The organism is Sphingobacterium athyrii (genome assembly GCF_003071065.1).
GTDB classification, from domain to species: Bacteria; Bacteroidota; Bacteroidia; order Sphingobacteriales; family Sphingobacteriaceae; genus Sphingobacterium; species Sphingobacterium athyrii.
The window spans coordinates 288,358-346,028 of the sequence record NZ_QCXX01000008.1; the positions used below are offsets into that span (position 1 = coordinate 288,358).

General features: G+C 39.9%; 33 protein-coding genes (1 of these 33 running past the window's edge). 10 read left to right on the forward strand and 23 right to left on the reverse strand.

All coding sequences use genetic code 11. The features are described from left to right. From DCO56_RS24610 to DCO56_RS24675, 14 genes are all read right to left on the reverse strand, one after another. Window positions 1-2,274, reverse strand: the 5' portion of a protein-coding gene (locus DCO56_RS24610) for a SusC/RagA family TonB-linked outer membrane protein (protein WP_108636334.1). The gene continues 699 nt to the left of window position 1, outside the view; only the first 2,274 of its 2,973 coding nucleotides appear in the window; the start codon lies at window positions 2,272-2,274; the stop codon falls past the left edge of the window. A 254-nt stretch (window positions 2,275-2,528) separates the two neighbouring features. Continuing rightward, complete coding sequence (locus DCO56_RS24615) at window positions 2,529-4,049, reverse strand: DUF6377 domain-containing protein (RefSeq protein ID WP_146191132.1); 1,521 nt, start codon at window positions 4,047-4,049, stop codon at window positions 2,529-2,531. A gap of 276 nt (window positions 4,050-4,325) precedes the next feature. After that, window positions 4,326-8,876, reverse strand: coding sequence for an efflux RND transporter permease subunit (locus tag DCO56_RS24620; RefSeq protein ID WP_108636336.1), 4,551 nt, complete (start codon window positions 8,874-8,876; stop codon window positions 4,326-4,328). 13 nt (window positions 8,877-8,889) lie between these two features. Next, on the reverse strand, window positions 8,890-9,996 hold the full coding sequence (locus tag DCO56_RS24625) for an efflux RND transporter periplasmic adaptor subunit (protein WP_108636337.1): 1,107 nt from the start codon (window positions 9,994-9,996) through the stop codon (window positions 8,890-8,892). 151 nt (window positions 9,997-10,147) lie between these two features. Next, entirely contained in the window at window positions 10,148-10,528 is a 381-nt protein-coding gene (locus DCO56_RS24630; protein WP_165305418.1) for a hypothetical protein, read from the reverse strand. Between the two features lie 159 nt (window positions 10,529-10,687). Continuing rightward, window positions 10,688-12,976: a GH92 family glycosyl hydrolase gene (locus tag DCO56_RS24635; protein ID WP_108636339.1), complete on the reverse strand. Its 2,289-nt coding sequence runs from the start codon at window positions 12,974-12,976 to the stop codon at window positions 10,688-10,690. A gap of 174 nt (window positions 12,977-13,150) precedes the next feature. Continuing rightward, entirely contained in the window at window positions 13,151-15,073 is a 1,923-nt protein-coding gene (locus DCO56_RS24640) for a RagB/SusD family nutrient uptake outer membrane protein (RefSeq protein ID WP_108636395.1), read from the reverse strand. A gap of 20 nt (window positions 15,074-15,093) precedes the next feature. Then, window positions 15,094-18,348 (reverse strand): SusC/RagA family TonB-linked outer membrane protein, encoded by a 3,255-nt coding sequence (locus DCO56_RS24645; protein ID WP_108636340.1) that lies wholly within the window; start codon window positions 18,346-18,348, stop codon window positions 15,094-15,096. Window positions 18,349-18,501: 153 nt separating this feature from the next. After that, complete coding sequence (locus DCO56_RS24650) at window positions 18,502-19,200, reverse strand: response regulator transcription factor (protein WP_108636341.1); 699 nt, start codon at window positions 19,198-19,200, stop codon at window positions 18,502-18,504. 10 nt (window positions 19,201-19,210) lie between these two features. Continuing rightward, window positions 19,211-20,602, reverse strand: a complete 1,392-nt coding sequence (locus tag DCO56_RS24655; protein WP_108636342.1) for a sensor histidine kinase — start codon at window positions 20,600-20,602, stop codon at window positions 19,211-19,213. 24 nt (window positions 20,603-20,626) lie between these two features. Next, complete coding sequence (locus tag DCO56_RS24660) at window positions 20,627-22,921, reverse strand: GH92 family glycosyl hydrolase (RefSeq protein ID WP_108636343.1); 2,295 nt, start codon at window positions 22,919-22,921, stop codon at window positions 20,627-20,629. A 10-nt stretch (window positions 22,922-22,931) separates the two neighbouring features. Beyond that, window positions 22,932-23,651 carry a basic secretory protein-like protein gene (locus DCO56_RS24665; protein WP_108636344.1) on the reverse strand — a complete coding sequence of 240 codons (720 nt, stop codon included), beginning with the start codon at window positions 23,649-23,651 and terminating at the stop codon, window positions 22,932-22,934. Between the two features lie 19 nt (window positions 23,652-23,670). Next, window positions 23,671-26,022 carry a GH92 family glycosyl hydrolase gene (locus DCO56_RS24670; RefSeq protein ID WP_108636345.1) on the reverse strand — a complete coding sequence of 784 codons (2,352 nt, stop codon included), beginning with the start codon at window positions 26,020-26,022 and terminating at the stop codon, window positions 23,671-23,673. A gap of 172 nt (window positions 26,023-26,194) precedes the next feature. Next, window positions 26,195-27,181, reverse strand: a complete 987-nt coding sequence (locus DCO56_RS24675) for a LacI family DNA-binding transcriptional regulator (RefSeq protein ID WP_108636346.1) — start codon at window positions 27,179-27,181, stop codon at window positions 26,195-26,197. A 402-nt stretch (window positions 27,182-27,583) separates the two neighbouring features. On the opposite strand from DCO56_RS24675, the gene DCO56_RS24680 reads away from it, so the two are divergent. The 10 genes from DCO56_RS24680 (at window position 27,584) to DCO56_RS24725 (ending at window position 42,299) form a co-directional block, all read left to right on the forward strand. Further along, on the forward strand, window positions 27,584-28,156 hold the full coding sequence (locus tag DCO56_RS24680; RefSeq protein ID WP_108636347.1) for an RNA polymerase sigma factor: 573 nt from the start codon (window positions 27,584-27,586) through the stop codon (window positions 28,154-28,156). A 110-nt stretch (window positions 28,157-28,266) separates the two neighbouring features. After that, window positions 28,267-29,403 carry a FecR family protein gene (locus tag DCO56_RS24685; RefSeq protein ID WP_108636348.1) on the forward strand — a complete coding sequence of 379 codons (1,137 nt, stop codon included), beginning with the start codon at window positions 28,267-28,269 and terminating at the stop codon, window positions 29,401-29,403. 163 nt (window positions 29,404-29,566) lie between these two features. Next, window positions 29,567-33,040: a SusC/RagA family TonB-linked outer membrane protein gene (locus DCO56_RS24690; protein ID WP_108636349.1), complete on the forward strand. Its 3,474-nt coding sequence runs from the start codon at window positions 29,567-29,569 to the stop codon at window positions 33,038-33,040. 10 nt (window positions 33,041-33,050) lie between these two features. Continuing rightward, complete coding sequence (locus tag DCO56_RS24695; protein ID WP_108636350.1) at window positions 33,051-34,481, forward strand: RagB/SusD family nutrient uptake outer membrane protein; 1,431 nt, start codon at window positions 33,051-33,053, stop codon at window positions 34,479-34,481. Window positions 34,482-34,491: 10 nt separating this feature from the next. Continuing rightward, window positions 34,492-35,259, forward strand: a complete 768-nt coding sequence (locus tag DCO56_RS24700; protein ID WP_181390669.1) for a DUF4843 domain-containing protein — start codon at window positions 34,492-34,494, stop codon at window positions 35,257-35,259. A gap of 23 nt (window positions 35,260-35,282) precedes the next feature. After that, on the forward strand, window positions 35,283-36,806 hold the full coding sequence (locus DCO56_RS24705) for a PKD-like family lipoprotein (RefSeq protein ID WP_108636352.1): 1,524 nt from the start codon (window positions 35,283-35,285) through the stop codon (window positions 36,804-36,806). 37 nt (window positions 36,807-36,843) lie between these two features. Further along, window positions 36,844-38,004: a TlpA disulfide reductase family protein gene (locus DCO56_RS24710; RefSeq protein WP_108636353.1), complete on the forward strand. Its 1,161-nt coding sequence runs from the start codon at window positions 36,844-36,846 to the stop codon at window positions 38,002-38,004. Between the two features lie 194 nt (window positions 38,005-38,198). After that, on the forward strand, window positions 38,199-39,692 hold the full coding sequence (locus tag DCO56_RS24715) for a retropepsin-like aspartic protease (protein ID WP_181390670.1): 1,494 nt from the start codon (window positions 38,199-38,201) through the stop codon (window positions 39,690-39,692). A 33-nt stretch (window positions 39,693-39,725) separates the two neighbouring features. Next, entirely contained in the window at window positions 39,726-40,943 is a 1,218-nt protein-coding gene (locus tag DCO56_RS24720) for a thioredoxin family protein (protein WP_108636355.1), read from the forward strand. Between the two features lie 12 nt (window positions 40,944-40,955). Beyond that, window positions 40,956-42,299, forward strand: coding sequence for a TlpA family protein disulfide reductase (locus DCO56_RS24725; RefSeq protein WP_108636356.1), 1,344 nt, complete (start codon window positions 40,956-40,958; stop codon window positions 42,297-42,299). Between the two features lie 113 nt (window positions 42,300-42,412). Here DCO56_RS24725 and DCO56_RS24730 read toward each other — a convergent pair whose 3' ends face one another. The 9 genes from DCO56_RS24730 to DCO56_RS24770 form a co-directional block, all read right to left on the reverse strand. Beyond that, entirely contained in the window at window positions 42,413-44,884 is a 2,472-nt protein-coding gene (locus DCO56_RS24730) for a phosphocholine-specific phospholipase C (RefSeq protein ID WP_108636357.1), read from the reverse strand. A gap of 163 nt (window positions 44,885-45,047) precedes the next feature. Further along, window positions 45,048-46,583: a SusD/RagB family nutrient-binding outer membrane lipoprotein gene (locus DCO56_RS24735; RefSeq protein ID WP_108636358.1), complete on the reverse strand. Its 1,536-nt coding sequence runs from the start codon at window positions 46,581-46,583 to the stop codon at window positions 45,048-45,050. Between the two features lie 13 nt (window positions 46,584-46,596). Continuing rightward, window positions 46,597-49,962, reverse strand: coding sequence for a SusC/RagA family TonB-linked outer membrane protein (locus DCO56_RS24740; RefSeq protein ID WP_108636359.1), 3,366 nt, complete (start codon window positions 49,960-49,962; stop codon window positions 46,597-46,599). Window positions 49,963-49,965: 3 nt separating this feature from the next. Continuing rightward, window positions 49,966-50,922: a FecR family protein gene (locus DCO56_RS24745; protein ID WP_108636360.1), complete on the reverse strand. Its 957-nt coding sequence runs from the start codon at window positions 50,920-50,922 to the stop codon at window positions 49,966-49,968. Window positions 50,923-50,978: 56 nt separating this feature from the next. Beyond that, window positions 50,979-51,533, reverse strand: coding sequence for an RNA polymerase sigma-70 factor (locus DCO56_RS24750; RefSeq protein WP_108636361.1), 555 nt, complete (start codon window positions 51,531-51,533; stop codon window positions 50,979-50,981). A gap of 288 nt (window positions 51,534-51,821) precedes the next feature. Then, window positions 51,822-53,414: a DUF3843 family protein gene (locus tag DCO56_RS24755; protein ID WP_181390671.1), complete on the reverse strand. Its 1,593-nt coding sequence runs from the start codon at window positions 53,412-53,414 to the stop codon at window positions 51,822-51,824. A 209-nt stretch (window positions 53,415-53,623) separates the two neighbouring features. After that, complete coding sequence (locus tag DCO56_RS24760; protein WP_219929444.1) at window positions 53,624-54,424, reverse strand: tyrosine-protein phosphatase; 801 nt, start codon at window positions 54,422-54,424, stop codon at window positions 53,624-53,626. Between the two features lie 177 nt (window positions 54,425-54,601). Further along, the gene (locus DCO56_RS24765) at window positions 54,602-56,575 is read right to left on the reverse strand and encodes a DUF4836 family protein (RefSeq protein ID WP_108636363.1); all 1,974 of its coding nucleotides are present in this window, start codon (window positions 56,573-56,575) and stop codon (window positions 54,602-54,604) included. Between the two features lie 5 nt (window positions 56,576-56,580). Beyond that, window positions 56,581-57,285: a hypothetical protein gene (locus DCO56_RS24770; protein ID WP_108636364.1), complete on the reverse strand. Its 705-nt coding sequence runs from the start codon at window positions 57,283-57,285 to the stop codon at window positions 56,581-56,583. Window positions 57,286-57,671 lie beyond the last annotated feature (386 nt).

The window sequence follows — 57,671 nt, forward strand, 5'->3', positions numbered from 1 at the left end:
GTCCAGACGGTTCTTATTAAAGGAAATATTAAAATCTGTATTCCATGTAAAATCTCCTGTTAGATTCTTGGAGTTGATTCCGATCTCAAATCCTTTATTGGTCATCTCGCCCTCGTTCCGTTTAATTGTACTCGCCGAAGAGGACCCTGTAGGTAAGCTCACTTCCATCAACATATCTGTTGTTTTTTTATGGTAGTAATCTAAGGTCAGGTTCAATCTGTTATTTAATGTAGAAAAATCAATCCCCACATTTGCCTGGGTAGTCGTTTCCCATTTTAAATCTGTCGCTCTCAATGTAGTCGAATTTCCAATATTCGGCGGAGAATATTGGTATTTGTCCTCAAACCAAGGTAAACGCTGAATCACATTGAACGAAAGATAGGAATAGTCGCCAAGTCCGGATTGGTTACCAGTCTGCCCCCATCCTCCACGTATTTTCAGCTCATTGATCCAGTCTACATCTTTCATAAAATCCTCCGCTGATAAGCGCCATGCTGCCGATACCGAAGGGAAATATCCCCATCGACCAGAAGGGCTTAATTTAGACGATCCATCCGCACGCATATTTGCAGTTACAAGGTATTTTCCGTCATAATTGTACATCGCACGGGCAAAATAGGATAGGATGGCCCAATTGGATGCCCCGGAGCCAGTTCTATCCCATGAAATCTTGTTTGCCGCATTGAGTGTCTGTATGATACCATTAGCATAATTCGAACCATAAATATAACTATTAGAATATTTGGAATCTGTCCAGGATGACCCTGCCATCGTTTCCAAGCTATGTTTTCCAAAGCTTCTGCTGTAAGTCAGCACATTGTCCCAGGTCAATACCGTGTTTGTGTTGCGTGCGTCAGAGGCTTCTCCAAACTGATTTCTACCCTGTTGTGTAATCCAGGGATCTAAAAATGTTGTCAGTACGCCCGACCGTCTGTCCATTGAAAATGAAGACTTCCAGGTTAAATTGGGCATAAAGGATATCAATACGCTTCCTGTCGCCAATAACCTATTCTCACGATTATTGTTATTCTTGGTTCGTTCGAGATTTTCTAAAGGGCTGTTGATATTTAGCCCATTGAAATTGGTATTGTACCGATCAGGAAACAAAGGATCCCATATAGGAGCATAAGTTGGTGTATTGATGATCGAAGTAACTACTCCACCTCGATTAGATCCATTGCCTGATATAATTCCATTGGTATTGTAATCCGCATAAGATATATTAGCGTTAACCTTCATCCATTTTTTCACCTGATTATCTATATTCGCTTTGAAGTTATAACGTCTAAAAAAGGAGCCCTGCAGCGTGCCTTTCTCTGTCAGATACCCCCCACCCAAATAATAGCGTAATTTCTCGTTACCATCGGAGATTGATAACTGATAATTCTGTTGAACTCCGGTTTGATAGGTTTCCTTAAACCAGTCTGTTTGATCAGTAAGCCCTTCAGGCAGCTTAACATAACCTGTCTCATCCATCAACTCTTTGTATTGTGCGGTATTCAGGACTTTTACGGTATTATTAACCACATTTGCTGTAGCTTGTGCTCCTAAGGTAATTTTAGCTTCCCCAGCTTTTCCGGATTTTGTGGTCACAAGAATAACACCATTTGCTCCGCGCGATCCATATATAGCTGCAGAAGAGGCATCTTTTAAAATCTGAATGTCCGTAATATCACTTGGTGATAAAAATTTGATGTCCTCAACAGGTAATCCATCGACAACATAAAGCGGGTCGTTTGATCCATTAAAAGACGTCGTCCCACGGACTTTAATTGACATTTCACCACCCGGTGCTCCATTGGGTTGAATCACAGATACACCTGCCGCCTTGCCTTGTATGGCCTGACCCAAACTTACGACCGGTCTCTTTTCCAAATCTTTGGTCGATACGGAAGAAATTGCAGTGGTTACGTCCTTCCGTTTTACGGAACCGTAGCCGATGACAATAACATCTTCAAGGACATTGGTAGCTGAATTTAATTGAACAGTCATGGTACTATTGGCCGGCAATTCTTTGTTGTCATAGCCAATAAAACTAAATTGAAGAATGCTGCCTTGTGGAGCCGAAATCTGGAAACGACCTTCTCCATTACTGGAAACCGCATTGCTGGTACCTTTCTGTGTTATCGTTACACCTGTGAGTGGTTTCTGATCCTGCGCATCCAGCACCCGCCCACTGACCTGAATGCGGTCCTGTGCAAATACCGAATTCAACCAGGTACACAAGAAAATCAGCCCCATGGAAAAGGTTACTTTTCGAATAAAGTAAATCATATGAAATAAAAAAATTGGTTATTGTTTTGTCTTTGGTTATTCCAAATTGCGAGGAGTTTCCCCTGCTCCATCGCTCAAAACAAAACTAGCAGGACCTAAACAGGAAAAAAAGTGAAGGTACTCAAAAAGTACCTGACTAAAATCGTAAAACACTTAAAAACAGTATATTGAAAAAATAAATACAATGTAAAAAGTACTTAAAAGAGATACTATCCACTCCTACATTATTATTTTTTTGGTATTTTCAGTGCTTATTAAGGTCGATCGATAGTTGCAATTTGACAAACAGAAGCCTCAAAGTCATCGCGATGACCGGCTGCTTTGTTACGTACCTTGGTCCTATAGTTATAAACTGTACGAAGGGAGTACCTCAGAAAGCTGGCAATCTTAACCGAGTCATCTATTCCTAAACGAATCAGAGCAAAGATACGCAGTTCCGTATTGAGCAGTTCGTTCTTCTTCGGATATATCTTCTCGTCCTCCTGAAGAAGGGCATTAAATTCATCAACAAAGGTTGGATAAAGGTTCAAAAAGATCCGATCAAAATTGATATAAAGTTGTTGTATCTCCCTTTCTTCCATCTGTGTCGATTTCAATTGCTCCCGAATTGCTTCCCACTGATGGTTGGATGCTTTTTTCAGCAATGCTTTTCGTATATCCTCCATTTTGTCGATATAGCTTGAACACATATCAAAAAATTGCGCAATATACTCTTCTTTAATGTGATTGGATTCGGAGAGTTTTAAATTCGTTTGATTGATTTCAGTGTTCAATGACCGCAACTGCTGATTGGTTCCCGACAGTTCGGATCTGATCCTGCGCAAGTGCTGTACTTGACGATATATCACAATCAAGCCAATAATTACACCGACCAATAAAATACTGACCACAACAACCAAGGCGATCAATTGCTTATTCTGGCTATTGATTTTCTGTTGGTATGCTGCGTTAATGATCGGGTAGGAAGAAGTACCTTCGATAATCCGATAACGTACTTTACACAGCATCGCGTCATCAATCGCCTTTTCAATATATCGAAAGGCACGATCAAAATCCTGTTTGTCATAATAAGTTAGTGCTAAATCATGAAATGACGCATTGTCTCGATTTGCCATCTCAATATCCGCACTTGCCGACACAGCCAGATAATAAAGTTGATCGGCCGTATTTTTTTCATATTTATAGATCAGGCTAATAAAATAGGACAATAGGGCGCGCTGCTCCAAGTCTTTCTGACTTTCCGTCCAGAGCTTGAAAAATTGCTTTTTTGCATCTTCCCGACTGCCATTAAATAAGGTCTTTATTGCAATGGTCGTCCGATATTCCAATGAAGATTTCGGTAAAACCTGTAATAGTGAATCGCGATAACGTTCACTCGCCTGATAATATTCCTGTCGGTTGTTACTTTGTCCGTAATGACTATAAAATGAGCTATAGGTATCGTAATATTTGGCTAAAAGTTTGTTACCAAGGCCCGCGGGACTAATCTCATGCAACAATTTTGACGCTTCAATATAACGTCCAATCGTCGAATAAACCCAGGCTAAATCTAGCTGAATAACGGTATGCAGTGAATCATTGTTGGCCGGAGCTAATTTTTGGCAAAGCGTGATATAGGTAAGTGCGGCATCGGAATCGAATTTTTTGTAGTTCTCAAAAATTTCATAATTCTTCTGAAAAAAAAGGTTCTGATCAGCTTCAAGTGATTTTGCTTCCTGCTTTAGTTTATCCAATTTATCTTCCCTATTCTTAACGTACATCTTCTGATTTTCCATTAGATATTCTAACCTTTGAAAAATCTTTGTACTATCCGAATAGTTCTGAGCAGATAGTATAAAACTTAAATGAAATAGAAAAATGAAAACAAAAATGCGCTGCAACATAATAAAGCCAGGTTCAACATAGTCAAAGCTAAACTACATAAAAATAACAATAAAAAAGAGGACATCTCACGACGGCCTCTTTCCCTGACCCGATTAAGGATCTAAGAATTAACAAGTTAATTCTTTATCGCATGAAAAATAGTTTTCCTAATTAGCTGTACATTTGGTTTATTTCCATCCTCCGCCCAAAGCTTTGTAAAGTAAAATCTGGTTCAGGGTATTTTCTTTCTCCAGTTCGACTTTTCCGATCTGGGCCTCCAAGGATTCTTTTTGTGCCGTAACGACGTCCAACGATGTCACCCGCCCAGCAATAAATAATTCTTGTGCGGCTTCAATGGATAGATCCAATGCCTTTACATGCTCATCCACAAACTTTCGCCGTTTGCTGATCGCTTCTTGGGTCATGATAACATTAGATACTTCATTATAGGCGTTTACAACAGATTTCTCATAGTCTAAAAAAGCAATTCCATAATCAGCCTTTGCAATTTCATACTGCGTCTTCAATTGTCTTTGATTCAATATAGGCAATGTAATGCCACCAAATAAATTATAGGCAATGGACTTGTCCAGATTAAACAACTTGTTGAAACTGAAACTCTGCAAACCGACAAAAGGGCTAATAGCTACCGAAGGCAAAAAAGCAAGCCGAGATGCTTCCTGGCTGTTTGACGAGGCCATCATCTTCAGATAGGCTGTTTTGATATCCGGACGCTGGTTGACCAGATCATCTGGTGTACCAAAGGCCATTGCATGATAGAGATTGGTGTTCTCAACGTATGCACTGCGCTCGATAGGCTGATAATATCGTCCTAGCAATCCGTTGATATGATGTTCCCAAAGTGCAATCTCCTGACTCAATTTTTCTTGAGCAGATTTTGAATTTGCCAATAGCGCCTTGAATTGTTGAACAGACAGCTCGGTAGCATAACCGGCATCTTTCTTTACTTCCACCACTTCAAGGGCATTGGTATGTAGTTCAATATTACGGTTATATACCTTAATCTTTTGATCTAAGGCCATCAACTCATAATAGGCTGTTGCGATATTAGATACCAATTCGGTTTCCAATAAGCGTCTCCCTTCCTGCTCGGCCAAAAAACCAAAATAAGCAGCTTGCTTCTGGCTTTTTAATTTACCCCATAGATCAATTTCCCACGAAGAACGAAGTCCAATAAAATAATCAGGAATAAATGGTTCAGGCAGTTTTTCATCGCTTTTCAGGTTATCGGAGAAATTCGAATCATAATTACCGATACCAGATTCTGTGTAATGCCCATATTTACGTATTCCCCCTTCAACTGCTGCTTCAACCGTGGGGCCTAATGCGGCCTTCCGCTGTTTAAAATAAGCTTGCGCCGACTCTAGCCGTAAGATCGATTGACGAATATCAATATTATGCTGTAAAGCGGAATCAATCAATGCGACTAAAAGCGGATCCTTAAAGATCTCCCGCCAGGACCGATTACCCACATTTACGCTATCAAGAGCTGCTCGTTCTGAAAAGGCTGTCGGTATGACAATTTTTTCAGGTTGCGCCGCCTTCTTGGGAACGGAACAGCTACCAAAAAGAATAAGTGCAGCAATCACCAATGAGGTCTGTTTTATGACCTGTTTCTTATTCTCTTTTTTCGAGAATAAGATGACCAGTCCCGGAATAACAATCACACCCAATATCGTCCCGATAAGCATCCCTCCGACCGCAGCTGTACCAATACTTCGATTTCCCAAAGCTCCGGCACCACTAGCCATCATCAATGGGATCAATCCGGCGATAAAGGCAAAAGAAGTCATTAAAATAGGGCGTAAACGAGCAACAGCCCCTTCAATTGAAGCCGTTACGATATCCATTCCTTGCTTATATTTTAAATTGGCATATTCGACAATTAGAATGGCATTTTTGCCCAAAAGACCGATCAGCATGACTAAGGCTACCTGCGCATAAATATTGTTTTCCAAACCAAAGACTTTCAGAAAGATAAAGGCCCCAAAAATTCCGGCTGGTAAACAGAGTAGAACCGGTAATGGCAATAAAAAGCTTTCATACTGGGCACACAATAACAGGTAAACAAATAGTAGACAGAGCGCAAAAATATACAGGGCCTGATTTCCTGAAATCTTTTGTTCACGGGTCATCCCCGACCATTCAATGCTATAACCTTGTGGCAAAGATGAAGCGATCTTTTCCACTTCTTCGATGGCCTGTCCCGAACTGAATCCTGGAGATGACTGACCAGTAATCATCGCCGAACTAAACATATTGTATCGTGTAATCTGTTCAGGACCATAAATACGTTCCATGGAAATAAAGGCATTGTAGGGTACCATTTCACCTGTTTCATTCTTGACATATAGGCGGAGTACATCTTCAGGTCGCTGGCGGTACTCTGGTCCCGCCTGTACCATCACCTTATACATTTGGCCGTAACGGATAAAATTTGTGGCATAGAGACTACCCATCAACGTCTGCAAGGTATTCATCGCATTTTCAACAGAAATACCCTTCTTTGCGGCCATATCGTAATCCACCTTCAGCATGTATTGCGGGAAGTTAACGTCAAAGCTGGAGTTGATGTCCTGAATAACTTCACTTTTTTCCATATCCCCCATAAACTTTTCCAGTACCTCAGCAGTTTTGCTGAGATCTTCGTTACCACTACGGTCCAACAGGCGCAGTTCAAATCCGGAAGAGTTACCAAAACCAGGTACCGTCGGCGGTGGAAAAAAATCAATCTGTCCATCAACAAAGTCCTTTGTTTTCTCACGCAGTTCTTTGATCACATCATCCACCGTCTGGTTACGTTCTTTCCAAGGCTTAAGATTGATCATCCCCATACCATAAGAAGCCCCGGAGACTTCGGTAACGATACTATATCCCGATAAAGTTGAAACGGTTTCAACAATATCCAGTTTGCGCGCCACAGAGTCAACCTTATCCAATACGCGCTCAGTACGATCTACTGTCGCACCGGGAGGAGTCGTTACGGAGACATAGATCATCCCTTGATCTTCCGTTGGAATAAAGCCCGAAGGTAATATTGCACTACTTCCCCAAGTTGCTACAAAGAACCCAGCTAAGAGCAGCAGCGTAAGCCCACGTCTGGCACTTGTTTTTACTAAGATTCCTTTGTATCCAAAAGCTGTACGGTCGTAGAGCGCATTGAAATGTTTAAAGAATCGGTCTAACCAATTATTGGACGGCTTGCGGTCATGTGGCGACCGGAGAAAAAGCGCACATAGCGCTGGTGTCAATGTCAAGGCATTAATACCTGAAATCACGATAGCCGCCGCCAGAGTTAGTGAAAACTGTCTATAAAATATCCCCACTGGCCCCGACAGAAAAGCAACAGGAACAAACACTGCTGACATCACCAAGGTGATTGCCACGACCGCACCCCCAACTTCTTTCATAGCTTCCAAAGTCGCTTCCATAGGCTGCAAATGTTCTTCTTCCATTTTAGCGTAAACTGCCTCCACGACCACAATCCCATTGTCGACCACAATTCCGATCGCCAATACTAGTGCAAATAATGTAAGTAAGTTGATGGAGAAGCCCAACATCTGCATGAAAAATAGAGCTCCGATCAGACAGACCGGTACGGCTAAAATCGGGATAACTGTCGCTCGAAAATCCTGTAAAAAGATAAACACGACAATGAATACCAATAGAAATGCTTCCAATAGCGTCTTTATCACCGACGAAATAGACGCATCCAGAAAACGGGACACGTCATAGCCCATGGTATAGGTCATACCGGCTGGGAACGAGGTCTGCTTCAATTCCGCCATGCGATCTTTTACCCGTTGAATCACTTCCTGTGCGTTTGATCCGGGAAGCTGTTTTAGCATAATAGAGGCCGATGGCCGACCATCGGTCTTGGAGACCATTTCATAATCCAGGGAACCAAACTCGACATCAGCCACATCCTTGATACGAATAATGGAACCGTTGGAATTCGCACGAATAGGCACATTCGCATATTCGTCAATTTCTGTAAATTTTCCAGGGTAACGCAAAACGTACTGCTGCATATTTCGCATCTTGTCGGAACTTATCCCAGTTTGTCCGGGCGCTGCTTCAATATTTTGTTTGCGCAAAGCCGCCACCACATCCTCCGCAGAGATATTATAGGCGGCCATACGATCCGGTTTTACCCATACACGCATCGCATAGTCACGCATACCCATAATCTGGGCTAAACCGACCCCCTCGATACGTTTTAATTCCTTCAGGATATTAATATCGGCGAAGTTATAAATAAAACGTTCGTCAGCAGTTTCATCGTCAGTGAACACATTCAGATACATCAACATCGAGTTGACTTCTTTCTCTGTCGTTACCCCAGCTTTAATGACCTCTTCGGGCAACTCATCGAGTACTGTCGTTACCCTATTTTGTACGTTTACCGCAGCAATATCTGGGTCCGTTCCCACTTCAAAGAAAATCTGGATCACCGTGCTTCCGTTATTGGTCGACACGGAGTTCATATAAGTCATCCCTGCAACACCATTGATTGCTTTTTCTAGTGGGATAGCCACCGCATTGGTACTTACCTCCGCATTTGCCCCCGTATAATTGGCATTCACCACCACCGAAGGCGGAACAATATCCGGGAACTGCGTAATCGGTAATGTAAATAAGGCCAGTAATCCCAAGAGGGTAATAAAAACCGATATGACCAGTGATAATATAGGTCTTTTTATAAATGTTTCAAACATAATTTATCCTCCGCTACAGCTTCCTCAATTTTGGATTAATCTTCATTCCATTACGCAAATTTTGCACACCCTCATAGACCACTTTAACATTTGGATCAAGACCACCTTCTACTATATAATAATGTCCCACACGAGGCCCAGCAATAAAGGGTGTCATCTTGACCGTACTATCCGCTTGCATGGTATAGACATATGTTTTATCCTGTATTTCAAATACTGATTTTTGATGTACAAATGCATGCTCTCCAGTTTCCATTGGCACAGCAATCTTGCCGGTTGCCCCATGTTTTAAGATATGCTCTGCATTGGGAAATTGTACACGGAGTGAAATTGATCCTGTATTTGCTTCAAATTCACTTTCTACAATATGAGCAACGCCTTCATGTGGATATAAGACCCCATTAGCCAAGATCAATTTTACAGTTTTACGCGTTTCTTTACCATTCATTTTATCCTGCATCATCGTCAGGTATTCTCGTTCAGAAATATCAAAATACACATTGACCTGGCTTAAATCCGAAATCGTTGTGATAAGGCTTCCTTCTGTCAGTAGTGATCCCTCCTTTAATAAAATCCGATCTATCCGACCATCAAATGGAGCCTGGATCACCGTGTAATCCAATCTTGTCTGAGCTTGATTAACTAAAGCACGCGCTTCCTCAATTTTGGAATTGGCGGCCTTTAATTGAATTTTCAATAGATTATATTCCGAAGGACTCACAATATTTTTATCCACCAATTTCTGGGTTCTTTCCATCTCAAGCTTAATTTTTTGCGCTTCAGCAATGGAGTTATCATATTGCGCTTTCGCCTTGGCGAGTTCCGAACGATATTCTTCGTTATTGTATCTGAACAACACTTGACCTTTCTTTACCCGAGCCCCTTCGTCCACAAAGATTTTATCCAAAAAACCGTTCAGTTTGGACCGGATCTCTACATTTTTCAAAGCCTGAATATCTGCAATATATTCCTGGTAGACTGTTGTATCCATTACAATCAAGGGTGTAACGGGGATATTTTTAATTTCTTCTTTTTGCTCGGCATTCGCATTGGAGGAGCGACAGGAAGCCAGCATCCCTACCGTACCCAATAATAGGCACAGCGCAAGTAATTTCTTCATAAAAACGATAAAAAATAAAATGTTAAACTAGATGGGAGCTACAATAATATTGCATAACAACGCAAGGAAGCTACTGCCTTGTGACATCATTAACAAAAGTTAAAAAGCAGTAGATTTTATAGACTCCGATAGAAAAGTAAAAGGGAAATACCTAGAAAGGCCGGAATCTATACAAGAACTCATAATATCCCGGTCGACAGAGTGTCTTTGACCGATAAAAAGGATGCACCTTATCCTTCGAAAAGCACAACGCAGTAAATACAATCCCAAAAACAAATATAAAGATGGATAGTACCTGACTATTGACAGAAAATATACGATAGTCGTCCTGCAATAATACCTTCTCTTCTTGTGAGGTTTGAATAGGGTCTAAATTCAATACATCGTCCAAGAAATACTCCACGATCGTTTCTCCGGCATGCAAAACCTGTCCTGTCGCTGATGAGAAGGACTCATACGTCAAGAGATTGAGATACGCAAAGAGTGTTAGAAGATGGAATAATTTACCTAACATATCGAATTTTCGAATCACAAAGGTATGGTTTTAAACTGCTAAGATTATTTTATTAATGTAAAAAAACCATGACAGCGATGGGATTTGTCATCATGGTTTTTAAATATTTACATTTTATCGGATCAATATATACATTATCAATTGATCTTTAAAGCCTGTTATTCACTGAAGCTTCATTTAACGTTTTTCATTACTGAACGAATAGGGTGCATCTTCTCTCTTGATACCTCTATTTTTATTCGGTTCTGCGCTCATCTTGAAATTCAGATTTGCACCACCCAATAAGTCTGAATAACGGATATAGTTTTTATCATAAGTTTTTCCATTCCAGGAAAGTTGATCCACATAGACCTGATCTACTCCCTGTTGCGCTGCATGGATACGTATTTCTTTACCATTTTCGAGTTTCAAGGTTACTTTATCAAACTGAGGCGAACCGATCACATATTCTCCCGAACCCGGGGATACAGGATAAAATCCCAGTGATGAAAAAACATACCAAGCCGAGGTCTGTCCATTATCCTCATCTCCACAGTAACCATCTGGCGTCGGGAGATATAGTTTATCCATGATCTTACGAACCCAGTATTGTGCCTTCCATGGTTCTGCCGCATAATTATAGAGATAAGGCATATGCTGTATAGGCTGATTACCATGTGCATACTGCCCCATATTCATCACTTGCATTTCGCGCATCTCATGGATCATGCTACGGCTTTTCATTCCTTCATAACTCGGGATAATAAACACGGTATCCAACATAGCAACAAAAGATTTATTTCCGCCCATCAAATCAATTAGCCCTTGGGGATCATGAAATACACAAAAGCTCCAATGCCAGGCATTACCTTCCGTATACTCCCGAGACCAAGCACTAGGATCAAAATTGTCCACAAAAGAGCCATCCGATTTTTTGCCCCGCATCAACTTTGTCGTGGGATCAAAAAGATTTTTATAATTCATCGCACGTTGCGCATAAATGGCTGTTTCGGATTTTGGTTTCCCCAGCGTCTTTCCAAATTCATAAATACACCAATCGTTATAAGCGTATTCCAGTGACCTTGCCACATTCTGATCTACCTTTACATCTGCTGGAATGTATCCCAATTTGTTATAATATTCATGGCCAAAGCGTCCGGTAGAGGAATGTTTGGGATAAGCGTTATGGGCTCCATGTTTTAGGGCCTCCCAAAGCACCTCTTTATCATAACCTTTTCGATCGGTTATCAGGGCATCTGTTACTATTGAAGCAGAATTATTACCGATCATAGATGCACGGTGTCCGGGTGACGCCCATTCTGGTAAATAGCCACTTTCCTTGTAAGCATTTACCAAACCAGCCTGCATACGGTCGTTCATCGACGGGTACAATAAATTTAAAAGTGGGAACAAGCTTCTGAATGTGTCCCAAAAACCTGTATCCGTAAACATCTCACCAGGCAAAACCTGTCCATTGTAGGGACTATAATGGATTCTTTTTCCAGAAGCATCAATTTCCGAGAAATCCCGTGGAAATAATGTCGAACGGTAAAGGCAGGAATAAAAAGTACGCAGGCGATCAATATTATTGTCTTCAATTTGGACACGGCCTAACACTTCATTCCATTGCTCCTTGCCTTCCATGGCAACCTGTTCAAATGTTTTGGACTTTACTTCGTTCAGATTAAGCGCTGCCTGTTCAAAACTGATGAAGGAAGATGCAACTTTGGCCACTACTTTCTCTCCCCTTTTTAACGAAGGGAAACCTACGATCGCCCCAGCGTGATCATCCCGAACTTCCAGCTGATTGTCTTTAATATTACCATTCGTTACACCGGCTTTGTAGGAAAAAGGCCGATCGAAAGTAATGACAAAGTAATTCTTAAAATTGTCCGGAACACCACCGCTATTTTTTGTCGAATAGCCAATAATTTTATTTTCTTGAGGTATCACCTTGATGTAAGATCCTTTATCAAATGCATCGATAATAACGTAGGCGTTGTCTGTTTTTGGAAAAGTAAATTGAAAAACAGCCGCGCGCTGTGAAGGTGTAAGTTCTGTAGTCACATCATGGTCTGCCAGATAAACACTATAATAATAAGGTTTCACAATTTCGGCCTTATGCGAGAACCAGCTCGCGCGTTTTTCCTGATCAAACTGTGGTTTACCCGTCATGGGCATCAAAGAAAATTGGCCATAATCATTATTCCAGGGACTAGGCTGATGTGTTTGCTTAAATCCTTTGATTTTATCAGCAGTATATGTATATACCCACCCATCGCCCATATTGCCTGTTTGCGGGGTCCAAAAATTCATTCCCCAGGGACGTGCAATGGCAGGATAGGTATTTCCGTTAGACAACTCATATTTAGATTCTGTACCTATGAGCGGGTTTACAAAGTCTACTGGCGAGGATTGCTGTGCCATACTCACCTGAGCTGCGAAAAGAAAAAGGATAGCGCCTGTTAATTTTTTAATATTGAACATGATATTGATCTGGTTGGTGCTGTCTGAAAAACAGCCTACAAGCTAAAACGTATTAGTAAATATAATTAAGAATTTTAAATATAAGCAAATAAAGCCCTGTTTTTCACAAGATGGTTACAAAGAAACTCCCACTTCCAAACCTTGCTTGAATGTGAGAGTTTCCTTATGGACATATTACCATCCGGGATTTTGCCCCAAGGTAGGTGATTTTTGAAGTTCAGAATTCAAAATAGGAAATAAATAATGGGTAGGGGTATTAAAAACCCTACTCTCTACAAAAAAACGTTCCATTCGATACTTTTTGTCACCAATTTGAATTTTACCATTTACATCTTCAATCGGACGCATCCCATTGATCATATTTTGAAGCTTAGGATATGAGCTATTGTTATTCTTCCAATAATTAATACTCCGCTCACTATTGGTGGTTCCCGCTGCAGTAAAAGTTTGATATTTTGCCTTTTCTACTGTACTGCTGGGTTCTAGGTATAACCTGCTATCAAAAGCCCTTTTATTCTCATAAAAAAACTCCACTCTTCGTTCACGATAGATATATTCACGCATTAAATTTTTGTTCGAAAGCGTACTCAATGGCATTGGTGCCATGAATGATCGCGACCGAACTTGATTTATCAAATTATAAATTTCTTGCGTTGGTCCGTCTATTTCATTGACCGCCTCGGCATAAATATAAATAAAGTCCGGTAACCTCCATACAGGCGGAGCACTGATAGTCACACTACCGTTTTTATTCCAAGCCTCTTGCAGAAATTTTCTCAAATAATATCCTGTCCGAGTTGCATTATTGGCTCCGATTTGATCCGCTCCGCTTGCTACATTGGTTTGAGAAGGGTTATTATTTCCCCCTCTAAAAGTAGCGCCATGAAATATAATATCCCGATAGAATCGTGGATCTCTCTTTACTGATGTGTAAGGGCTTCCGTCATCGTAGCCATCTTGTTTCGCTTGTTCGCTATACACTGGATAGCCAAAACCATTAGGGGAAATGTACTCATATTCATCAACTTGTTCCTGAACCGGCATTTGACGGGCTCCTCCGCCCCTGCTGGGTGGATAGACATCTCCAAACCACCCCTCTCCTTTATACCTGGTAAAAAACAAGACATACTCGTTCTTAAATGCTTCCATATCATAAAACATCTGCCAGAGTCGAGTATAAACGGTCGAATTACTTGTATTTTGTCCACCGCTATCCCCAAAGTCCGTATTTGAGTATTTTTGGTACAGACTATAACGTTTCCCTCCGGCTACTGTAAAATCTAAGACCGCCTTTGCAGCTTCTTTGGCTTTTACCCAACGCTGTGTGTTACTGCTTGCATATTCTGACTCAAATTTACGACTCCCAGTATATCCTTTTTCACCTGCTCCATTCCAAAGTGGGGTAGCAGCTAACCACCGTGCTTCTGCTATCAAGCCTAGACATGCACCTTTATCAATCCGACCAAAATTTTGTCCCTCCCACTTTTCCGGAACAGCATTATAGGCTAAAGTCGCGTCAGCCACAATTTTTTCTATAACCATATGCACTGATTCCCGTTCAAAATTCATGTTCTCTGTTGCAGTAATGACATGATCGATATAGGGAACTTCACCATAAATTCGAACAGCCATTAAATGGAAATAAGCTCTTAAGAAATAAATTTCCCCTACGCGCATAGGTAGCGATCCCGGCTCCAAAATATCGTCGGGTGTATTATATTTTTTTATACCCTCCAAAATAACATTTGTACGCCTGATACCGTCATACATACTATTCCAGAATTGTCCATTATCTCCCGGCAGTTCATTAATATTCCAGTCCCCAGTATTATATCTATTTGTAATATTTCCTTCTACCGTAGAGCCCTCTGCTTCATCTGTGATGGCAGCACTTGAAAAATGATAAAACCATGAAATAGGCTGATTCACATTCTTTGCTTTGTTATAAACGTCTGTAACAAGCTGATTTACTTTCTCATAACGCGTAAACACTTCATCTTCTCTTAATTGATCATCTGGTAATTTGTCCAAATATTTGTTACAGCCTGTCATCATCAATATGACAATACCCATTATAGAAAAAATTATATTTCTCATTTTAAACATATTCATAACGATTAAAAATTAAGATTTATCCCAAAATTGTAGACTTTTAAGATGGGGTACCAATATCCACTTGCATTACCCATCTCAGGATCTATACTCAAATCTTTGAGGCCTGACCAAGTAAAGAGATTCATTCCTTGCGCATATATACGCAACTGATTTAAACCAATTCTTTTGATAAGGTCTTTAGGTAAGTTGTACCCGATTTCAATATTTTTAAGCCTTAAATATTTTGCGTCATATAAGAATAAACTACTATTACTATTTTTGTTGTTTTCCGAATTACCGATATGTAACGCGGGATAAGTTGCTGTTTCAGCTGTTTCCGTCGTCCAACGGCCCATATGTATCGGTCTTACAGACCCCAGTTTATCCTGGTCAAAGGTTGGAAAATCCCATACTGCAGCATCTTTCAATAAGATAGATGAATTCAATGCCCCTTGAAATAAAAGACTGAAATCAAACCCCTTATATTGCAATGTGATAGGTAATCCAAACTGAATCTCTGGGCTTCGTGGATTTCCCATAACGGTACGATCCCCCAAGTCGGTAATTTTACCATCGCCGTTCAAGTCTTTGTAGACGACATCTCCAGGCCCTACAATTCCCCATGGTTGAAACTGGTTTTGATTCAGCTTATCTGCTTCTGCCTGATCTTTAACAAAATGATCAAAAACATAGACAAAATTTTCATATAATCTTTTACCGGTCGCCTGCCTATAATCATATTGACGGGGAACTTCCTGTCTATAAACTAATTTATTCCGCGAAAAGGTGAAATTCGGTTTTACAAAAAATCTAAAATTATCTCCTATCATATCTGAATAGCTCATTTCGATATCTACTCCTCGATTGCGTACCTTTCCAATATTAATAAGTGGAGACCCTTTGCCCACTACACTCGGAAAGCCAATATCATCATTCCCCAGCTCAGTAATAATATCGTAACGATAATCCTCAAATACATCGATACTGAAATTCATCTTATTCTTTAAAAAACCCATATCGAGACCAATATTGGTTTTACGGGATTTTTCCCAGGTTATATTCTCGTTTGCCAGACGCCCCTCGCGTAATCCACTTTGGCCATTGTTAAAATTCTGCTCGCCAAAACTGTATCCATCTCCGCCTTGGAAAAATGCCAAATAGCCGAATCTCGCATCACCAGGCATCTTATCATTGCCAACAAGTCCCACTGAAGCCCTCAATTTAAGAAAGCTAAGCCAGTCCTTAGTGTGATCCATAAATTTTTCCTTGCTAACCACCCAGCCCAGCGCACCAGCCGGAAAAAAACCATAACGTTTGCCCTCAATAAAGTTCTCAGATCCATTGTAGCCGAAATTAAATTCCGCTAGATACTTCTCAAGATAATTATAGGTAAATTGTCCTGTCATTCCCTGATAGCGGATATCCACACTTGCCCTTGAGTTTCCCGCATCATATACTGACTGGCTTGAACGGTTAAATAATAACATACCGGTAACACTATGCTTTTCATTGAATAAGCGATTGTAATTGATTTTTCCTTGAATAAAAGTCCTATTGAACGGACTACTTTGTGTAAATGAATTTCCAACAGTTTGATCTACGGTATATTTGTTACCATTGGTATAGGTACCACTATAATATTCCGGGTTCATGAAAGTATCTATCCCACCACTAGGTTGAAAAGTTGCATAGTTCGGGTAAACACGATAGCCTTCACTATATGTCCCCAATTCTCTTCTAACCCACTGCTGTTCTTTGGCATCATAAGAAAATACCCCGTCAACAGAAAGTCCTTTGGTGATAAAGTCCATATTCCAACCTACAGCAAAGCTTCCTTCCAAATAGGTGTTTTTTTCGGTGTGGTATCCCGATCTGGTCAATTCGCCTAATACATTAAACCGGTAAATCTGATTACCAAACAATAAACCTGATGGATTATTTAACAAATAATTCTGTGTTGACGACTGGCTATTAGGTTCTAGGACAATGGGCAAATAGGGGGGTTGGGTCATCGCCAATGTCATTAATCGTGATGCCGAAGTTCCCGGAGACGTACGATTTGTGATACGTGCCCCTAGGTTTAACTTAACCCACAGGTTTTTCGTAATATTGACATCGATATTTGATCTAAAATTGTACCGTTGGAATTTCGGAGCCACACTATATTTAGACAGGTCAACGTGATCATAATTATTGTCCTGCCCCATGTACCCCCCCATTACAAAGTACTTCGCAACCTCGTTTCCTCCACGGATCGATAGGTTATATTCGTGTTGGGGAGCAGTTCTAAAAATGTAATCAAAATAGTCCCAATTATATCCCAGGCCATCAGAGTTATCACCCTTTGCTCTTCTAAATTTATCGATAGCATCCTGACTAAAGAGTTTCAGATTATCAATATTACCGCCGGATAGTTTTGCGTCATTTACCAAAGCTTCGTTATAAAGTGTCGCATAATCCGCAGATCCCAGTAGTTCTGGCAATTGTGCAGGCGCATTCAAACCATAAGAGGCCTTAAAATCCACTGTCGCTTTGTCAGCTGACTGTCCTCGTTTTGTCGTGACGACAATTACACCGTTTGCCCCACGGATACCATATGGTGCTGTCGCAGCTGCATCTTTCAAGATAGAAACAGTTTCAATTTCGTCAGGAGCTAAATAGCTCATGTCTCGTTCGATACCATCAACAATGATAATAGGCGACTGATTACCATAGGTAGATTTGCCTCGAATAAATAATTCAGACCGATCCACGCCCGGTTCACCACCAGCATATTGGTTGACAACCAGCCCTGGAAGCCTACCAGCCAGCATATTATTGATATTTGCAGCTGGACTCTGCACGAGGTCCTTTGTCGTAATTGTAGCTACGGCTCCTACAACATTTCGTTTTTTCTGAGTCGTATAGCCTACAACAACAACATCTTCAAGTGCTTTAACATCTTCGACCAGACTGACTTGTATGACGGATCGTCCTTCGAGTGCAATTTGTTGCGGCTGAAATCCGATATACGAAAATGTTAACGTGGCCTCTTTATAAGGCACTTCGATACGGTATTTACCAGCAACATCTGTTTTGGTAGATTTACCGCTTCCTTTTACGACAATACTAACTCCTTGCATGGTTTTCCCAGTCGAACTATTTACAACTGTTCCTTCAATGACAATACCTTCTTGTCGGAAATAAATTGGACTGGATTCGGTCTTTAATTCAGCTTGAAGATAAGATGTGCTGCACACTGACAGCGTAACAAATAATGGAATTACCTTTCTTTTCATAAATTTACTCCGGGTTTACTAAAACAACAATTGGTTGACGGATTACTGTACACCAAACAGGCTAGATATCGTTTTAAGAAAGACCAGCACCAGCACACTAATTCGTTTTAGTAAAAGTAAACAGAAAGGAAAAGGAAAGTTGTTAATCGATTGTTAATGACAATTCTCGTTACTCACTTCTAGAATAAATCCAACCTTATAGACTGTTTTTATTGCTACATATCGCGACCTTTTCAGCATTTTTCTAATCTTACAGATAAATACATCTAAGCTTCGTCCTAGGAAATAGTCGTTTTCTCCCCACAAAGCCATGAGTATTTCTTCACGCCGTAAAACCACGTTTGGTTTATTCGCTAGGAAAGTCCAAAGTTCAAATTCCCGAGGAGAAACAACTTGTTTGGATTTATCACCAAATTCTATCGTATAGAGCTGATCATTGAGCTTAATATCCCCTACATTGATTGGCCGTTGAGAGACCAGAGTATGCTTAACGGTATAATTCTGAAGCTTGAGTGCTAATTCTTCAACATCAAAAGGTTTAGTTATAAAATCATTGCCACCAAGACGCAGCCCTCGTAATTTGTCTGTTTTCGAGAGCCTAGCGGTAAGGAAGAGTACAAATTGTTTTTTATTTAGTTTTGAAATATATTCTACAAACTGAAAACCATCCCAGTTCGGCAATTGGATATCCACAATAAGAATATCAAATTTATCCGTGCGATAGCGGGTTATACCCTGTTCTGCCGATACTGCATGGACAACCTCAAATCCACAGCCCGAAAGATAGTCAATTAGCATGGCTGCCAAATCAAGATCGTCTTCAATCAATAATATATGGCCATATTTTAACATATTTACATATTCATAGTGTTGGTATATAAATAATAAACTTCGTCCCCTGTCCTACAGTCGATTTTACTTCTATCTTCCATCCATGAATACGGATAACTTCATGAACAAAAAATAATCCGAGCCCCAGACCATCGCTCGAAGAATGTAATTTCCCTCGATATCCTTTGGTAAAAATATGCGGAAGTTGGTTCTCGGCAATACCTATTCCATTATCCTGAACAATCAGCAAAAGTTCATTTGCAGCGGAATATTTCAAATGAATATGAATATGTTTCAATTTTTCATTGTTATACTTCAAACCATTTTCCACTAGGTTATTCAACATTGTAACAAACATAAACGGATGCACAAGTACTTTTACCGGTGAAACCTTCTTGTCTATTAGGATGTAAATTTTCGTATATTCCGAAGTTAAAATTACAATATCTTGCCCGAATTGATCTATCAGTACTGAAAGATACCGTTGCTCCAAAATGACCTTTTCCTGATTAAAAACACTTAGATCTATCGCTTTGTTAACAAGCCTATCCAGTCTTTTTATCTGTCGTCCCATTGTTTCAAGTATAGGCGAAATTTTCACTTTTTCTTCATCAGATACTTTCACCGCTATGTTGGATAGGGCAATACGTATTGTTGTCAATGGTGTATTGAATTCATGCGTAACATTATTGATGAAATCAGAAGCCATCTCGGCCATACGTTTCTGTTTCATCCAGTTATTGTAGGTTACCCAATAAAGTCCCACAATTCCGGTAATACAGCAGCCGGATAATAACAATAGCGGAAAAATAGATTTTATTACAGAGTATTTAGTGTTTATGTTACCTACGTATAAAGTAAATGCAACACGATTGGACATCTTATTATTAGCAGCGATGGCCATTGCCGAAACCAAGTTGTCTTTTTCAATGAAATTTGGTTCACCACCAATCCGAATAAAATAATTCTTGGAAAAATCAATTATTGGAATAAAATTCTTGGCATCAAAGGTTACTGATACATCCTTCAATACGAGCGCATAACCAAAATCCTTGCCTAAATGAGTCTCCGCTCGAATCACTTCAAATAAACTGTCTATTGTAGGATTATTCTGAAGCTTGGACAGCAATTGTCCAGCAATACTATCCCTTAATTCATCAAAAGCCTTCCTGTCCTCCTGATGATAGTATTTCAAGCGATTCATATGAGGCATTAAGGTCGAGTCAACAAGCTTTTGTCCCCCAGGAAACATCTTATCATTCAAGATATACCTGTTATACACGACCTTAATATCCTGTTTCTCTTTCTGAAATAGGTGACTACGTTTTATCTCATATGATTGCACGAGCATGAGGTATTGCAAGATCAAAAATAAAAATAAGCAACAGATAGCTATCGTTTTATATACGCCTGATCGCTTCATTTTTTATCCGTGTACCTAATCTCTCTATTTATTTGGTTTGTTACTCATCGTATAGATTAATTCTCCACCATTCATCAAACTCGCATAGGATAATTTTAGATTATCCAGCACTTTACCGTTCCATGTTACGGATTTGACGTACACATTCTTTTCAGACTGATTACGCGCAGTAATGGAGATGCGTTTGCCATTTTCTAGATTGACATTCGCAGATTTCACCAATGGGCTACCGATCCAATAGGCATCCTCACCGGGTGCCACAGGGTAAAATCCCAGTGCAGTAAACAAGTACCAAGCTGACATTTGTCCACAGTCATCGTTTCCACCTAAACCAGCGTGCCCATTGTGATATTGATTCCGTATAATCTGGCGCAATCTTGCCTGCGCCTTCCAAGGGCTTTGGGTAATATTATACAGATAAGCCACATGATGGGATGGTTCATTTCCATGGACATAATTGCCAATAATACCATCCCGTGTTATATCTTCGGTATGCTCAAAATATTTATCCGGCAGTTCCATCGTAAATAACGAATCCAAGTAGGTCTCCAGCTTCTTTTTACCGCCCATAAGTTCCATCATCTCCTTAGGTTGATGCGGCACATATAGACTATAGTTCCACGAATTCCCTTCAATAAATCCCTGTCCATGTGTATCTAGGACATCAAACTGTTCCTTAAACTTTCCTTGGGAGTTTTTTGGCCGCATAAAACCAATTGTCGGGTCATAAAGTGCTCGCCAACTTTCGGCCCGTTTTGAAAAAGTCTGATAGATATCTTCTTTACCCAGCTTCTTTGCCAATTGCGCAATGCACCAATCATCATAAGCATATTCGAGTGTATTGGATACCGAAGTACCTGACACATCATCCGGGACATATCCTTTATCGATATAGGCGCCAATTCCTTCATAATTACGGGCGTTTGCCGTTTGTACACAAGCCCTTAAAGCAGCTTCCGGATCGCCTTTATAGACACCTTTTAATATCGCGTCAACAATGACGGATACGGAATGATAACCGCTCATACACCAATTGTCGTTTGCATAATGCGACCAAATGGGCAGCATTTTCAATACACTCTGATCGTAATGTGCCATCATTGAAGCGACAATGTCTGAATTGCGGGAAGGATTAATTAAGTTCAGCAGCGGATGGAATGCCCTAAACGTATCCCAGAGCGAAAACGAGGTGTAGTTCGTAAATCCCTTAGCCCGATGTATCTCCTGATCCAGTCCCTTATATTCACCATTCTGATCCATATAAATGGTAGGCATTAGACTGGCATGATACATGGCCGTGTAAAAGTTAACCAAGTCTTCCTTGTTTAACATATCCACTTCAATCTTCTGAAGTTCTTTTTCCCAAGCCGATTGCCCTCTACGCACGTAGCCGTCAAAATCCCAGTTCGGTGCTTCCGCTTCCATATTGCTGAGTGCATTTTTCATACTTACAGGGCTTAATGCAACTTTCATCTGGATGGATTCTTGCGCTTTGGTATCGAAATCCAAATGCAACTTGATGTTGTGAGCCGCCAGATCCGGGAAATTATGCTGCTGGTCAAACTTGCGCCAAAAACCATTGTATACGGACTTACCATCTTCATATTTCGCACCATAGTTTTTGAAAGGTTTGGACGTCTTTATCGCAAAATATACGGTACGTGTCCGGGACCATCCATTGGTTTGGCGGTAGCCTACTAAAGTTGAGTCATTTAAAACTTTGACAACCGTCCAGACATTTTTACCATCGTAGTTATAAATTCCAGCCGTTAAATCCACGACAAGATGCGACGCATCAGATTGCGGAAAGGTATAACGATGGATCCCCACACGAGTTGTCGTCGTCAATTCGGCCTTAATCTGATGTTTGTCTAACAAAACACTGTAATAGTTTGGCTCCGCCCGTTCATTTGCATGTGAATAAGGCGACCTATATCCTTCCTGCGGTTTATCCGCTGTTCCCGGATTGAGCTGTACCTTACCTTGAGTTGGCATGATCAAAATATCGCCAAGATCAGAATGGCCGGTACCACTAAAATGGGTATGGCTAAAACCCACAATTGTTGGGTCGCCGTACTGGTAGCCGGCGCAGTACTTATACACGTCGCCATTGTATTGTCCATTTACGGCATACGATAACGTATCTGTATCCGGACTGAGCTGCACTGCCCCAAAAGGAACTGTCGCACCGGGGAAAGTATGGCCCATCCGTGCCGTTCCTATAAGCGGTTTGACATATTGAATTAATTTGGTTTCCTGTGCCCTTAAAAAATAAGGAATACATAGTAAACCGACACAAACTAAACTTCTTACGTTCATCACTTCAGGATTAGATCTTAGGGCTTTGACTATAAGCACTCCATAACTCGTCAATCGTCTTGCCGGTCTGTGCTTTCCAGAAATCATCGGTATATGTTTTATTTCGCATTGCTCCGTCCAATTTTTTAACAAAATCTTTTTTTACATTTTTGTTAATCCAATAAAGGAATCGTGCCGTCGTACGATATGAATCCGTATATTTTTGTTTCTCTGTATAGTCCGGCAATTTCCAATTTGCACCAGCGTTGTCTATTCCTTCGTCAAACCGAACGAAATCTGCTATTCCCTCGGTAATCCACCAAGGGCCGGCTCCATCTGGATAAGCCTGAACAATGTGCATGACTTCATGCGTTACGACATCTATATCGCCCGGATTTTTTGCAAACCACTCCGGACTGTAGCGGACAATTCCACCTGCTGTAGCCGCTACACCCTTATAATCGGGGTCAATGACAAAGGATACCTTTTTTATGGTCTTGTTATTATATTTCTTTGCCAGCTTGGGGTAATTAGTAAAATACGCCGCCACCAATCTATCCTTTAAGGCTGGACTAAACCCCTTGTCTTTATTAATCCAGATCAAGGTGTATCCATTTTTGGTAATGCTATCAACATCCACCGCTGCCTTACGGTCATTTTCGGTATGTTGCCAATTATCCTGTGCCGAAACTGAAAAAGAATACAGCAGACCGACGATGGCCAATGCTTGTTTCAAAAAATTAAAGTTCATAATTAGAGTTATAATTTGCTTATTTTTTCTTCTTTGATTTAGTTGAATTCACATCCCCCTTCAATTCATTCGTCATCGAATATGGAGCCGCGCTTAAGGTAGCCCCTCTATTATAGTTCGGTTTAGCGGCCATATCAAAATTCAGATTTCCACCTTCATGAAGAGCCTTGTGACTCAACCAGTTTTTACCATAATTTGTTCCGTTAAACTGCAAAGTATTCACATAAACATTTTCACCGGAATTCTTAGGCGCATCTATGGTCAATGTCTTGCCATTTTCAAAAGTTAGTATAGCTTTCTTAAATAATGGAGCCCCAAGCACATATTCATCTGTCGCTGGACAAACGGGATAAAAACCTAAAGCCGAAAACACATACCATGCCGATGTTTGACCATTATCCTCGTCACCACAATAACCGTCAGGAGTCGGCTTGTACATCCTGTCCATGACCTGGCGAACCCAATATTGTGTTTTCCAAGGTTGGCCGGCGTAGTTATACAAGTATGGCATATGCTGGATTGGCTGATTACCATGTGCATATTGGCCCATATTGGCAACCTGCATCTCCCGGATTTCGTGGATAATACCACCATAATAACTATCATCAAAATCTGGAGCTTGGACAAATACAGAATCCAACATATTGACAAAAGTTTTTTCGCCACCCATTAAATTGATCAGTCCTTGCACATCGTGGAAAACACTCCAGGAGTAATGCCAGCTATTGCCCTCCGTAAATGCATCTCCCCATTTCAATGGATTGAAAGGAGTTTGGAATTTACCATCCTTATTTTTACCACGCATCAGATTGGTGGAAGGATCGAATAAGTTCTTATAATTCTGAGCTCGCTTAGCATATAAGTCAATTTCGGCCTTAGGACGATTTAATGCTTTTGCAAATTGGTATATGGTGAAGTCATCATAAGCATATTCTAATGTACGGGCAGCATTTTCATTGATTTTAACGTCATAAGGAACATAACCCAGGCTATTGTAATATTCAACACCTTTTCGCCCGACAGCAGTCATTGGTCCCTCATTATTTGCACCATGTTGCAAGGCTTCATACAATTTGTTGATATCATAACCACGCAGACCTTTCATATAAGCATCCGAAACGACCGAAGCGGAGTTGTTACCAACCATGATGTCAGCATATCCCGGGCTGCTCCATTCAGGTAGAAATCCACCTTCAAGATAAGCATTGAGCAGTCCTTCTTGCATTTCTTTATTGATCGATGGGTACATAAAGTTTAAGAAAGGATACAAGGCTCTGAATGTGTCCCAAAAACCTGTCCCGCCGAACAAGTATCCCGGAAGCGTCTTACCGTTATATGGGCTATAATGTACAGGCTGACCTTTTGCATCAATCTCATATAATTTGTTCGGGAAAAATAACGTCCGGTACATAGTCGAGTAAAATGTACGCAATTGATCGATATCATCTCCTTCTACCTTAATTTTACCTAAGGTTGTATTCCAAATCTGGCGACCATCCTCTTTAATTTGATCAAAAGACTTATTGCCGAGTTCGTTTAAGTTCAACAGCGCCTGTTCAGCACTGATAAAAGAGGATGCAACTTTGACTTGAACAGGTTTTGATTTATCCTTGACTTTAAAACCAACAATAGCACCGGTATGGTCACCTTTAATTTGCAGCTGTCCATCTTTCTTTTGCTTTCCTTCCCAAGTCGCAACACTGGCAAAAGGCTGATCGAAGACAAGTACAAAATAATTCTTAAAATTTTCAGGTAAAGGTCCACGCGCATATTTCGAAGAATAGCCAATAATCATATTTTTTTCCGGGATGATCTGCACCTCTGAACCTTTTTCATAAGCATCCAACACGATATAGGCATCATCCGTTTTATTGAAAGAGATTCGAAACATCGCCGCACGTTCAGTTGGCGTCATCTCAGCTGTTACATCGTGATCTGCCAAATAAACGGAATAATAATAAGGCTTCACAATTTCTGCTTTATGCGAAAACCAACTCGCACGTTCGTCCTGATCAAAAACCGGTTTTCCCGTCACCGGCATAATCGAGAAAACACCATAGTCGTTCATCCAGGGAGATGGCTGATGAGTCTGCTTCAATCCGCGGATTTTATCAGCTGTATATTGATACTGCCAACCATCACCATTTTTGCCTGTCTGTGGCGTCCACATATTCATCCCCCATGGCCTCGCTATGGAAGGGTAAGTATTCCCGTTGGAAAGCTCAAATTTGGATTCTGTACCCATCAAAGGATTCACCAGATCCACAGCTTCCATTTGCTGTCCTCTAAACTTCTGAGCCAAAACCGGTTTTGCGCAAAACAAACCCAAGGACAATAATGACCCTAAAAAAACACTTAATGATTTCTTCATTATTTAGGATATATATAAATATTTCTACTAAAACGTATTAGTAAAGATATAAAAAAGATTATTAAATCAAAATAAACGCTATGTTTCCGAAGCGGAGGTCTTAAGATTTTTACAATAGGGCTTTACTTTCTTTGGGGCAAACCCAAAGCGAATTCGCGCTTCAGCTATTCGACTATCTTTTAATCAAGTCGGTCGAAATTACGTATTCTTTAGGACTGGAAACCCCTCGGTCTATTTCTTTTAACAGGACTTTCACACAGGTTTTTGCCAAAGGCTCCAAAGGTTGCCGGATACAGGAGATCTTAGGATTCAAAAGATCAAACAATTCATGATCATCAAAAGAAAACAATGGGAAATCAAAATTCTTTCCTTCCTCTGTCCGAAGCGATTTCAGACCAAGGATACACAGGTAATTGGTGGTAAAAAATAAACCATCCAATTCTATATTTTTTGCCACCCAGTTCTGTAAGGTTGTCATACCCTTCTGCCGCAGGTTCTGATAGGGCAAATGTAATATCCGTGCTTGCATCCCCGTTTCTTCACAAAATTGCAAATAGGCATTTTTACGCGCAAGCATCTGAGGTTGATCCGAATCAATTGTGACTAATCCAAAGTTTTCACATCCAATCGACTGCAAATGTGAACAAGCCTTCAAGCTGCTGTCCCCATTGTCAATATGGACATAATGTGTGGCTACTTCTGGCGAATTTCGGTCAAAAACGACTAAAGGGACTTTATGTTCCAATATCTTTCGCTGGTGTTCTTCCAGATCTACAGTAGGTGCCAGGAGGATGCCTTCGACTTTCTTTTCAAGCATAAAATCAATGATATCCTGCGCATTTTGGGGATCCCCTAATGTACTGCTGTATAGAACGTGGTAATCTTTCTTGCGCAAAAGCTCTTCCACATATAGCGCAAAAGGACCGAAAAACGAATCACCGATATTTTCGACAATCAGTCCGATTGTATTCGAACGGCCTGTGGCGAGGCTCTTTGCCAATGAATTAGGTTTGTACCCAACTTTCTTGACATAGTCCAGTACACGTTTCTCAAGCTCTTTGCTAATACGAGCCTGCTCCGCTTTATGATTAATCACCAACGAAACGGTGGATTTGGATACATTGAGTTCCTGTGCAATTTCTTTAATAGATTTGGCCATAAGAGCATTTCATAAAATTAGGTGAAATTAGAAAATAAAAGAAGAATAAACTCTTATTGAGGCAAATGAATATCAACACAATCGTTTGCGTGAATTAACTGAATACTTTTTTGTTGTTCCCGCTACCTTGCGCAATAACAAATAGCCTTTTTATGATAACAACATTTTAAGTTAGCTAAAGTAGCTTCACTGTCATACGATAACAATACCTAATCTATACTTCAAACCTACTGGAAGCCTATTTCGCCTATGACGAGTTATTGGTTAATTCCTATTAAAAAATATAAATTTTTGTTGAATTTTAATAAAAATACAAAAATGAACACAAAAAACAGCACTACTTTACCAATCTTGTAATGAGAATGTTAATTTTTTTTTAAATTTACTGGCGACTAGCTCCTTATGAAAAACACTGGATCATATCACTACCAAGATCTCCTCCCCCTTGTACAGCAAGGGGATCAGCGTGCTTTTTCGGCATTATATGATTTATTTGCCCCCGATCTTACTTCTTTTATTGCAAAAAAGATCAGCAGCCGCGAAGTAGCCGAAGATATCCTGCATGACCTCTTTATTTCCGTATGGAAAAATAGAGCGTTAATTGAAAAAATAGAGTCTCTTCCAGCATATCTATTTAGTTCTTGCCGGTATTTAGTCCTTGCCCATTACCGCAAAGAGATGAAACTAAAGATTACCCAAAACGTTGAACATCTTGAGTTTGCAGATCAATCCATAAACATCGAAGATCGACTCTATTACCGTTATATTATCGATATAGTTGCCAAAGAAGTAGAAAATCTTCCTCATAAATGTCGGGAAGTATTCAAATTGAGCAGGGAATATTATATGAGTAACAAAGAGATTGCTATAAAATTGGAAATCAGCGAATCCACGGTGGAAAAACATATTAACAAAGCCATCCGACATCTACGTACAGCAACAAGCCATCTTTTCCACTTTATTTTATTCTTTTAGTTATCAGTAATCGTCGATTTCAATAAAAAATTTTTTTTTTACTTTCTGAGTAGAAGCTCCTCTTCATTTACATCACTTGTAATATAACCAACCAGTATAAGTTGCGATTTATGAAGCAAGTGAAAGAATTATATAGATTGATAAGCAGTTTTCTGAGCCGAGCCGAAAATATTGAGGAACGTAAACAGCTTTTTGATTGGTTTGATCAGCAATCGGCCGATCAAATACCCGAAGAACAGCTTTCAGACATCCAACAAAATGTCAGAAATCGTTTATTGAACGAAATCGGGACAACTGAAAGAACGTCCACTACACTAAAATATTTGCAATATATCGGTACTTCTGCTGCGGTACTGCTTATTGGTTTCTTCGCTTACAACTTATGGCCCTCAACCGAAAATATTGCTTCCGAAGAATTATTGGCTTCCGTCCCTGCTGGAAAAGAACGAGCATTCATTACTTTAGGTAACGGAAAAAAGATCGACCTCGAACAACTGAATTTAAATCAGCATATTCAAACAGGAGATGTTATCATTATCAAGGATGGCAATGGACAGATAAGTTATCATGATGCGAAAAGCAACAAGCCAATAGTTCAAAAAAACAGCATGCATACCCCCAAGGGCGCTACGTATGACCTAACCCTTTCTGATGGCACATTAGTTACCTTAAATGCGGAATCAAAAATTACCTATCCCACATCTTTTACTGAGGGCAACAGAATCGTAGAACTACAAGGAGAAGCCTACTTCCACGTACGAAAGACTAGCAATAAAAGCAAATTTATTGTCAAAACAAAAGATCAACATGTGGAAGTTTTAGGAACGCAATTCAATATCAATGCATATCCAGAAACTGGAAAAATCCAAACGAGTTTGGCAGAGGGCTCTGTCCTTGTCTCTCTGGAAAAAAACAATAAATCACGTGTTCGGCTCCTGCCCAATGAACAAGCCGTACTCAAACAAGGTGGATTGAGTGTTCATAAAATTGATATAGAAGAAGCGCTAAGCTGGAAAAATGGTCAATTCTATTTCAATGGGAATAATACAGCCGAAGTACTTCAACAGATTGCCCGATGGTATAATATTACAATTACCTATAAAGCGAACAGCAACAAGGAACAATATTCTGGAAAAATTCCCCGTAACCTCAGCTTGGATAAATTAATCAAACTGTTGAATTTTGCTGATTTAAATACAAAGGCAGTGCTAGATAAAAACAATAAAATCAACTTAATCATTACATAACCAAAAATTGTTGAACTATGAAAAGTAAAAAATTTCCTCCTTGATCATATCAATAATATCAATAAAAAGACGGATTCTGTTGGCGCAGAACCCGTCGGATTTGTTGGTATTAAAGTATCGTCTAACTTCTAAATTATTAACACGTTAAAACCAAACGAATTTAATGAAATTTACACTAACTCCGTTCAACAAGAAGGAGAAAGATTTTCATTTGACCACGTTGGCGGCAAATGCTGTACCCAATCCGTGGCGTTCCTATGAAAAACACAGCCTTTTTTTTGCGCGCCCATTATCGAGATCTCTCATGAGGATCAACCTAATTACCTTAATGATCGGCCTAGGTTTGTCTCAAGTAGACGCAAACACCTATGCACAACAGATCACCCTCAAAAAGCAAAAGGCAAGCCTTGAAGCTATTTTGAAAAAAATTGAAAAACAAAGTGGATATACATTTTTTTACAAGAAAAATGAGATCAATCAAGTCATTGATCTATCTGCTGATATAAAGGAAGCACCCTTCAAACAAGTGCTGAATATCATTTTTAACAAAGCGAATCTTTCTTACGATTTTTTCGACAAAACAGTTGTTGTAAAAAAGAGAGCGGCGACAACGCCACTTCAAACAATAACAACCATTTCACCTGAAAAGATTGTCAACACCAGTATCCAACAGGGAATCAAGGGTAGGGTCGTAGATGAGCAAGGCAAACCCGTAGAAGGCGCATCAATACGTCAAAAACACGATGATAAAAGATCTGTTAAAACCAATGCTGATGGGGTATTCAACCTGCCAATCACAGCATTGAATGAAATGCTCGTTATCTCATTCGTAGGCTACGAAAACCAAGAAATCAAAGCAACATTGTCCGTCAGTGGAATGCTTGTCAAACTTCGCAAAAAGGACAATACGATCGAAGAGGTTGTTGTTACAGGAACAGGAATCAATAGAAATAAAGATAGCTTCACCGGAACGACCACAAAATTCTCGGGTGCAGAATTAAAAGCAGTAAGCAACAACAATATTATTCAGAGTTTGAAGACATTGGATCCTTCCTTTTTACAAATTGAGAACAACTTAGCAGGATCAAATCCCAACGTCATGCCAGTGATCGAAGTTCGTGGCAAGAGTAGTATTCCTAGTTCCACACTCACGGACCAGTTTGGGGCTGACCCCAATCAACCGCTATTTGTCTTAGATGGTTTTCCAACAACAATACAAACTATTGTTGATCTTGACATGAACCGCGTCGCATCAGTAACAATACTTAAGGATGCCGCTTCAACAGCACTATATGGTTCACAAGCATCTAACGGTGTTGTAGTTATAGAGACAGTAAAACCCAAACCTGGTGAATTACAGTTTACATACACACAGGACTTTAGGTTTGAAATGCCCGATTTGTCCGCATACAATATGATGAATGCGACTGAAAAATTGGAATTTGAAAGACTCTCCGGGCGTTACAACTCGTCGTCAAGTCCCACACAACAAGTATATCTCGATAGCCTATACCATCAACACCTTTCATTTGTAAAAAAAGGAGTTGATAGTTACTGGCTAAGCGAACCTTTACAAAATGGCTTCTCGACGAACAACTCGATCAATGCAGCTGGCGGCGACGAGACTTTTATCTACAATCTTGGCTTAAACTATCGGACAGGAAAAGGAGCCATGATTGGGTCAGGAAGGGATAGTTATAGCGGTAGCATCAACCTAACTTATCGGAAAAATAAGGTAAATATTAACAATATTACCTATATCAGAGGCAATAAGACAACCGAATCGCAATACGGCTTATTTTCTACCTGGGTAAATACAAATCCATATTATGAAAAAAATTGGGAAAACCCCTTTTTGGAAATTAGTCGAAAATCCAACTCGTCTGTCGATTTCTATATTTCCAATCCGTTATATGATGCCATGCTGCCGCAATATAATAAATCCAAAAACTTAGAAGTACAAAATAACTTTAATGCCAACTATGACATTACGAGTTATCTAAGAGCGAATGCTGCGCTACAAATGACTAAGGGAACAACAGAAGGTAAAATCTACAAGTCGCCCGAGATGAGCGATTTTTTTGAAACACCAACCTTACGGAAAGGAAGATATACGGACAGTCGAAACAACAATTTTTCCTATCAAGGAAATTTTATGTTGACCTTTTATAAAACCTTTGCCCAGAAACATCAATTAAACGCCAACTGGCGCAATACAATCGCTGAAAATAAAAACGATGCCTATACAACTGTAGCTGAAGGATTTCCCGCAGGAAACACGGGCAACCCGCGCTTTGCCTATAGTTATTTACTCGACGGTGCTCCGGTAGCATCCAGTAGCACATATCGTACAGTCAATACAACACTAAGTGCCAATTATTCTTATGATAACCGCTACCTATTCGATGTTGTATACAGATTGGATGGCTCAACGGCTTATGGAAGTAACAAGCAATTCTCACCCTATTATGCCGTCGGTTTAGGCTGGAATATCCACAAAGAAGCATTCGCAAAAAAAATGCCCTGGATAAACTCTTTACGGCTAACCGGAAATGTGGGTATCACCGGTAATCAGAATTTCGCTAATATCAGCTCAATTTCATTATACAATTATACCAGTACAAATTACAACCAGTTCGGTCAGGGCGTAACACTTAATATGTTGGGGAATCCCAATCTAGAGCCCCAAAAAACACAACAGATCAGTACCTCTTTAGATTTCACCCTATTCAACAATCGTTTTACAGGTTATATCAATGCGTATAACAAGAAAACAGATCCTTTAATCGTTCCTGTAGACTTACCGTCCTCAACAGGCGTATTTTCATATCCTTATAACATCGGTAGCCTAACCTATAAAGGATTAGAAACAAAGCTAACCATCTATCCGATCTATAACCTTGAAAAAGGTATCACCTGGAATATAGGTCTTACTGCTGCAAGCTACAAAAGCCAATACGACGGATTTGGTGACATCCTGAGAACGCTTAACAAGCAGCAGGAAACATCCAAGTCCTTAGTCAGATATATAGATGGAAATAGTGCTGAGGCCATTTGGGCGACCCAATCCCTAGGAATTGATCCAACGACTGGAAAAGAAGTTTTCTTGACGAAGGATGGACAATACACATTTGATTATAGCGCTGCTGACGTAGCCAATGTCGGAAATACAGCACCTAAGGTGGAGGGAGTAATTTCCACGAACCTTCGGATTAAAGGATTTACATTCGGACTGGGCCTACGCTATAGATTAGGTGGTGATATCTTCAATACAGCATTATTTGACAAAGTGGAGAATATCAACTTTACCAACATTGTAAACAACCAGGACAAACGTGCCTTATACGACCGCTGGCAAAACCCAGGAGATATTGCGCAATTTAAAGCGATTTCCCAAACGGCAACGACACCGATATCATCACGATTTGTCCAATCACTCAATACGCTCAGTAGTGAAACCTTAAACATTGGCTATCTCTTTGACAAAGGTCCTTGGCTGCAAAGTATGAGATTGAAGACATTGTCCGTCAACCTGATGGCAAATGACTTCCTATATTTCTCCACCGTCAGAAGAGAGCGTGGTATATCCTATCCTTATGCTAGAACATTTGCCTTCTCTTTCAGAGCATCATTTTAATTATTGACTTATGAAACGCACTATTAAAATACTCCTAATTCTGCTGACAACTGTCTCTTTTTTCTCCTGTAAAAAATTCCTGGATGTTCAACCGGAAGACAAGGTCTCAGAATCTCAGTTATACAGTACCAAAAATGGTATTAGATCCGTGCTGAATGGGATCTATTTGGATCTCGCAGCAAACCAGTTATATGGAGATAATCTCACACTTTCTACCATCGAAATCCTCGGTCAGCGCTATAATATCAGTACTGAACATAACCAATATAAGACGTCAACTTACGCCTACAAAGATAAACCAACCGTCGACCGTATGGAAGATATCTGGTCGACCGCTTATGCGACGATCCTAAATATTAATGTCTTCCTGGAAAATCTCGATAAATACAAAGGCGTTGTCGATCAATCCACAGAAAACATATATAAGGGAGAAGCAATTGCGATGCGCGCATTCCTGCATTTCGACCTATTACGCTTATATGGTCCTCGCTACTCAACTGTAGATTCTACAAAACAAAGTTTGCCCTATTATAGAAACACTAAAACCGAGGTAAACCCTTTGTTACCAGCCAATGTGTTTGTGGACAATGTAATGGCTGATTTAAACCTAGCTGAAGCTTTACTGCAAAACGATCCCATCATCACAACAGATGTGAACATTGCCCAACCAGAAGACTTAGTCGACTTTCTAAGCAATAACAGAAATTATCGGCTTAATTATTATGCGATAAAAGGTCTCAAAGCACGGGTTTACCTCTATCGTGGCGACAAAACCAATGCTTTAACCATGGCCAAAGAGGTGATCGCTGTAAGCGACAAGTTTCCTTGGACAACTTCTGCCAATGCTTTGGTTGAAAAGCAAAATCCCAATCGCATATTTTCGTCAGAAATGCTATTTGGCGTTATGAATTCCCAGCTATACAATCGTTACCTGAATTGGTTCGATCCATCTCTTAGTGACAGGCAAATATTAGCACCTACGCCAAGTCGGCTAGCTACCATATACGAAAACAATGAAAACGATTACAGGTACAATCTAAACTGGCAGATGCCCTCCAATGGCTCCAAGCCTTATAAAACGTTTCTTAAATATGCAGATGTAGTAGACAAGACCAAAACTTTTCGTTTCAGTATTCCTTTGCTCAAGATAAGTGAAATTTATTACATCGCAGCCGAATGTGAACCCATTGCGGCTGATGGAATAACACGACTGAATATCGTACGTGCCAACAGAGGCTTATTGCCATTAGCAGCGACGGCAAACATCTCGACTGAACTTCAAAAAGAGTATCAAAAGGACCTTTTCGGGGAGGGCCAGCTTTTTTATTATTACAAACGAAGGAACGTAACCTCTGTAGCCAATGGCTCTTCGACAAGTGGTAACGTAACGATAAATTATAACGTTCCTCTTCCAGATTCTGAATCAATTTATAGACAATAAAATGCTACACATGAAAAATATATGCTACTTATTATTAGCTTTCGCAGCTATTACTTGTCTCATTTCATGTGAGAAAGAGCTTCACAAGTACGAAGGAAAGCCAACCATTTATTTTAATGAAACAGCCCGGCCCCTCGCCTATTCCTCTGAGGTCCTTAAAGATTCTACCCTGATCTCATTCAGTCTGACTAAAGAGACAATAGTCGATTCCCTTGTGCATATGGTCATTGCCACAATAGGAAACGCAGCAGATAGCGATCGACCGTATAAAATAGTTCCCAATGCATCATCTACTGCAATTGAGGGCAAACACTACGAAATCATCAACAAGGATTTTTCGATCAAAAAGAATCAACTTCGGGATACCATATGGCTCAGATTTATGAGAACTCCTGACATGAAAGATCAAAATTTCCTGCTCAGCTTTGACCTCCTCGAAAATGAAAACTTTTCGCTCGACATGCAGTATAAAATTACAAATCAGACTACTGGTCAAAAGTTAAATTTCATCAACTATAGATGGTTTATCAATGATATAATAAAAAAACCAACCCGGTGGTTCGACCCCTATCTCGGAACCTTTTCACGTACAAAGCTCAACTTAATGGTTGAAGTCCTGAATGTCGACCCGCAATATATGGATACCAATATCTCAATTGCTGAAACATTGGCCTATGGCAAATTTATGCAGCGGTACCTGAATGAACAGAAGGCGGCTGGCAACCTTATCTTGGACGAAGACGGCCAACCAATGAGTATGGGAACCGCTGCGCAATAGCCTACAAACTTAAAACGAAAAAAATGAAAAGAAATATCTCATATTCAATTATTAGCTTCTTGATGGCATGTATAATCTTGGGGGGCTGTAAAAAAGATCTTGGAAATTATAATTATTCTCAAATAAATGAATTGGATACGATCGCAGAACTACCCAACGAAGTCACTGCTCTTGTCGGTAAAGACCTTCAATTGACTCCCAAAATACAATTCACACAAGACAGCAAATTTGTTGAAGATAATTATCAGTATCAGTGGACTTATATCGGTTCCAACGGCCTCGGAGGTCAGGCGATATTCTCATTAAGTGAAGAAAAAGATCTGAATATCAAAATAAATCTTACTGCAGGAAGTTATCAAGCTTATTTTTCTGTCACAGAAAAACAGACAGGAATAAAATATACACGTCCATTCAAACTCAAAGTCGTCAACGAAATCAATGAAGGTTGGATAATGATGAACGAAGCCAATGGAAAGGCCAGAGTAGATATGCTCGTATTAAATGCATCCAACACATTCGATGTTTACAACGACATTTTAGCTTATACGGGATCGGAGCTTACATTAACAGGCAAACCTGTCATGACCTATACATACGCAACCGGGTTACTACTCGGACCTGACAAGATCAGTTATGGTTTATATTTTGGCACAGATAACGGCACAACAAAAGTGGATCCCAACACCTTTAAATGGACGAATACTATGGGACTCAATTATGAAATAATTGGCGCAATTCCTTCCGGATTCTATGCGGATGTAATCCAGCAAAGAGGCTCTGCAGCATCCTATTTAATAGGTGGCGGAAATGCGTACTTTTACGAGCGCGCATTAAACACATTCTACTCTACTCCAATTAACTACGTCACTTCGGAAGAAAAAGGCTTTGAGGTAGCTCCCTTCATAGGTGGATGGCATAGGGACATCTCCAACCCTATTATATTGTATGATAAAACCAATCGAAGATTTGTGCGCCATGTATCTACTGCTTCAACTTGTACCACGCTTATCGATCCAGGAGAAGATCTCAAATTATTCAGCTTTAACACAGGCCTAGATATGCTCTATATGCGCTGGATGGCCTACAATGGGGGCGAGATCTTCTCCATCCTAAAAGAACCCAATGCCTCAAAAAAATACCTTGCAAGGTTCAACGCTGTCAGCACCGCACAGACTTACTACAGCGAAATCATTGGTACGGACATCGATAAAGCAGAACTCTTTGCCTTTAATCCCGAATTTGGATACCTATTTTACAGTGCTGGTGGTAAAATTTATGAATACGACATGACCTACAAAACTTCCAAACTAATGGTGGACCTAGGGAATAAAAAAGTCAGCTATCTAAATTTCTATGAATTCAAGAATACCACAAAATATACCAGCGGAAATAAACTCATGGTAGGCCTTTACGACCCAAACAAAGCCGATGGTACAGAAGGCGCCCTAAACATATATGATGTCCCTGGTTTAAATGCAAATCTCGTGTTGGATAAATCCTATACTGGATTTGGCCGAATCAAAAGTTTGACTTATCGCGAACGTTAAACCCTAATCAGAACATCAATATTTAAGGAAACTAATTATGAACAAACTTCAGCTATTTCTTTTATATTTTATACTATCCCCCATTGCCCTGTTTGCACAGGGGGATAGTATAACCATAAAAGGACAACTTCATCCAGGTATTGGTAATTCCGCCAATAAAATAACCCTATCCTTCACCGACAATAGCAATAAAAAACAGGTTTTTTCCCAAAAAATTCAATCCGGAAAATTTGAATTCAAGGTGCCAAAACAGCCAAAAATAGTAGATGCCATTTTACGTACAGCAGATCAAATGACCGCTACTAACCCGATGCAATCACCACTTAACTTATTCATTGGAGGAGATAATATCCGTATAGATGCCGATAATGAAGAGCTCCAATTTGCTGATGTTAGCGGTGGAGAAGAAAATAATGCCTACACGATCTTACGCCAATCCACCGCAACATTTATTAAGCAAAAAAACACACTTTATACCCCAATCCTAACCAACGAAGTATCTTCCGAGTCGACAGAAGGGAAAAGTATACTTCAACAAATCAGCCAGCTTGGTAAAAAAGAAAACCAGCTTCAAAAACAATTTATAAAAAGTCATCCCCATTTGTACAGCAGCTTATTTCTACTCTACAGAATGAGATCCAGCTATACGTCCTCAGATTATAAAAGCGCCTTTGATGAATTGTCCAACACGTACAAATCATCGAGCATTGGACAAATGCTACAAGCTCGCATCGAAAAGGAGTTAGTGACGGCAAAAGGTAAAACGGCGCCCCTTTTCGAACGCCCTACTTCAACGGGAACACATTTTAAGTTGGAAAACATGCGTGGACAAGTTGTTTTATTGGATTTTTGGGGAAGCTGGTGTAGTCCCTGTCGGGCCAGTATGCCGCACCTCCAAGAGCTCTATAGCCGCTACAAAGAAAAAGGATTTGAAATTGTAGGCATTGCCCAAGAACATGGGAAAACTTTGGAAGATTCCAAAAAGACTTGGCACAAGGCAATTCAACAGCTCAACTTACCCTGGATCAATGTGCTCAATAATGAAAATAAAGAGCAGATGGATATTGTAAAAGCGTATCAAATCAGCGGGTTTCCAACAAAAATTCTAGTGGACAAAAACGGTAAAATTCTCTTACGTGTCATTGCTTCCGCTACAGACGATATTGACATCGCCCTGAAAGAAATCTACGGGTATTAACAGGCCAAATAACAATTTTCATCTTTTTTCAGCTTACACGTAGGTGCTTGACAAACTTTTTACCACTATACTTCTACAGGATAACCAAAGAGAACAATGAAAAAAACAAATATGTTATGCTTTAGCTACAAGGCACCAATAGACCGCCTTCTTTTTCCCTCTTTGAGGAACTATTAAAAATGACAACCAATTTTATGTGGTATACACAAACTAAAAAATTAATTTTAACTGGATTATGTACCCTAGTGGTATTCAGTAGTTATGCCCAATCCAGTGCTACTTTCGCTCAAAAACTTTTTCAAGCATTCCAGCAAAAAGACACTACTGTTCTAGCCAGTGAGTTGGCATCCAACTTTTCTATCGCCGGGCACACCGACGATGGAGCGAAATTCCGTCTTGACCAAATTGTCAAAAATTACCAAATTTCAAAAATTGACATCAAAGCAGATCGGAAAGTAAAAAAAGGTCGCATCATGCAATTAGCTATCCTAGATAAAGCGAACAAATCGATCAATGCCGAAGCATTATTCAATACAACGGACAAATTGGTCCACCTCTCGCTATTCGATCAGCTCTATAGCATGCGACGGATGGAAAAAGCAGCGCTACGTGCTGTCATTCCCTTCGAAAACCACAATGGTTCAATCTACCTGCAAGTAAAGATAAATGGATATGACAAACCACTACGTCTACTTTTCGACACAGGAGCGGATGGCATGGCCGTCAGCCAGCAGCTCGCTGATCGTATCGGTTTAAAAATAACAAAAGAAAAAAATGCCTCTGTGGTAGGCGGGCATGCTAAAATCAAAATTTCTGAAAACAACACAGTTGGTTTAGATACCCTCCACATTGATAAACAAAGTATTGCCATTTTTCCTGAAATGGGCCGCGATGGCGATGGCATCATTGGCAATACCTTAATTCGACGATACATCACCCATATCGACTACGATAAAAATCTCCTGTCTCTCTATGAATTCGGTGGATTCGAATACAGCGGAAAAGGTACTCTTGCGCCGATCACTATGCCTGCGGGAGTCATGGTTCTCCACGGACAGCTCGATATCACGCAAGGAAAAAGTTATGCAGGTCGTTTTGTTTTCGACACAGGAGCATCCTATGACCTCATTTGTTTCAGACCCTTTGTCCGCCAAAACAAATTACTCATCAGCGGTTTCAAACCCGAAGCCCAGGCCGCGACAGTCAGCATGGGCATTTCCTCACCTACATTTCTAGGTAAAAGTCACCAGTTTGCGATTTCACAGCTTCCCCCCATGACCGGTCTTCCAGTAACATTGATGGGGGGCACTGCAGATAACGAACAATGGCAGCCCGGCGTCGACGGGTCTATTGGCATCCGCCTATTGAGTAGATACAATATGACCATCAACCTCGCAGAAAGCGAAGTTTTTTTTGCACCAAATAAACTACATGCACTACCCCAGGACTTTCTGATTCGAAACCATCAATTTGGCTGGGACAATACCGGTCAACTAAAAGCCCTTGGGATAGTTGGTATTCCTTCAGATGGAAGCTCCTTGAAAAATGGCGATCTCATCCAACGCATAGACAGCTATTCTGTCGATGAACTCGAGAAAAACCCCAAATTGATCGACCAAATTCGCCTAAAAGCAAAAGTTAATGAGATCACAATCATACTGAAGGACAATACCCAAATAACACTATAAGACTACCAATACGAAAACGCTAAAAACAACAAAATGAAAAAACTCTTTCTTTATTTGGCAATCCTTAGCATGGGCATTTTTTATCGCCAGGCATTAAGTGCTCAGGAAAAAGCCTATCAGGGTACATATGCCGAATGCCAGGCCCAAGCGAAAAAAGACAATAAGTTGATCCTTATCGACCTCTACTTTGTTGGCTGCCTCCCTTGTGCCCAAATGGACAAAGAAGTATTTCCAAATACCAATGTCATCAACGAGCTCAATAAAAATTATATTCTTTACAAAACTGATGTCATGAAGGAAATGGATGGCAAAAAATTGGCGCGTAAATATGGTGCGCCCGGCTTCCCGACCTTTGTCATCGTGAACCCCGATGGACAAACCATTTTGACAGAATCCGGCTTCTTTTCAGTGGATAGGTTGATTGCTCTCTTACAGGAAGCTAAGCAACGAGATAAAGCGCAACAGTATTTAGCATTTAACAAGACACTAGACAATCCCTACCCCGCTGCGTATAGCGAACGGTTTATCAAAACTGGAGAAAAACACGATTTCGCTGAATTAGAAAGCTATCTAGATCAACAAGAAAACCTTTTTAAAGAAACCGCTATCTTAGCCAACTCCGTTACAGGATTTAACAAGTACAATAATTGGGCTTACAACAACCTTCCACAACTGATCCATATGTACGGGGGAAATCTGCTGCGAAACAAAATTACAAACATAGCAAAAGCGAAGAGCAAAGAGTTCGGCAACAAACAACAGCTGGATAGTCTCCACAATATGTTCAAATACATTCGCCCAACCTTTACGGATAGACTATGGGATGTGTTCCTACCAACCTTTATTACAAACTATTACACTGGCTCCAAAGATGCCCGAAGTTATTTAGCACTAATCGACCACTATAACGTATATCCGAACTGGGATGAAAGAAGCAATGCTTTAGGGTCAGTTATTATAGACCAATCAAATAACCCGACGATTTTACAAACTATCCGAGTACAATACCTAGGACAACAACAGCCTTTAGATATAGTTGACAACTATCGCCTTGCTCTCTTACATTATTACCTAAAAGATTATGATAAAGCAGCTGAAGCCATAGCTATTGTATTGAGCACTTCGAATTCACCCTATTTCTCAGCCAATCAAAATGAGTTTCTCACACTTCAAAAAGCAATTGAGAAGAAAGATAACACAGTACTTAACGCAAAAGACATCAAAAAAATTATTCCAATTAAACTAAGTTAAACGAACTATACGATGATCAGAAAAACACTTTTATTAGTTACCGCGCTTGTTACCGCATTCGTCACAGTCGCACAACAGCCCAGCAACATCACCGGAACAGCTGTTCCTGGAAAAATAAAACGTATCGGCCTTTTTAAAGTCCTTAATGGCCGATTGAAAGAAATCGCTACCGCTGTACCAGACGCACAAGGCCGCTTCGGATTTCGATTCACTCCAGAATATGAAGGTCTATATTCGCTTGGAAGTGGAAATCCACAAAGCCAACAAGGACTATTTCGTTTCTATTTCAAAGGTAACGAAGAATTAAACCTCAAATTAGACCAAGGAGCCTACGAATTGACAGGAAAAAATAGTCCAGAAAATCAAGTGTTATACAATTGGGATCAACAGGCCAAGCCTTTTCATGATAAAGGGCTGACACCAGGTGGCATGAGCACCTATGTAGACTTTTTCCCTGAGGTAGAAGAATTCAAAGGAAAATTGGACGGTATTAAAAAGACAGCTAAAACGGGGAATAAAAACTTTGACAAGCTCTTCGCGGAAATCGTAGACTTTGATTTTGCCTACTACGCGACATCCTACTTACAGATGCCACGAACAGCTCACCCAAGCAAAGAAGAAATGAGTGATTATTATACGACATTCAATGCCGATAAATATTTGACACCTACATTATTGAACCTGCCATATGGTGACCGGTTCTTAACCAATCTAGTTTATCGAAAAGTTGATCTTGCTAGTAAGCCCGGTATGGATAAACTAATTTCTACCATCGGACCCGATGTGCTTAAAGGACAATATATTTTACAACGTTTAGAAGCAGTTCGCTCGTACAGCGACTTTCAGGAGATGAATAATACCTATAGCAACTATTTCACCTTACCCGAACAGATTGAACGAGCAAAGGCCGTTGAGCTAAAACTGGTAGAAACAAAAATAGGTGTGCCAGCTTTCCAATTTAGCTATCCCGATCTGAGTGGCAAGAAAACAAGTCTCGCCGATCTTAAAGGTAAGGTAGTATTGGTCGATATGTGGGCTACATGGTGTGGACCTTGTCGTGCGGAAGAACCACATTGGGAAAAACTTAACGAGGAGTTTAAAGGAAAACCGATCGCATTTGTTGGTGTTTCCGTCGACCAGGACAAACCAAAATGGGAAACCTATGTTAAAGAGAAAAATATGAAAGGAATTCAATTACACGCGGGACCGGGAAATGAGTTAACAAACGCGTATAAAGTAAATGGTATACCTCGTTATATTCTGATTGATAAAGCAGGAAACCTAATCTCCGCAGATAGTCCGAGACCTAGTGACCCAAAATTGAAAACATTACTTGAAGAATGGATTAAAAAATAAAAACCGAATATCAACCGATGTAAACAGAAAAAGATCTCGGTTCAAATAAAACCGGGATCTTTTCTCTTTATATAGCGAATAGGCCCTTATTCGCAGCTTTGCTTAGAAGATCATTATCCCAATTGTGGGTCAGTCTTCGAGTGACTTCCTGTCTCCACCCGACCGGCAAATTGGCGGACAAATTTACTTCCCACAATATGTAAAGTAACATCATACCAACCGCTTACCTTCTGAGAGTCTACAACCCACTTGGTCGATTTACCGGCATCCAATACAATATCTTTCCTCCAAGAACTGTAGGCATTATCTTTCACCTGCACATGAAGCACTTTGTCTCCTTTATTGCTCGCTTCTAAGATCAGGTTTCCCGTGGGAATACCTTTTTTCCCGATCTCATAAGTTGCGACCACATACAAAGATTCCCTATCCCCTTTAAAGCTACGCATAAATCCATTGGGCCCATATACGGTTAAATCATAATATCCATCTTTAAAGTCAGCTCGACTCCAATCAAAACTCAATTCTTCACCAGCAATTACCGCAAAAGGCCAAAAGCTGACACCATCTCTATAGCTCGGTCCGCTATACACATTAAAAGGACTGCTTAAGGATTTCGTTCCGAATAGCTTATTCCCAGCGGACATCGTCAGTTTTACGCTGTCCTTATCAATAGTTTCACTTGCATATAATTCATAGGCCAGCGCATTGGAATTTTTTTGACCTTTTTCCTGTCTTGCCAATTGTGCAGCCTTTCCTGTATTTTGTAAGGCTTGCATTTCATCAGCAGTCCATACATGGAAGTTATTCGGTAGCGGTTTGGATTTGGCCTGATCAATTGCATAAATCTGTTGATTGCGGTTCAAGAACGGCAATTCTACAGGAACACCACCTTCTGCTTTCCGAAATACCGAAGTCAGATCTCCCGTAATGGCACGACGCCACGAACTGATGTTGTGTTCTGTCACATCCTTACCAAGCTTCTTGTCGAAGAAATACTCCATAAATTGAATCGTAGAAGTGATATCGCACACCTCCGAATTAACCCAGCCACCTTTGCTCCATGGAGATGCAATGATCAACGGCACCCGATAGCCCAGACCAACCGGTCCCTCTGTAGCGTGTTCCTTCTTCTCACCACTGGCAAGTTCTTGCTCCAGACTTACATATTCACCACTATAATCCAAGCCTGCTGAAGTCTTTCCTGACCGTGCATCCGCCGGATTAGGTGCTACAAACGGCGGAATATGATCGAAATATCCATCATTCTCATCGTAGTTTAGTATAAAGATTGTTTTCTTCCACAGGTCGGGATTTTCAGTCAGAATATTCAGGATTTCGGATACATACCATGCACCATACATCGGCGCGCTTGGATGATCTGAAAAACATTGTGGGGCGACAAGCCAAGATACTGTTGGCAATTTCCCAGACTTGACATCTTTCCGGAATTGATGGAGTACATCCCCTTTTGGAACAGTAATCTCTTCACCTTCATGTAGGACGGAAGCTGTCTCACGATAGAACGCGTCATCCTCATTGGTCTGAAAAGCACGCTTATGCAACGCGATTTGCTCTTTAGGAAGTTGTTGGAATGCCTGTTCGGTGAGTCGTTCCAGTTGTTTCTTATAACTGCTCAGCTGCTCTTGTTTTTGCTTAAGCTTATTTTGGGTTTTCTGTACACTTTCGATTCCATTATTCGCTAATGCTTTTTCAAGCTCCCGGATCTCAGTAGGTAGTTCAACGACACGCTTACGCATAAATTCCAAGTGGCTTTTTTTGAATTCAATATGGTATTGTGAAAACCACTCTAAGTTATTGTCTGTAAAATTTCCTAACCATTCTTCTCCATGAAGACCGCTCTCCATACTGACTTCATTCTGATATACCTTCCAAGGAATACCCGCAGCTTCCAGACGTTCAGGAAAAGTTTTCCAATGCGCCCAACGGTTGAAATAAATATCCGAATTACGAATCAACGGTTTTGCTCCTTTATTGGGCACACAAGTGCCTGTCCAGAAAAAATGACGATTGGTTGTCGTTCCCGTAATCGAAGAACAAAAATGTTGGTCGCAGATGGTAAACGCATCGGCTAATGCATAATAGAAGGGGATATCTTCACGGGTATAATAGCCCATGGTTAACGGTATCTCACTCAGCACCTTTCCACTGGGACGCTTTGCTTCAATCCAGTTATCATGTTTACCCTGATTACGTGCCGCCATTTGATTTTCCCACGAATGGGGAAGATTTCCTGTCCAGGCGGCATTGGAATTCTTGATATCCAATCGAAAGGGTGAATATGTCTTTCCTGAAGCTGAAGCCTGCAACCATACGGGATTTCCACTAGGCAACTCGATAGCTCTTGGATCATTAAATCCCCGAACCCCTCTCAGTGTACCAAAACTATGGTCAAAGGAGCGATTCTCCTGCATTAACAAAACAATATGTTCAGCATCCAAAAAAGAACTCCCCGCAACTGGTTCAATAGCCAAAGCGCGTTGTATCGCATCCGGCACAGCGCTTTGTAAACCAAAAACCCCAGCCAGCAATGAAGCCTTCTTGATAAAATCTCTTCTACTATCCATAAAATATTTATTATATCTCCTATAAATTCAATGGTCTATCAACGAATATATTCATTCGCCACCGCTTTTTAATGTAACGTTTTTAACAAAAATCCCCGCACACGATTGATATGGTGCGCGGGGATAGTTTTCACGATAAAAAATTAACAGATTAAAGTATTACCTATTTTAGGATCCACATCAGTTGATTTGGATCGTCTACGCCTTCAAATTGCCGTTTTACAGCTTCTTTCACATTTTCAGCGTTATAATTATACTCCCGGTCTTTGTATTTCCATCTAACTGGAATTTTGCTGGTTGCCTCGGAATTCATACTCGAATTCGGATTAATTTTCCAAACAGGATATCCTGTACGACGGTAGTCATAATAAGGCATATGACTCAATTGAAGATAACTAGCCAAGTATTTCTGTAAAATAATTTCTGCGATTTGCTTTTCAGTATCTTGAGGGAATTCTAGCTCATATTTTGCAATTACCTCCGCAATATAACTCGCATCCATAGACATCTTATGTGTATACTGATCTTGATTTGGTGTATTGTCTGCTACAAATTTCATAGATGCCTCAATCCCCTTTTTATACCAATCCACGGCAGTACCATTGATCCAGCCACGTGCTGTCGCCTCTGCCATAATAAAACAGAATTGTGGATACGAATATTGTTGTGTTGGCTCGCCGGTTACCAATTCGAAATACCGATCATTTAATTTGGAGAAATCTTTCGTCACAACGATATCAGCAATATCACCAAAAGGCAATGAAGGATCTACGCCAACGTAAGCGTCGAATTCATTTTGTGACTTTCCGTTCGCAATTTTTAAAGCAGCGGGTGCAGCATAATAAAAAAGACGTCTATCCTTTCTTGCTTTCAAAGGTTCAATTACTTCTGAAGACACTACAGGATAAATCACAAAGCTATTGCTCACTTTGTAAAAAGGATAAGTCTGACCACTTTTATCTGAGCGGATCAATTGAAAATTATCGGCATTTGACGCGAAAAGCACACCACCATCCACGATCTTTTTGAAACGTTCTTTCACCCTCAGATCGGGATCAGTAGTCTTTCGACTAAGTTGAATGAGTACATTTAACGCAAATGTATTCGCAAATTTTCGCCATTGCAAAGTGTTACCAGCATAAACTGGATCGCCAGTAAATTTATCTCCGGCTTGAAACAATTGATCAGCTTTTTCTAATTCATCCAATATTCCCAAAAACACATCCTTTTGCAGATCATACTTTGGAAAGTATATTTTTTCAGATTCGCCTTGTAGTGCCTCCTTATAGGGGATATCACCCAACTTCATTGTGCCTTCAAAAAAACGTATTGCACGCGCCACATGCTTAACTCCAGCATAAGATTTTGACAGCCCATCAGTCGTTGCAAAGTCCACCATATATTCTGCATCGTTCAAACCCGTGAGAGCGGATTCTTCCTCACCAAGATTATTGTATTGATACCCTTCAGGAAGCTCCGTCCAAGCCACCTGTTTTGTCAACATATAAGGCTGCATAAACGATTTTTGGGAAGGCGGATTTGCCAATCCCAAAATGATCCGTTCCGATATCATTGATGAATTAACGGCCTTAGGCATCTCAGGATCCGTATTGATCTCTTCAAATTTGGAACAGCTCATTGTAGCAAATAGTAAAACTACCGCTATTCCCCAAGTATAGTTGTTGAATCTCTTTTTCATTGTATTCGATAAATTAAAAAGTCACGTTCAAATTAAAGCCTATGTAACGCATAGATGGAGAACTTAAATCTTCCTGTCCACGATCTGGATCTGAAAATTTATATTCCTTTGTCCATAAAAACAAGTTTTGCCCAGTGACACCGATACTAGCCTTTTTAGCTTTGATCTTTTGAGCAAAAGTATTTGGCACCGTATAATTTATAGATAGTTCACGTAATTTGACAAAAGTCTCATCCCAATAATTTTGACGACCCGAATAGGCGGACTTCCAATAAGATTCATAGGATACCGCTTTATCATTTTTTTCAAAAACACGTGTATCCTCTGAAATTCGACCATAATTATCATATTTCACTGTTCCCGACACGACCTTCACTCCAGGTGCTATAAAAGTCTTATTTCCATTCACAACTTCCTCATATCGATACTCGTTATCAGAATCAGGATGCGCACCAGTCTGCCATAGACGAGCGTTCATAGTAGAATAAGACATCCCTTTAATCCTTCCGTCTAAGCTAAACGACAATGAAAAGTCCTTATAGCTGAATTGATTCGTCAATCCCCAGAACCACTTGGGTGCAGAATAACCTATCAATTGGGCGGCATAATTTGCAGAAATCGGCATACCAGATTTATTGAGGATCAATTGTCCATCCGGCGCCCGTTCCCAATCTTTTGAAGTGATATAATCAGTCCGTAAACCTTTTTGTATATATAACGCATCACTTGAGTAACGCGGATCCAAAGAGTGGAAAAACTCCAAATTTTGGGAAAGATTCAAACTAACATCCCACTTGAACTGATTGCGATTGATTGGAATACCACCCAATGTAATTTCATGACCTTTCGTCATACGTTCTTCTTGTGTATTGATCAATCTGTATTTGAAACCTGTAAAAGAAGATATATTATTATAAATTGCCTGATTATGTAGCAAACGATAGTAACGCGTATAATTACCATATAATCTATTTTTCATGACAGCAAAATCAAATCCAATCTCTGTAAGATCCCGTTGTGTGGGAGAAATAGAAAAATCCTTAATATCATATTGATATTCAGAATTGGTAATCGCATATGTCGCTGTCGGGGCACCGTCCCAGACATTATTATTTACCCGGAAAACCTGATTAATTTCATAAGGATCTGGCACAGTTTTGGTAACGGCCCAAGAGCCACGCACTTTCAACATATCCAACCACTGCGGTTTACTTGCCAACAGATCCGAAACAATGACACTACCAGACAAAGAAGGGTAGAAATAAGAGCGATGTTCCTTGGACAAGGTCGATGACCAATCATTACGGCCAGTTGCTTCTAAAAATATGGCATTTCTCCACGAGATGGACAATCTTCCGTATAGTGCGTTACGCATCTCCTTTACGCGGGATTCAATGGAGTTAACCGGGTCAATAGAATTTCTCAACGAATAATATCCAGGAATTGCCAGCCCATTCATCGTTTTGGAAATTAGGCTATTGTTCTGACGGTAGAAAACAGCAGCTCCCGCCAATCCATCCAAGGTAAAATCTCCAAATGTCTTTTTACCAGTAAAAATCAAATCATTGTTGGAACTAAAACCATCATATTTGGCCTTCATATACTTACCCTTGCTGTCAAATCCCCCAAAATCCTTGAAACCACCACGGGTACCATAAATACCTATCGGGTTCTGTTGTGTTTTGGACTCACTTAAATAATCATAGCCTGTTCTAAACATCAATTTACCCCAATCACCAACCTTATAGTTTAGTGTAACTGCCGCATTTAACTTATTACTCAAACTTGGCGTAATCTTCTCATAAGCAATCAAGTAGGGATTATCATACCAGCCATTATACATCCAATTTTGTTTCTGATCTGGTATTACCCAATAGTCTTTATATTGCTGGAGGTCATATTCTGGCCCTGTCCAGACAAGAATATTATAAATATAGCCTTGATCTCCATATCCTGATCCAAAATTATTCGAGGACGAATTCCTATTGTAGGCCAACCTAGTTTCAAGGTCAAACTTCTCGCTTATTTTAGTTTGTCCAGAAACAGACAAGTTTGTCATATTTAATTTTTGATTAGGATATTGCCCCTTATTATAAATATGATTTATCGAAGTTCTTATACTTCCAAACTCACCCTGATTTGTAAAACTTACCGTATTATTGGAAATAAATCCAGGTTCGAGGAAATTCTGAAAATTGTCTTTCCCTCTCGATAACAAGTCCATTTCTTCCAATTGCTTTGTCAATGGATTCCATTGTTTAGCTTTCCGACCAATATCCAATTTATCTCCCCAGACGTAGTCATTATTGTTGAATTTCCCAGATTCACCCGAAGAGTAACTGTTCTGAACTTTCGGAAGTGCCAAATAGCCGGAGAAAAACATATTATTACTATTTACTGTAATTTCTGTCCCCTTTTCACCAAGTCCTTTTTTTGTGGTAATCATGATAGCACCTCCGGCGCCAATACTACCATACAATGCTGTTGCAGTCGCTCCTTTTAAGACAGTCATGTCCTCAATATTGTCAACAGGCACATCACGCAAGGTCATATTTTCATAAGCAACACCATCAATAACCAAAATTGGTGTTAGCCCGCGAACTTGAATTTCTGGCGTACTATTAAACTCTGTACTATTTAATACACGTACACCAGATACACGTCCAGTCAATGTCGTTCCTACGTCCACTCCTTTTACACGCGTTAAATCTCCCCCTTTGATGCTTTGGGTTGCGTAGCCAAGCGATTTTTGCTCCCGTTTGATCCCCAATGCGGTTACGACGACCTCCTCTAGAGCCTCTGATGATTTCGACAATTTAATTAACGCAGCCTGCGCAGCTGTGACTTCCTTTGTTTCATAACCAATATAAGAAATCTGTAAGATAGCGCCACTCGATGTCCCTGACAATTTAAAATTACCATTTTCATCACTTGTCGCTGTTGCAGTTGTCCCCTTCACCCGTACAGTGACACCAACAACAGGTTGACCTGTTTCCTGGTCGACAACTTTACCATGAACCTCCTTTTGAGCATCAACAAGCACAGCAACACCTCCTTTTTCAATCTCGCTATTTCTTTTCGAAACGACATAGACCTTATCATCAATTTTTTTTACCTCAAGATTCCCATCTGAAATCGTCTGTATAAACTGGACGATCTGATCTTTTTTGAGATGGCCAATGTCAGCACGCTCATTAATCTTCTGATTAGATATTGACGCATCATAACCAAATTTGACATTGAATTTCTGTTCCATTCGAGCGAGGATCTTTCCTATACCTTCACTGGCAGAAAATTGGGCGGCCATGCTTTGAAGTGCTAAAGACTGAAATAGCAATGCTCCTCCCATAAGTTTTAAATAGTAATTGGTTCTTTTCATAAATTACTTTTTGTGGATAATTATTTGATTAAACGCTGTATTGAGAATTTTCAATGATTTTTCTAGATCACTTGCCGGCAGATAGCCCGTAAAACTTTTTGTTTGAAAGGAATCGATCAATTCTAAGTTATAATCCGGATAAAGATTGTTCAGGTCATTCACAATTTGCAAAAGTGGAACTTGATTGAATGATAGAAAGTCACTTTTCCAATTGGATGCTGTTATGGTATCAACAGCAGTGACATTAAATTGCTTATGACGTACATCATAATCTACCCGCTGCCCAGGAAGAATAACAGAATGTTGTTCACCATGCCTAACCTTAACTTTACCATGATTTAAAACGAGATGTGTCTGTTGAGCAGAACATTTCAAATTGAATGCGGTACCCAAAACCCGCACATCAAAATCGCCTGAATTGACGACAACAAATGCCTTATTGGGATTTTTGGCAACTTCAAAAAATGCCTCTCCGGACAATTTCACCTTTCGTAAGCTGTCAACAGCGAAATCGGATAGTACCGAAATATTAGCGCCCTGACGCAAGGAGATATGCGTGCCATCCAACAAAATAATACGCTTGACAAATTTTGTTGGGTTCGAATATTGAATCGTAGTAAACTTAGCTTCCCGCTGTATCGGTTTAAATACGAGAGAAAAAAGAAAAACAAAACCTGTGAGTAACAATGTTGCTGCGATCACAAGCAGCCCCCTTTTGCGTCTCCAAATAGGCCGAACTGTTGGATTTAATCCCTCACCCGTAATCGAATAAAAAATATCATCCGAGATAGAGTTACCCAAATCACAGCTACGATCATCCAATGCAATGACTTCCTCCAAATCGGGTAAATCATCTTTATCGCAAGAAGTCAGTAAATCTAAAAATATGGCGTTTTCCTGCGGGGTAAGCTCCCCTAATAGGTATTTCTTATATAATGTAGCTATCTTCGGATCCATCATTTTTGCCCTCTTTTAAATACATATACGTATCTAAAAGACGATAAGACGATGCTACACTAAAAAATAGTTAAGAAGATCAACAGGGCTATTGAAATCTCAAAATTATCCAGGATATATTGGCGTACAAACTTATTTCCCTTGACCAGCTGATCACGGACGGTATTAACAGATATGCCTAAACGATCCGCAATCTCCTGGTTATCCAAAAACTCTTCCTTGCTTAGCAAGAATATTTCAAGACGTGCTTTAGGAAGTTTTTGAATTGCTTCCCGATAGACACGTTCTAAGTCTTTAAAACGGATAGATTCTTCGTTGGAATTATCCACCAAGGTGGTGGCATCAATTCCTGCAAGGTTAAATTGAAACCGCACTTTTTGCTTCCTAAGTTCATCAAATACGAGATTTTTAGCAACGGTATACAAGTAAGACTGGGGATTTCTTGTTCCGTCCAACTCATTCCATTTATTCCAAATACGAGAAAATGCCTCCTGAACCAAATCGGCGGCAGTATCCTTTTCTTTCACGTGTAATAAGGCATATTTATAGACCTTATCTTTGTAAGACAAAAAGAAATTTTTAAAATCTGGGATATTGTTATTTTCAATAGGCATCCTTCATCACTTATAATTGATGCTACAAGTTTAGGGAGAAATTTTCAAAATATTTGAATGAAAATGCACCATAGCTCAAAGCTTAGTTTCACCTTCGGTAGTCATAACATTTTAACTACAATTAGTTTACATACAATTAACTCTTGTATTGCAGATCCCAGAAGTTTTCATAAACGTATTGTTGTGAGGTCAGGAAGTCGATTCTTGCAATCAAGATTAAATTCATTAAAAAATCCCATTGGGGTCTCCAATGGGATTAAAAAATGTTTTCTCACTAAATAGACAACCTTATTTTATGAGCGGGAATGGGCCCAAAAAGTAACTTCCTCTTTTATAGAAACGAAGGAAAAAATCCAGTACTGGTTCTTCCAACGGGAAGAAGAATTGTTTGTCCACCTCCGTTTTGAATAAGTTGGCATAGTACTTTGGCAATTCGCCAGGAAAAAAGTCTTCGACCAAAAGATTCAAGAAATAACGGGCAAACGGAACTTCTCCTGGGGTTCCCTCCTCTTCCTTTTCAATAAATGGATTATGTTCCAATGGAAAGAATTCTTCTATTCCACCAAATACCTCTAATCCTGTCTTTGGGTTGAAGAAAACCGTCACTTTCGCATCTGCTGTCAGATCCAAATTCGATTCTGGAAGTGCTGATTCCTCTTTGCTTGGATATTTTTGCTGATATGTTTGAAAGAATTTGTTTGCAAATTCTTTCACTTCTCGTCCCTCCATAAAAGCGACAGCGGCCTTTTGCTCAGACTGGAATAATTTACCCATATCTTTCAATTGCTTCTCTGTTTTTTTCAAGCTCTTGTCCTTACCGGACATCGCTTCAATGCGGTAGGTCATTTCATATTGTTCCGGCAGATCGAAATTCACTTCCTCCGGATTGACCACCGTCATAATTCCGGACAGATTCCAAGCTTCTTTCCAGGGAACGATTTCCATATAGAAAGATAATGTCGTAGAAGGCTCTGCAAATTCCCGAATTGAATCTTTATAAATCTTGAATACCGTTTTTGTATTGATATGTTTTACATGGACAAACTGTTCATCCGTTTTTACATAGTCAAAAAAGCTATGGATGCGGTCCCCCAGCGTCTTGACGGAACTATAGAGGGCATGTTCCTTACCAACCACTTCCGCAACAAATTCTGATGATTTAAGAGCAAATAAGTGCAGTCTATAGTTATTGAAGTGATTATCACGGACACGATAGATCATTTGCTGCAACTGTGCCTGATCGTGCTGATATCTTCCCAATTCTGCAACCTGCATCAGATGGTTAAGATTGGTATTATATTCACCTGCTGTCAGATAGTTTGTTGCGACAAGTTTTTCGATAAAATTACGAACCTCAAAATAATCCGCATTTTCATCCAGTGTATATTCTGATTTTAACTTTGGATTCTCAGGGGCCACTTCATAATGTTCCTCCAGAATAGCATAGGTAAGATCCGTTACCAACTGTATCAAACGGCCATGAGGATCGATAAACAGATGTGGGTTGCGCTCACTAAAAAATAACCAACTTAATACAGCAACATCTTCGCTATTGATATCCTCAGGATAGTAATCCAACAGATTGTTGTCCTTGTAGAAGGGTAGGAACTCATTGTACAATTCTTTATGAATGGTTCTAAAAGCCGCAAATATCCCTGTGTTGGCAATAACATCCTCCAAATAACAGGTCAGGTAAATACTTAATGTTTTTAAGGCATCAGTCTGAATTAGGTCATTCGTTTCCGGTTCTTCAAACCACAATGTCGATAAATTATCGTTGATCTGATTAGCAACTTTTAAGTAATAACTATCTATATCGCTTGCTTTCTGGTAAGTATGATGTGCAATCCAATCTTGAATAAAAATTCTGTTTCCTCTCATATGAAAAATGCTAAATCCAAAAGTAGCCAAATTTTCGAAATTTCCATGATTACAAAACACATACAAAAACGAAAATAATTCCGACAAATCCATCTGACCTGTAAAGAATAAAAGAACTTCCGATAAATTCGTCCCATCGACATGAATGAGCGTTTAGCAGAAACAAAAAAAGATGCCTTATGCATCTCTTTATCGTAATTTTTTTTCCTTTATCCTGCAGCAGTAACATTATCATTGCTTCCCAAATGATCTTGAAGCGTCGGATTCAAGATATTACATGTTTTTAATAAGTCGCGTACGGGATATTTCGCAACGATCTCCTCCAGCGCAGTCAAATGACGGCTATGATGTACATCCGTCCCTACGAAATCATACATGCCCGATTTAATCATCGTTAAAGCTGCAGATTTCACTTCAACACCATAATATCTGCTGACCGACAGCAGATTTAATTGCAACATACAACCAGCATCTTTGATCTGCTTGTACATATTAAAATTATAATGGTAATAATTATAACGCTCTGGATGTGCCAATATTGGCTGATAACCAAGCTTTTGAATATCCAGAATAGTTTGAAATAACGCTTTGGATTCCTGCAGGTAAGACATTTCAATGAGCACATAGCCACCCGGCATTACACAAAGCTCGTTAGTATCGATCAACCTTGCAATTCCGTCATCTATCATATGCTCAGCGGCAGGATAAATCTCCGGAATAGTAGGCAGGTGTTTTATACCATTCACCAACTTATCTTTGGCATCCTCGATTGTTTGGATTGAATTCGGATGCACCCCATCCATAATATGCGGTGTACAAATAAATTTTTCAAATCCCATTCTTCCCAGGCCTTTCAACAAATCAATTGATTGTTCAATGGACTGACTTCCGTCATCTATTCCCGGGAGGATATGGTTGTGCATATCCACTTCCAAAAAGGCGAGTGTACCAACAACCTTTATTTTTGAATCTTGAGTTTTGTTACCAAACAGTTTTGAAAATATCCCCATATCAAGTACAAATCGTTTTTTATCCTATTATTTGCAAATAACAAACCACAAAAATACTACTATCGGTCTAAACATCGTGTAACATTATATCAACATTATAAAAATATAACCTTAATATTACAAACTTTGCATCAAACAATTTTACAATTAAATTGTTTGATGCTCGGTATAATCTTTCTATTTGTCAATCTCCAGTAGAATCTGGTCAATCATATAACTAATTGCCCCCTCCTTTGTCTGTGGAAGCTTTGAAGACATCTCTGCCTCCATACGGTTATCTACGATACCTTTCGAGGTGATTGCCGTACTGCCATATTGATTCAGCTGTGCAAAAGTTTTGTCCCATTGTCTTCCGGGACTAATGCCCATCTCTTGAAGCATGGCGGGCAACTTTTGCAGGTCAAAAGCTGCTGACATTTTATTTTGTTTCATCAACTTAATAAAATCTTTATTCGCAGGGGCTGCCATCTTATTTTGGCGGATATCAAGTAACGATAAAGAATCATTACTTACCATCACCAAATCATCTTTCAGCAGCATATACATCGGGAAATCCATTGCTTTTTTTGAAGAAAATGCATAGATACCATCCTGTGTTTTGCCTAAGGATTTGGCAATCGCTAGATCCAGTCCTTTTTTAATCAGACGTTGATCCTTCGAAGTAAACATCCAGATAAATACCGGTAAGGTTTCATCCTTTGTTTTCTTTACTTCTGTGGCATTATAATCATCGTCATAGGTATAATCAATATATTCTTTTCTAAATTTACGCAAACCATTGACCACAAAAAGATGATCTCCGGGCATTACCTGTGCAATGGCTTTCTCATCTAGTGCAACTTCAAGCGCCATCAGCCCCCATTCAACTAAATCTTGCTGAGGGCCCAATAATCCGCCATAGTATTTGGCCATATAACTAGGCATATCGCGTAAATAAGCTTCTGAATTAATATTAAAATTAAAGAACCCAAGCGTTTTATCGGTCAAAAATTTACTGAATTTTCCATTTGGCTTTCTGGCATAAAACCGTTTGGACATTTCAGCAAGATCTTTATCTAAGCCCATCGAACCTTTTAATTTCAATACATTTCCTTCCTGCGATAAATCGAGCACTCCATCCTGATATCCTGTTCTAAACTTATCCATATTGATGCCCATATAGAGATAAGGAATCGATTTATAAGGCATAAGGCCGCGGTAAAGTTCTTCAACATGCGGTACGTACAGACGGATCAATCCCAGGTTTTTCAGCACCTTATTCTGATCCGAAACAGAGAGCGGCTTATAGGAAGCAGACAGCAAACGTGTAGCTTCGCCTGTCAACCATTTATCACGAAGCGCATTACGAATGGAATCATTTTTTCGATTTTGATCCTCATAGGCTGTATAAAGCGAATCGTAATAACTTGGATCATGCATTTCCGCCGGAGCGACATCCATTGGCACTGGCACAACTGCCTCCACACTCGCTACGACCGTATCTGGCAGACTCTCCACAATAACCGGCGGACTCAGTGGCTCTATTTCCTTTTCGCCTTCTTCCCAATCTACCGCCACTGCTGCCGAATCCGCAACTGCCGCCGCAGAATCTATCTCTGGAGAATATGCATCAGCCGCAGGGTCCATGTAGGCTACTTTTTTTATCCCGTAGCGGTTTGCAACGGAGTCGTTGTCGAGGAAGGTAGTATTCATCGTCGACGAAATAAAACGTGCCATTCGGTCATTATAAACCAACATGCTCCCTGGTTTCAGTGCTATACTTGAATAACCATTGGCAAAGGGTTTCGGCTCTCCTGCATCATGTAATAATTTTTCAAACTGACCTTTATTGGACAGCGGAAATATAAACTCGATAAAACTCACGCTATCTGTCTTTCTGCTATAGAAATAAGACGTCTGCGTAAGGTCAATACCTAGGTTTTTGATATCATTTCCAACTGAAGCACCCGACTTTTCAATCCGTTTGAAGAGGCCGGCTTTCTGAAGCAACTCGTTCAATTTGTTTGCATTTGCTTTCTGCACAATCTCCTTTACATTAAAGGCTGCGATCATTTCAGCTTCTTCGGGAATGAGCTGAATTAAATCTTGCGATTTCACGCTCCCCATCAGGGACAGACAGGCCAGTCCGGTCAATAAAATTTTTGATTTCATATAGGTTATTTTGTTAATGTGATTTTATTTGCCAATGTAGATTTACCATAGACCAGATCAGTAAATAATAACTTTAATAGCACTCCTCTCTTGTTGCCGGCAACTTTTGCTTTACTATTTTCCTGTGACGCGAGCGGTTTTTCAAATCGAATGATCTGGGTATAAAAAGCATCTGCAAATTGCGCCGTGTTGTCGCTTCCCAACTGATTGAATTTTGCCTTCCAGGTATTAGAGGCTACAAATTTACGTTCAAATATATTGGTCTGCGCATTGTAATAATAGCGATTTGAGTTTGAGATCTTCGTCTTAAATCGATTGGCCAATATATCAGAAAAAGCATTTAACGACTCGATCTGACTAAAATCACAGGAAATATTGACAATAAAGTTTGTGAAATCTGTTTGATACTGTACATTAGAGATACCCTTTGTCTGTTTAAGCAACTGAACCGCAGCCCGAATCTCCTTTTCTATTTCGGCTTGCGTTGGTATCTGTATGCCTTTAATACTCTTCATCTTCATCAAGGATGAGACTTTTGTTTTACTTTTACTTAGATTCAATGTTGCTGCAATATGCCCCGAACCGTTAGGCTTAAGGTCAATCTGTTCGACAAAGTCAAAACAACCGGACAATGTAAAAACCATTACCAATGCACATAAAGCCACACAAAGCCTGTTCACTTGTCCTTTTAATTCAAATATTCCCTTCATTTCTTAGCTGTACAGATTAATAATTTATCAAATCAATATATGTTCGGGCATTAACAGCAAACATTGTGCTATTTTCTTTACTTTAGGAAAATTTCAATAAAAAGCATTTAAAATATGCTTTCCAGATCACAATAAATACACGATCCATCATTGTTCGTAAAACCTGCACAAAATCAAGTACGAACTAAAATGCCACAACTTGAAGTAGTTGAAATACCATTGGAAGCCAATCAAAAATTCACAAAAAACAAAATAATTATACCTAAGAATCAAACACATACTTTTGCGAAACATTTATTGAAGCAAAAATGCAGGTTAGCGCCCTTTTTGTTTAGTTTTTCTAGCTACTTTTGCCGTCTCATTATTTACAAACACTAACGATCGAA

Coding starts and splice junctions, on each gene's coding strand:
- DCO56_RS24615 (WP_146191132.1), bottom strand. CDS start 4,049: ATGGAAAATCAGAAGATGTACGTTAAGAATAGGGAAGATAAATTGGAT.
- DCO56_RS24620 (WP_108636336.1), bottom strand. CDS start 8,876: ATGTTTGAAACATTTATAAAAAGACCTATATTATCACTGGTCATATCG.
- DCO56_RS24625 (WP_108636337.1), bottom strand. CDS start 9,996: ATGAAGAAATTACTTGCGCTGTGCCTATTATTGGGTACGGTAGGGATG.
- DCO56_RS24635 (WP_108636339.1), bottom strand. CDS start 12,976: ATGTTCAATATTAAAAAATTAACAGGCGCTATCCTTTTTCTTTTCGCA.
- DCO56_RS24640 (WP_108636395.1), bottom strand. CDS start 15,073: ATGAGAAATATAATTTTTTCTATAATGGGTATTGTCATATTGATGATG.
- DCO56_RS24645 (WP_108636340.1), bottom strand. CDS start 18,348: ATGAAAAGAAAGGTAATTCCATTATTTGTTACGCTGTCAGTGTGCAGC.
- DCO56_RS24650 (WP_108636341.1), bottom strand. CDS start 19,200: ATGTTAAAATATGGCCATATATTATTGATTGAAGACGATCTTGATTTG.
- DCO56_RS24655 (WP_108636342.1), bottom strand. CDS start 20,602: ATGAAGCGATCAGGCGTATATAAAACGATAGCTATCTGTTGCTTATTT.
- DCO56_RS24660 (WP_108636343.1), bottom strand. CDS start 22,921: ATGAACGTAAGAAGTTTAGTTTGTGTCGGTTTACTATGTATTCCTTAT.
- DCO56_RS24665 (WP_108636344.1), bottom strand. CDS start 23,651: ATGAACTTTAATTTTTTGAAACAAGCATTGGCCATCGTCGGTCTGCTG.
- DCO56_RS24670 (WP_108636345.1), bottom strand. CDS start 26,022: ATGAAGAAATCATTAAGTGTTTTTTTAGGGTCATTATTGTCCTTGGGT.
- DCO56_RS24675 (WP_108636346.1), bottom strand. CDS start 27,181: ATGGCCAAATCTATTAAAGAAATTGCACAGGAACTCAATGTATCCAAA.
- DCO56_RS24680 (WP_108636347.1), top strand. CDS start 27,584: ATGAAAAACACTGGATCATATCACTACCAAGATCTCCTCCCCCTTGTA.
- DCO56_RS24685 (WP_108636348.1), top strand. CDS start 28,267: ATGAAGCAAGTGAAAGAATTATATAGATTGATAAGCAGTTTTCTGAGC.
- DCO56_RS24690 (WP_108636349.1), top strand. CDS start 29,567: ATGAAATTTACACTAACTCCGTTCAACAAGAAGGAGAAAGATTTTCAT.
- DCO56_RS24695 (WP_108636350.1), top strand. CDS start 33,051: ATGAAACGCACTATTAAAATACTCCTAATTCTGCTGACAACTGTCTCT.
- DCO56_RS24700 (WP_181390669.1), top strand. CDS start 34,492: ATGAAAAATATATGCTACTTATTATTAGCTTTCGCAGCTATTACTTGT.
- DCO56_RS24705 (WP_108636352.1), top strand. CDS start 35,283: ATGAAAAGAAATATCTCATATTCAATTATTAGCTTCTTGATGGCATGT.
- DCO56_RS24710 (WP_108636353.1), top strand. CDS start 36,844: ATGAACAAACTTCAGCTATTTCTTTTATATTTTATACTATCCCCCATT.
- DCO56_RS24715 (WP_181390670.1), top strand. CDS start 38,199: ATGTGGTATACACAAACTAAAAAATTAATTTTAACTGGATTATGTACC.
- DCO56_RS24720 (WP_108636355.1), top strand. CDS start 39,726: ATGAAAAAACTCTTTCTTTATTTGGCAATCCTTAGCATGGGCATTTTT.
- DCO56_RS24725 (WP_108636356.1), top strand. CDS start 40,956: ATGATCAGAAAAACACTTTTATTAGTTACCGCGCTTGTTACCGCATTC.
- DCO56_RS24730 (WP_108636357.1), bottom strand. CDS start 44,884: ATGGATAGTAGAAGAGATTTTATCAAGAAGGCTTCATTGCTGGCTGGG.
- DCO56_RS24735 (WP_108636358.1), bottom strand. CDS start 46,583: ATGAAAAAGAGATTCAACAACTATACTTGGGGAATAGCGGTAGTTTTA.
- DCO56_RS24740 (WP_108636359.1), bottom strand. CDS start 49,962: ATGAAAAGAACCAATTACTATTTAAAACTTATGGGAGGAGCATTGCTA.
- DCO56_RS24745 (WP_108636360.1), bottom strand. CDS start 50,922: ATGATGGATCCGAAGATAGCTACATTATATAAGAAATACCTATTAGGG.
- DCO56_RS24750 (WP_108636361.1), bottom strand. CDS start 51,533: ATGCCTATTGAAAATAACAATATCCCAGATTTTAAAAATTTCTTTTTG.
- DCO56_RS24755 (WP_181390671.1), bottom strand. CDS start 53,414: ATGAGAGGAAACAGAATTTTTATTCAAGATTGGATTGCACATCATACT.
- DCO56_RS24760 (WP_219929444.1), bottom strand. CDS start 54,424: ATGGGGATATTTTCAAAACTGTTTGGTAACAAAACTCAAGATTCAAAA.
- DCO56_RS24765 (WP_108636363.1), bottom strand. CDS start 56,575: ATGAAATCAAAAATTTTATTGACCGGACTGGCCTGTCTGTCCCTGATG.
- DCO56_RS24770 (WP_108636364.1), bottom strand. CDS start 57,285: ATGAAGGGAATATTTGAATTAAAAGGACAAGTGAACAGGCTTTGTGTG.